This is a genomic window from Enterococcus sp. B2E4, assembly GCF_030499455.1.
GTDB classification, from domain to species: Bacteria; Bacillota; Bacilli; order Lactobacillales; family Enterococcaceae; genus Enterococcus_D; species Enterococcus_D casseliflavus.
This window is the reverse complement of sequence record NZ_JAUKPK010000011.1, coordinates 115,344-173,014: the sequence shown is the minus strand read 5'-3', so window position 1 is coordinate 173,014 and position 57,671 is coordinate 115,344. Positions and strand designations below refer to the sequence as shown.

General features: G+C 38.9%; 57 protein-coding genes and 1 tRNA gene (2 of these 58 cut by a window edge). 6 read left to right on the top strand and 52 right to left on the bottom strand.

The features are described 5' to 3' along the window. A protein-coding gene (locus Q1X33_RS08920) for a penicillin-binding protein 2 (protein ID WP_005229581.1) crosses the window boundary here: on the bottom strand, positions 1 to 239 show its 5' end (the start). The gene continues 1,882 nt to the left of window position 1, outside the view; 239 of the gene's 2,121 nt are visible here — the first part of the coding sequence; it begins with the start codon at positions 237 to 239; its stop codon lies beyond the left edge, outside the window. A 264-nt stretch (positions 240 to 503) separates the two neighbouring features. Between Q1X33_RS08920 and Q1X33_RS08915 the strand changes: the two genes are divergently transcribed. Then, positions 504 to 629 carry a hypothetical protein gene (locus tag Q1X33_RS08915; protein ID WP_270787838.1) on the top strand — a complete coding sequence of 42 codons (126 nt, stop codon included), beginning with the start codon at positions 504 to 506 and terminating at the stop codon, positions 627 to 629. A 17-nt stretch (positions 630 to 646) separates the two neighbouring features. On the opposite strand, the gene Q1X33_RS08910 is transcribed toward Q1X33_RS08915, so the two are convergent. The 4 genes from Q1X33_RS08910 to Q1X33_RS08895 form a co-directional block, all read right to left on the bottom strand. After that, positions 647 to 1,672: an LCP family protein gene (locus tag Q1X33_RS08910; protein WP_118215613.1), complete on the bottom strand. Its 1,026-nt coding sequence runs from the start codon at positions 1,670 to 1,672 to the stop codon at positions 647 to 649. Positions 1,673 to 1,926: 254 nt separating this feature from the next. Further along, the gene (locus Q1X33_RS08905) at positions 1,927 to 2,127 is read right to left on the bottom strand and encodes a cold-shock protein (RefSeq protein ID WP_005229578.1); all 201 of its coding nucleotides are present in this window, start codon (positions 2,125 to 2,127) and stop codon (positions 1,927 to 1,929) included. 141 nt (positions 2,128 to 2,268) lie between these two features. Continuing rightward, positions 2,269 to 2,874, bottom strand: a complete 606-nt coding sequence (locus Q1X33_RS08900; protein WP_005229576.1) for a superoxide dismutase — start codon at positions 2,872 to 2,874, stop codon at positions 2,269 to 2,271. A gap of 76 nt (positions 2,875 to 2,950) precedes the next feature. Then, a complete protein-coding gene (locus tag Q1X33_RS08895) occupies positions 2,951 to 3,394 on the bottom strand; it encodes a GtrA family protein (RefSeq protein ID WP_005229573.1) in 444 nt (147 codons plus the stop codon). Positions 3,395 to 3,526: 132 nt separating this feature from the next. Here Q1X33_RS08895 and Q1X33_RS08890 point away from each other — a divergent pair, with 132 nt between their 5' ends. Both Q1X33_RS08890 and Q1X33_RS08885 read left to right on the top strand, forming a co-directional pair. Further along, entirely contained in the window at positions 3,527 to 4,336 is an 810-nt protein-coding gene (locus Q1X33_RS08890) for a DUF1189 family protein (RefSeq protein ID WP_005229572.1), read from the top strand. Between the two features lie 26 nt (positions 4,337 to 4,362). Beyond that, positions 4,363 to 5,358: a phosphoglycerate dehydrogenase gene (locus Q1X33_RS08885; RefSeq protein WP_301969639.1), complete on the top strand. Its 996-nt coding sequence runs from the start codon at positions 4,363 to 4,365 to the stop codon at positions 5,356 to 5,358. A gap of 64 nt (positions 5,359 to 5,422) precedes the next feature. On the opposite strand, the gene Q1X33_RS08880 is transcribed toward Q1X33_RS08885, so the two are convergent. From Q1X33_RS08880 to Q1X33_RS08805, 16 genes are all read right to left on the bottom strand, one after another. Then, a complete protein-coding gene (locus Q1X33_RS08880) occupies positions 5,423 to 6,367 on the bottom strand; it encodes a glycosyltransferase family 2 protein (protein ID WP_005229569.1) in 945 nt (314 codons plus the stop codon). A 58-nt stretch (positions 6,368 to 6,425) separates the two neighbouring features. Continuing rightward, a complete protein-coding gene (locus Q1X33_RS08875; RefSeq protein WP_005229567.1) occupies positions 6,426 to 6,725 on the bottom strand; it encodes a HesB/YadR/YfhF family protein in 300 nt (99 codons plus the stop codon). Between the two features lie 11 nt (positions 6,726 to 6,736). Then, entirely contained in the window at positions 6,737 to 7,402 is a 666-nt protein-coding gene (locus Q1X33_RS08870) for a TrkA family potassium uptake protein (RefSeq protein ID WP_005229566.1), read from the bottom strand. Positions 7,403 to 7,488: 86 nt separating this feature from the next. Then, entirely contained in the window at positions 7,489 to 8,118 is a 630-nt protein-coding gene (locus tag Q1X33_RS08865) for a response regulator transcription factor (RefSeq protein ID WP_005229563.1), read from the bottom strand. A gap of 3 nt (positions 8,119 to 8,121) precedes the next feature. Next, positions 8,122 to 9,189, bottom strand: a complete 1,068-nt coding sequence (locus tag Q1X33_RS08860; RefSeq protein ID WP_005229561.1) for a sensor histidine kinase — start codon at positions 9,187 to 9,189, stop codon at positions 8,122 to 8,124. Next, positions 9,186 to 9,917 carry a cell wall-active antibiotics response protein LiaF gene (liaF, locus tag Q1X33_RS08855; protein WP_005229558.1) on the bottom strand — a complete coding sequence of 244 codons (732 nt, stop codon included), beginning with the start codon at positions 9,915 to 9,917 and terminating at the stop codon, positions 9,186 to 9,188. The genes Q1X33_RS08860 and liaF overlap by 4 nt, the downstream gene beginning before the upstream one ends. Before the next feature lie 152 nt (positions 9,918 to 10,069). Next, positions 10,070 to 10,549 carry a transcription elongation factor GreA gene (gene greA, locus Q1X33_RS08850; RefSeq protein ID WP_005229556.1) on the bottom strand — a complete coding sequence of 160 codons (480 nt, stop codon included), beginning with the start codon at positions 10,547 to 10,549 and terminating at the stop codon, positions 10,070 to 10,072. Positions 10,550 to 10,664: 115 nt separating this feature from the next. Next, complete coding sequence (gene mltG / locus Q1X33_RS08845; RefSeq protein ID WP_080542677.1) at positions 10,665 to 11,981, bottom strand: endolytic transglycosylase MltG; 1,317 nt, start codon at positions 11,979 to 11,981, stop codon at positions 10,665 to 10,667. A 111-nt stretch (positions 11,982 to 12,092) separates the two neighbouring features. Further along, the gene (locus tag Q1X33_RS08840) at positions 12,093 to 14,420 is read right to left on the bottom strand and encodes an N-acetylmuramoyl-L-alanine amidase (protein ID WP_301969632.1); all 2,328 of its coding nucleotides are present in this window, start codon (positions 14,418 to 14,420) and stop codon (positions 12,093 to 12,095) included. A 76-nt stretch (positions 14,421 to 14,496) separates the two neighbouring features. Further along, entirely contained in the window at positions 14,497 to 15,918 is a 1,422-nt protein-coding gene (locus tag Q1X33_RS08835) for a lipopolysaccharide biosynthesis protein (protein WP_005229550.1), read from the bottom strand. After that, the gene (locus Q1X33_RS08830) at positions 15,919 to 16,887 is read right to left on the bottom strand and encodes a glycosyltransferase (RefSeq protein ID WP_241761036.1); all 969 of its coding nucleotides are present in this window, start codon (positions 16,885 to 16,887) and stop codon (positions 15,919 to 15,921) included. A 184-nt stretch (positions 16,888 to 17,071) separates the two neighbouring features. Beyond that, positions 17,072 to 17,806: a glycosyltransferase family 2 protein gene (locus Q1X33_RS08825; RefSeq protein ID WP_005229546.1), complete on the bottom strand. Its 735-nt coding sequence runs from the start codon at positions 17,804 to 17,806 to the stop codon at positions 17,072 to 17,074. Further along, positions 17,806 to 18,900 carry a glycosyltransferase gene (locus tag Q1X33_RS08820; RefSeq protein ID WP_005229545.1) on the bottom strand — a complete coding sequence of 365 codons (1,095 nt, stop codon included), beginning with the start codon at positions 18,898 to 18,900 and terminating at the stop codon, positions 17,806 to 17,808. Before Q1X33_RS08820 ends, Q1X33_RS08825 begins: the two co-directional genes overlap by 1 nt. Next, entirely contained in the window at positions 18,897 to 19,253 is a 357-nt protein-coding gene (locus Q1X33_RS08815) for a DUF2304 domain-containing protein (protein ID WP_005229543.1), read from the bottom strand. Before Q1X33_RS08815 ends, Q1X33_RS08820 begins: the two co-directional genes overlap by 4 nt. Next, complete coding sequence (locus Q1X33_RS08810) at positions 19,253 to 19,981, bottom strand: glycosyltransferase family 2 protein (protein WP_034869312.1); 729 nt, start codon at positions 19,979 to 19,981, stop codon at positions 19,253 to 19,255. The genes Q1X33_RS08815 and Q1X33_RS08810 overlap by 1 nt, the downstream gene beginning before the upstream one ends. Before the next feature lie 17 nt (positions 19,982 to 19,998). Continuing rightward, complete coding sequence (locus Q1X33_RS08805; protein WP_005229538.1) at positions 19,999 to 20,781, bottom strand: glycosyltransferase; 783 nt, start codon at positions 20,779 to 20,781, stop codon at positions 19,999 to 20,001. Positions 20,782 to 21,022: 241 nt separating this feature from the next. Between Q1X33_RS08805 and Q1X33_RS08800 the strand changes: the two genes are divergently transcribed. Next, positions 21,023 to 22,828: an LTA synthase family protein gene (locus tag Q1X33_RS08800; protein ID WP_034869310.1), complete on the top strand. Its 1,806-nt coding sequence runs from the start codon at positions 21,023 to 21,025 to the stop codon at positions 22,826 to 22,828. Positions 22,829 to 23,230: 402 nt separating this feature from the next. Here the strand turns inward: Q1X33_RS08800 and Q1X33_RS08795 are convergent, their stop codons facing one another. The 17 genes from Q1X33_RS08795 to Q1X33_RS08715 form a co-directional block, all read right to left on the bottom strand. After that, the gene (locus Q1X33_RS08795) at positions 23,231 to 24,484 is read right to left on the bottom strand and encodes a glycosyltransferase family 4 protein (protein ID WP_005229534.1); all 1,254 of its coding nucleotides are present in this window, start codon (positions 24,482 to 24,484) and stop codon (positions 23,231 to 23,233) included. A gap of 21 nt (positions 24,485 to 24,505) precedes the next feature. Beyond that, on the bottom strand, positions 24,506 to 26,077 hold the full coding sequence (locus Q1X33_RS08790) for a DUF2142 domain-containing protein (protein ID WP_225582076.1): 1,572 nt from the start codon (positions 26,075 to 26,077) through the stop codon (positions 24,506 to 24,508). Continuing rightward, a complete protein-coding gene (locus tag Q1X33_RS08785; RefSeq protein ID WP_270787840.1) occupies positions 26,077 to 29,148 on the bottom strand; it encodes a rhamnan synthesis F family protein in 3,072 nt (1,023 codons plus the stop codon). The genes Q1X33_RS08790 and Q1X33_RS08785 overlap by 1 nt, the downstream gene beginning before the upstream one ends. 36 nt (positions 29,149 to 29,184) lie before the next feature. Continuing rightward, positions 29,185 to 30,426: an ABC transporter ATP-binding protein gene (locus tag Q1X33_RS08780; RefSeq protein WP_005229526.1), complete on the bottom strand. Its 1,242-nt coding sequence runs from the start codon at positions 30,424 to 30,426 to the stop codon at positions 29,185 to 29,187. Between the two features lies 1 nt (position 30,427). After that, on the bottom strand, positions 30,428 to 31,228 hold the full coding sequence (locus tag Q1X33_RS08775) for an ABC transporter permease (RefSeq protein WP_005229524.1): 801 nt from the start codon (positions 31,226 to 31,228) through the stop codon (positions 30,428 to 30,430). 209 nt (positions 31,229 to 31,437) lie between these two features. Next, complete coding sequence (locus Q1X33_RS08770) at positions 31,438 to 32,604, bottom strand: nucleotide sugar dehydrogenase (protein WP_005229522.1); 1,167 nt, start codon at positions 32,602 to 32,604, stop codon at positions 31,438 to 31,440. Between the two features lie 16 nt (positions 32,605 to 32,620). Further along, on the bottom strand, positions 32,621 to 33,472 hold the full coding sequence (rfbD, locus tag Q1X33_RS08765; RefSeq protein WP_034869305.1) for a dTDP-4-dehydrorhamnose reductase: 852 nt from the start codon (positions 33,470 to 33,472) through the stop codon (positions 32,621 to 32,623). A 42-nt stretch (positions 33,473 to 33,514) separates the two neighbouring features. Then, complete coding sequence (rfbB, locus tag Q1X33_RS08760; RefSeq protein ID WP_034869303.1) at positions 33,515 to 34,543, bottom strand: dTDP-glucose 4,6-dehydratase; 1,029 nt, start codon at positions 34,541 to 34,543, stop codon at positions 33,515 to 33,517. 12 nt (positions 34,544 to 34,555) lie between these two features. Next, positions 34,556 to 35,128, bottom strand: a complete 573-nt coding sequence (gene rfbC / locus Q1X33_RS08755) for a dTDP-4-dehydrorhamnose 3,5-epimerase (protein WP_005229516.1) — start codon at positions 35,126 to 35,128, stop codon at positions 34,556 to 34,558. 15 nt (positions 35,129 to 35,143) lie between these two features. Continuing rightward, positions 35,144 to 36,010, bottom strand: a complete 867-nt coding sequence (rfbA, locus tag Q1X33_RS08750; RefSeq protein WP_005229515.1) for a glucose-1-phosphate thymidylyltransferase RfbA — start codon at positions 36,008 to 36,010, stop codon at positions 35,144 to 35,146. 106 nt (positions 36,011 to 36,116) lie between these two features. Next, positions 36,117 to 36,821, bottom strand: a complete 705-nt coding sequence (locus Q1X33_RS08745) for a glycosyltransferase family 2 protein (protein ID WP_005229513.1) — start codon at positions 36,819 to 36,821, stop codon at positions 36,117 to 36,119. Then, entirely contained in the window at positions 36,818 to 37,648 is an 831-nt protein-coding gene (locus Q1X33_RS08740; RefSeq protein WP_301969631.1) for a glycosyltransferase, read from the bottom strand. The genes Q1X33_RS08745 and Q1X33_RS08740 overlap by 4 nt, the downstream gene beginning before the upstream one ends. Next, positions 37,648 to 38,436: a glycosyltransferase family 2 protein gene (locus Q1X33_RS08735; RefSeq protein ID WP_005229506.1), complete on the bottom strand. Its 789-nt coding sequence runs from the start codon at positions 38,434 to 38,436 to the stop codon at positions 37,648 to 37,650. The genes Q1X33_RS08740 and Q1X33_RS08735 overlap by 1 nt, the downstream gene beginning before the upstream one ends. Positions 38,437 to 38,703: 267 nt before the next feature. Beyond that, complete coding sequence (asnS, locus tag Q1X33_RS08730; protein ID WP_005229504.1) at positions 38,704 to 40,002, bottom strand: asparagine--tRNA ligase; 1,299 nt, start codon at positions 40,000 to 40,002, stop codon at positions 38,704 to 38,706. A 43-nt stretch (positions 40,003 to 40,045) separates the two neighbouring features. Further along, positions 40,046 to 41,239 (bottom strand): pyridoxal phosphate-dependent aminotransferase, encoded by a 1,194-nt coding sequence (locus Q1X33_RS08725; RefSeq protein ID WP_005229502.1) that lies wholly within the window; start codon positions 41,237 to 41,239, stop codon positions 40,046 to 40,048. Positions 41,240 to 41,289: 50 nt separating this feature from the next. Next, positions 41,290 to 41,790: a DUF5590 domain-containing protein gene (locus Q1X33_RS08720; protein ID WP_005229501.1), complete on the bottom strand. Its 501-nt coding sequence runs from the start codon at positions 41,788 to 41,790 to the stop codon at positions 41,290 to 41,292. Between the two features lie 48 nt (positions 41,791 to 41,838). After that, positions 41,839 to 44,595 carry a helicase C-terminal domain-containing protein gene (locus Q1X33_RS08715; RefSeq protein WP_005229500.1) on the bottom strand — a complete coding sequence of 919 codons (2,757 nt, stop codon included), beginning with the start codon at positions 44,593 to 44,595 and terminating at the stop codon, positions 41,839 to 41,841. Positions 44,596 to 44,807: 212 nt separating this feature from the next. Here Q1X33_RS08715 and Q1X33_RS08710 point away from each other — a divergent pair, with 212 nt between their 5' ends. Then, entirely contained in the window at positions 44,808 to 45,578 is a 771-nt protein-coding gene (locus Q1X33_RS08710) for an SDR family NAD(P)-dependent oxidoreductase (RefSeq protein ID WP_005229498.1), read from the top strand. Between the two features lie 99 nt (positions 45,579 to 45,677). On the opposite strand, the gene Q1X33_RS08705 is transcribed toward Q1X33_RS08710, so the two are convergent. The 5 genes from Q1X33_RS08705 to Q1X33_RS08685 all read right to left on the bottom strand — a co-directional run bounded on the left by Q1X33_RS08705 (position 45,678) and on the right by Q1X33_RS08685 (position 49,855). After that, positions 45,678 to 46,310: an HD domain-containing protein gene (locus tag Q1X33_RS08705; RefSeq protein ID WP_010749341.1), complete on the bottom strand. Its 633-nt coding sequence runs from the start codon at positions 46,308 to 46,310 to the stop codon at positions 45,678 to 45,680. 109 nt (positions 46,311 to 46,419) lie between these two features. Then, the gene (locus tag Q1X33_RS08700) at positions 46,420 to 46,620 is read right to left on the bottom strand and encodes a cold-shock protein (RefSeq protein ID WP_003126918.1); all 201 of its coding nucleotides are present in this window, start codon (positions 46,618 to 46,620) and stop codon (positions 46,420 to 46,422) included. Between the two features lie 278 nt (positions 46,621 to 46,898). Continuing rightward, positions 46,899 to 48,023, bottom strand: coding sequence for a hypothetical protein (locus tag Q1X33_RS08695; protein WP_005229492.1), 1,125 nt, complete (start codon positions 48,021 to 48,023; stop codon positions 46,899 to 46,901). Between the two features lie 107 nt (positions 48,024 to 48,130). Then, positions 48,131 to 48,826: a ThuA domain-containing protein gene (locus Q1X33_RS08690; protein ID WP_005229491.1), complete on the bottom strand. Its 696-nt coding sequence runs from the start codon at positions 48,824 to 48,826 to the stop codon at positions 48,131 to 48,133. A gap of 96 nt (positions 48,827 to 48,922) precedes the next feature. Further along, positions 48,923 to 49,855: a hypothetical protein gene (locus tag Q1X33_RS08685; protein WP_005229489.1), complete on the bottom strand. Its 933-nt coding sequence runs from the start codon at positions 49,853 to 49,855 to the stop codon at positions 48,923 to 48,925. 69 nt (positions 49,856 to 49,924) lie between these two features. Between Q1X33_RS08685 and Q1X33_RS08680 the strand changes: the two genes are divergently transcribed. After that, a tRNA-Arg gene (locus Q1X33_RS08680) sits at positions 49,925 to 49,996 on the top strand. Positions 49,997 to 50,072: 76 nt separating this feature from the next. Here Q1X33_RS08680 and Q1X33_RS08675 read toward each other — a convergent pair. The 9 genes from Q1X33_RS08675 to Q1X33_RS08635 form a co-directional block, all read right to left on the bottom strand. Further along, positions 50,073 to 51,254, bottom strand: coding sequence for an enhanced intracellular survival protein Eis (locus tag Q1X33_RS08675; RefSeq protein ID WP_005229482.1), 1,182 nt, complete (start codon positions 51,252 to 51,254; stop codon positions 50,073 to 50,075). Between the two features lie 60 nt (positions 51,255 to 51,314). Next, the gene (locus Q1X33_RS08670) at positions 51,315 to 51,728 is read right to left on the bottom strand and encodes a DUF3284 domain-containing protein (RefSeq protein ID WP_005229481.1); all 414 of its coding nucleotides are present in this window, start codon (positions 51,726 to 51,728) and stop codon (positions 51,315 to 51,317) included. Beyond that, positions 51,715 to 51,909 carry a hypothetical protein gene (locus Q1X33_RS08665; protein WP_005236946.1) on the bottom strand — a complete coding sequence of 65 codons (195 nt, stop codon included), beginning with the start codon at positions 51,907 to 51,909 and terminating at the stop codon, positions 51,715 to 51,717. Before Q1X33_RS08665 ends, Q1X33_RS08670 begins: the two co-directional genes overlap by 14 nt. A 12-nt stretch (positions 51,910 to 51,921) precedes the next feature. After that, positions 51,922 to 52,143, bottom strand: a complete 222-nt coding sequence (locus Q1X33_RS08660; RefSeq protein WP_005231914.1) for a hypothetical protein — start codon at positions 52,141 to 52,143, stop codon at positions 51,922 to 51,924. A gap of 68 nt (positions 52,144 to 52,211) precedes the next feature. Continuing rightward, positions 52,212 to 53,609, bottom strand: coding sequence for a PTS sugar transporter subunit IIC (locus tag Q1X33_RS08655; RefSeq protein WP_005229475.1), 1,398 nt, complete (start codon positions 53,607 to 53,609; stop codon positions 52,212 to 52,214). Between the two features lie 81 nt (positions 53,610 to 53,690). Further along, on the bottom strand, positions 53,691 to 54,008 hold the full coding sequence (locus tag Q1X33_RS08650; RefSeq protein ID WP_005229473.1) for a PTS lactose/cellobiose transporter subunit IIA: 318 nt from the start codon (positions 54,006 to 54,008) through the stop codon (positions 53,691 to 53,693). Positions 54,009 to 54,045: 37 nt separating this feature from the next. Then, the gene (locus tag Q1X33_RS08645; protein ID WP_005229471.1) at positions 54,046 to 54,363 is read right to left on the bottom strand and encodes a PTS sugar transporter subunit IIB; all 318 of its coding nucleotides are present in this window, start codon (positions 54,361 to 54,363) and stop codon (positions 54,046 to 54,048) included. Between the two features lie 134 nt (positions 54,364 to 54,497). Further along, the gene (locus tag Q1X33_RS08640) at positions 54,498 to 57,212 is read right to left on the bottom strand and encodes a sigma 54-interacting transcriptional regulator (protein WP_005229469.1); all 2,715 of its coding nucleotides are present in this window, start codon (positions 57,210 to 57,212) and stop codon (positions 54,498 to 54,500) included. Between the two features lie 66 nt (positions 57,213 to 57,278). Further along, on the bottom strand, positions 57,279 to 57,671 hold the 3' portion of the coding sequence (locus Q1X33_RS08635; RefSeq protein WP_005229467.1) for a DEAD/DEAH box helicase. It continues 882 nt past the right edge of the window; 393 of the gene's 1,275 nt are visible here — the last part of the coding sequence; the start codon falls outside the window, past its right edge; its stop codon occupies positions 57,279 to 57,281.

Sequence of the window (57,671 nt, the reverse complement as noted above, 5' to 3'; positions counted from 1 at the left end):
CGAGGGGCACTTCCTTTTACTTCCACTACAGATGAAGCTTTCAATTGCTGCTCAATATTGTCGCCATTGACGATCTGTAGATAGCCTAATTGGACAATCAATGATACAAACAAAGCAAAAATAATAAAAAACAAAAAGTTCAATCGAAATGGAACATGAGATTTGCGATACGATTTGGCCTTTGGTTCTTCTGGCCCCTTACGTATCCCTTGGACAACTTTATCTTTCAAATTCTTCATCTCATCTATCCTTCCAATCTATAATGACTACTGTCCTATTTTACCAAAAAATTCGATCTGAAACAGAAAAAACAAAAAATATCCATTAATCCTTAGAAAAAACTATAAAAACTCAACGATATCTGCCTGAATGTTTCACAGATAGATTGTTTCATTTTCACTCTTTCATGAAAAAATTGTTTTTTTAAGCTTTCTTATGTTTTTTCATTTGTTGATTTCGTGAAACAAGAAATACATTTCAGTTTTTGTGGAAAACTAGATTAATTGAATCGATGGGATCTTTCAGATAAACGAAAAATCGACACACAAGCAGTTGCCTATGTATCGATTCCGCTATCCTATCGAACAGTTGAAGGAGATGTGCAAAGCGACACACCCTCAAATGATTGAAAGACAGCTATGTGGTTTTATTCACTCGCATCCTCACCATCGGAAAACACTGCACTGTCATCATAGAACTGATAGTTCACGTAGCCTTGCGTATGTTCATCTCCTTGTGAAAGCTGATTGTTTGGAGGGAGGGCCAGTTGTTCTCTGAGTGTATTTTGCATGTGTAAGAGCTGATTGACCCCTAAAAGCTGATAGTAGACATCATTCAACATTTGCCCTTCCCCTTGCAGCTGCTCTTGATGAATCGTCGTAAAAGCCGGTAAATAGTTTTTTCCGATATCCAGCATATCGTCCCATGTCAGATCCGTCTTTGAATTTTTCTCAACTGCTTTTAATATTTTCTGATAATTATTGACTCCATCCAAACTCATTACTTTTTTTAGAATTTTTGTTACGACCTCACGTTGTCTTTTCTGCCGACCAATATCTCCCTCTGGGTCTTCTTTACGCATGCGTGCATAAGCTAGACCAGTTTTCCCATTTAAAGTGATTTTTCCTTTTGGAACATGAACCCCCTCTAGCGTAAAGTCGATATCATTCGTTACTTTGATCCCCCCAACTGCATCAATCAAATCTCTCAGGCCTTGCATGTTGATTGTCACATAATGATCAATCGGTATATCCAAAAGATTTTCCACAGAATCCATTGCCATGGCTTCTCCGCCAAAAGCATATGCGTGATTTAACTTGTCTAGCGTTCCATACCCGACGATTTGAGTAAATATATCCCTATCCAAGCTAACAATCGTAGATTGCTTTTTTTCTGGATTTACTGTAACAACCATCATGCTGTCTGAACGGCCTTGCTCAGTCCTTCCTAAAGCTCCGGTATCAATTCCTAGTAACAAGATGGAAAAAGGCTCTCTTTTTTCAATGTTGACAGTTTCTGAACGCCTTTTTGTTTTTCGATCTACTGGTTTAGAAATATGTTCAAAAGTTGAACTTGTATCTTTATAAACTTGCAAGCCGTACACAGTTAATCCGATAATTCCCAGGACTAAAATCCCTAATGTTCCTATTACTATTCTTTGATATTTTCGCATCTTGCACCTCGTCCTATAAAAATAACAATCGACTAAATTTTCGCACAATTTATATCATACAGCAATCTCATTTGTTATAAAACTTTTGTTTTAATAAAAATGTAATGTAAATGAAACAAAACGAAAGGATCCCTCACTTGAAGGAAAGAAATAATTTTCTCATTCTTTTCCTTAATGGTTTTGCCAGAAACTAGCTAGGACGAAAAAAACCTTGCTTAGCTGCAAGGTTTTCAGTCGATTCTGTAATTAAGTATTTAGACTTTGGTTACTTCCGCTGCCTGCGGTCCGCGGGCACCTTCAACGATCGTAAATTCAACTTCTTGTCCTTCTTCAAGCGATTTGAACCCATCTCCTTGAATGGCAGAGAAGTGAACAAATACATCATCGCCACCGTCAACTGTAATAAAACCAAACCCTTTTTCGTTGTTGAACCATTTTACTTTCCCATGTTCCATAGTGTGTAAAGCCTCCAATAATTATAATCCGACGATTCCGTCGATTTCATTATAGCGGATTATGTAAGCGTTAGCAATAACGAAATTTCTTTCTATCCACAAAAAAGAAGCCCTTAGTCAGGCTTCTTCCTAATAGTTTGTTTAAGCTTTTGCGAAATATTCGTTTACTTTGTCCCAGTTAACAACACTCCAGAAAGCATTGATGTAATCTGGACGAACATTTTTGTATTTTAAGTAATACGCATGTTCCCAAACATCTAAACCTAATACAGGTGTTTGACCATCCATCAATGGTGAATCTTGATTCGCGGTTGAAGTGATTGCTAGTTTACCGTCTTTAACAACTAACCATGCCCAACCTGAACCAAAACGTCCAGTTGCAGCAGTTTTAAATTCTTCTTTAAAGTCTTCAAAGCTGCCAAAAGTTTCTTCAATTGCCTCTTTGATTGCCCCAGTAGGTTCGCCACCGGCATTTGGGCCTAAGATTTCCCAGAAGAACGTGTGGTTAGCATGGCCGCCGCCATTGTTGCGAACCGCTGTTTGAATATCTTCAGGTACAGAAGAAAAGTCTGCTAATAATTCTTCAACTGTTTTTTCACCTAATTCAGGATGTTTTTCAATCGCTGCATTTAAGTTTGTTACATAAGTGTTGTGGTGTTTATCATGATGCAAATGCATCGTTTCTTCATCAATATATGGTTCCAATGCATCGTATGCGTAAGGTAAATCTGGTAATGTGTAAGTCATAAAAAAAATCCTCCTCAATGATAATGTTTACATAAGTAACATTATCAGACTATCAGACTTTGTTCAAAAAATATGCTTACTTTTTCTCACTTTTTTTCGTATTGAAAATCAAAAATTTACTAAACACATAATTTGCCAAAACAACAACGACTTGGGTGACCAGCTTGGCAACAAGATCTCCGGTAGCTAAAACTGAGATTAAGAAATACATACAGAGCATGTCCAAGCCTAATGATATAACGCGAAAAAAAATGAACTTTCCAAATGCCGCCCAAGACTCTTGCTTCGTTTTTGTTTTTGCTTCAAAGACCCATAACTTATTTGTAAAGTAAGCGAATAAAACAGAAGCGATCCAAGAAATCACATTCGCTGTTTGATAATAAAAACCAAACCCTTCACGAAAAATAAGATAGACGACAATATTGACTACGGTGGTCAAACCACCAAAAAATAAATACGTGAGTGGCTCCCACAGTTTTTTTTGTTGTAAGATTTGTTTGTATTCAATAAACTTTTGCATACATATGCCTACTTTCATTACGTTATTTACTTATTCAATAGATATTTGGCTCTTTTTTTGTGAATTCCTTGTAATCCTAAGAACCCTTCGTTACAATTACTCTAGTTATACCACAAAGGAGTTTATCAGCAAATGACTATCGTCCAACTATTTAAAATTGCTTTTTTTCGAATACCAGAGCTAAAATTCGTCAAAAAAGCAGAGTTTTCCAAAGTGATCGTTTTTCTATTAGGTGCAGCCGTGATGATGGCTTTGCCAGTTACCATCAATGTCTTAGACGTCTTTCGTGATGTGCAAGCAGATGGACAAAAAATCGGAGAAACGATTCCTGATTTTACGATCGAAAATGGACAGCTTTCTGTCGCTCCCAATACGCAAGGGTTCATCTATCAAACCGATTCGATCATCTTTACTTTTGATCCTGATGGCAATCGTACACCAGCAGATATTGCATCTGATGTCACCGGCTCGGTGATCGCAGTAGGTTTGTTAAAAGATCAGCTGGTCATTCGTATCCCTTCTTCTGGTTTCTCAACGTCTATGTTCGATTCAAACCAATTAGAGTTTGATTATAGTGAACCAGCACTGCGTAATCTTAACGGTCAGGCGATTCGAGAAACCTTATCCAACCAAGCGATCCCATGGCTGATAAAAATCATTGTCTTTTTTGTCGCCTTATATCCCACGTTTGTCAGCTTACTGATCACCTTGATCATGGGAACCTTTATTGCAACGATCTATACGAAATTGAAGCTATTCTCTTATACCTTTTTCGAAAATTTAAAGATTCTCATTGTCTGTGCTGCATTGCCTACACTCATTAGTGTTATTGTACAACTAGCGCTACCTTCCTTTGATGCTACCACCTTTATTTTGTTTGGTTCCCTATTCTTATTTACACAAGGTGTCAAAGATTCACCAAAAATACAATTAAAAAAATGATCTATGCCATGTTCAATTCATTGAACATGGCTTTTTTCTCATTCTTTGCTACACTTAAGATACAAGGAGGCTTGGCAATGAAAAAAATAATCTTAGCCACTCGCAACTTTCGCGACACGTATGTGGAACAAATGGAAAAAGACTATCAATTTCTCGTGTACTCAAAGGACCAAGCAATTGATTGGTCACAAGTAGAAATCACTATCGGTTGGAAACCAACATGGAACGAACACCTGTTAACCGAAAAAACAAATTTGAAATGGGTCCAAGCGATTTCGGCTGGTGTGGACACCTTGCCATTAAAAGAGTTTGCAAAATACGACGTTCTCTTATCAAATGGCAGAGGCATCCACGCAGAATCGATTACAGACCATTTATTGGCTTTGCTCTTTATGGAAAACCGCGGGATTTTCCAAGCAATCCAACAACAAAGAAAACAGCAATGGGCACCGGATACGATTCCTTATGCAAAGCTATCTGATCAAGAGATTTTGATCGTTGGTACGGGACAAATCGGCCAAAGATTAGCCCAAGCATTAACCTTTTTTGGTGTACATCCGATCGGCATTAATACAAGCGGCCATGAGGTGGCGAATTTTGAAAAAACGTTTGCGTTATCTGACTTACACGCTTGCGCAAAAACCGCCGATTGCATCATCAATATTCTTCCACTGACAGAAGAAACCACACATTTGTATGATGAAGCCTTTTTTGCACAAATGAAGCCTTCCGCTTCATTTTATAATGTCGGTCGCGGTCCTAGCGTGGATACTGCCGCATTAACAAAGGCATTAGAGAAAAAGCAGCTGGCATTTGCCGCACTAGATGTTTTTGAAGAGGAACCTCTACCAGAAAATGATCCGCTATGGCATACCGAAAACCTGTTGATTACTCCTCATATCTCAGGACACACGCCCCATTTTCAAAAGGCATTTATGGATATTTTCTTAGCGAATTTCCAACAATTTTTAACGAGACAAGAACTTGTTAAAAATGAGATAAACTTGGATAAGGGATACTAACAAACTCTTTCCACAAAAAAAGTGTACAGTTGGGGGCAACCCCCTCAGAATGTACACTTTTATTTTATCGTTGTTTTTCTTGGTCTTTTTCGGTTTCTTTCAAAAAGTACAAAGGTCTATTTTTAGTCTCTAAGAAAATTTTTCCGATATACTTGCCGATGATCCCTAAACAAAGCAATTGCAATCCACCAACAAATAAGAAGATACTGACCATTGAAGGCCAACCTGTTGTTGGATCACCAAAAATAAAGGTTCTTATCACAATAAAGATCAAAGCAATCAGAGAGCCAAAACAGGAGAGCGCACCAATAAACGAGGCGATATTCAAAGGCGTATCTGAAAAGTTGACGATGCCATCGATCGAATATTGGAATAGCTTCCAGAATGACCAGGACGTCTCACCCGCTACTCTTTCTCGATTCTCATAGGCGATGTATTCAGTGTCAAACCCAACCCAGCTGAAGATCCCTTTTGAAAAGCGATTGTACTCTGACAGCTGTAAAACTGCATCAACCATATTGCGGCGCATCAAGCGAAAATCTCGCGCACCGTTTACCATTTCAGTATCGGCAATCTTATTGATAATATTGTAGAAGGCATCTGAGAAAAAACTGCGGATCTTTGGTTCTCCTTTGCGATCCGCCCGTCTTGTCCCTATACAATCAAGTTCCGGTTTTGCTTCTAGCATCGCAAACATTTCCGGCAGTAAAGTCGGCGGATCTTGCAGGTCTGCGTCCATCACAGTGACAAAATCGCCCTTAGCAGCTTGCAATCCTGCATATAGAGCAGCTTCTTTGCCAAAGTTTCTCGAAAAAGATAGATAGCGAACACTTTCAGGGTGTGTACGATACAAGTCTCTTAAAACAGACAGGGTTTGATCTGAAGATCCGTCATTAACAAAAATATATTCAAAAGGCATATTTAAGTGTTTCTTCACTTTTTCTGTTTCTTCAAAGAATATCGGCAAGCTTGCCTCTTCATTAAAACAAGGTACAACAATTGATAACATCGGTTTCATCTCCTAGAGCCAATCGAGTTACATCGGTCATCATTTGACCAAACTCATATTATTTTTTATCTTCACTAAAATCATATTTCGGTTCATCTAACGTTTCATCATAGTCCACAGTTAGATCATAGCCTTTGAAAAACCATTCGTCTGCTTCATCAATAAAAAAAAGCAAGCCATCAATGGTTTGTTCGACGATCGGACGTTCTGGTTTATCGACTGACATTCCCACGGAAAATCCGTCATGCACTTGTGTTTTGCCATAAATTTTCCCGAAAAAACGAATCCCGCTTCCTTGGTCTACCACCAATTCTTTTTTAAACCATTGCATTGCTTCAGGACTTATTGTTAAGTTCATTTTCTTCACTCCTAATCATTCATATGTTCATCAAGTATATCTACATCATCTGTATTGCCGATCACGAGTAAATTGTCGTTTTCACGCACGATCGCCTCTGCATCTGGCGAAACGATCACTTGTCCTGGTCCCCGACGAATCGCAACGACTGTCAGACCATACTTTTGTCGAAAATTCAGTTCAATCAGGGATTTATTGAAAAAACGTGGATTGGACACACGAATCTCTGCTAGAGAAAATTCATCAGATAGTTCAATATAATCTAAGATATTTTTGGAAACTAGATTATGGGCGATGCGAATCCCCATGTCACGTTCGGGATGAACGACACGGTCTGCGCCGAGTTTTTCCAGTACACGGGCATGGTATTCGTTTTGGGCTTTCGCTAAGATATTAGGAACACCCATTTCTTTGACCATCAAGGTCACCAAAATACTAGCTTGAATATCCTCACCAATCGCAACAATGACATGGTCAAAGTTACGGATACCCAATGAGCGTAACGTCATCTCATCTTGTGCGTTGCCGACCACCGCATGGGTGGCGATATTCATGTACTCATTGACACGATCTTCGTTGCTATCGATCGCCAGTACTTCTTGTCCAGATTCAATCAACGTGCGACAAATACTGCCACCAAAACGGCCCAGACCGATTATTGCATAATTTTGCTTCACCACAAACGCTCCTTTTTTACCAGATCATAATTTAGTATAACAAAAACCTCCTCTGCTTGCCATGAGGAGGTATGATTATTAAGACTTTATTTTATCAAACCATGTTTAAAAGCATATATCGTAGCTTGTGTACGATCTTCTACTTCTAATTTTGATAAGATATTTGACACATGTGTCTTCACTGTTTTCAGCGTAATGAAGAGTGCATCCGCAATCTCTTGGTTGCTCTTTCCTTCGGCGATCAACAGTAACACTTCTTGTTCCCGATTGGTCAAATCTTCATGTAGGATCGGTGTCCGATTCGTCAAACGATCCATCATTTTCGTGGTGACTTCGGGTTCTAAGACCCGCTCTCCTCGCTGGGTTGCACGAATGGCTTCCGCAATCTCATGAGCAGTAGACGTCTTTAACAGGTAACCTGCCGCACCCGCTTCAATAGCAGGATAGACTTTTTCGTCATCAATAAAACTAGTGACAATAATGATTTTTGCTTCGGGCCAATCATTTAAAATCAATTTCGTAGATTCGATCCCATCCATTTCATCCATCACCAAATCCATCAAAATCACATCTGGACGTAATTCCAATGCCTTTTCATACCCGACTCGACCATTTTCCGCTTCCCCAATTACTTCTATATCGTCTTGAATCGATAAATAAGAAGAAACCCCCAGACGAACCATTTCATGGTCATCAACTAACAACACTTTAATCATACCTTATGCCTCCTTCAACAGTGGAACTTTAATTTCAATACTGGTTCCTTGATTTTTAAAACTAATAATTTTCAACGTTCCGCCAACGGCACTTACCCGTTCTCGGATATTCATCAAGCCATAGCTGCCGGCCTTTTGATCTTGTGGATCAAAGCCAACACCGTCATCGATCACCCGCAACAACACGTTATTATCAATGCGATGCAAGTAAACTTCCAACTCATTGGCCTTGGCGTGACGCAGTGTATTAGATAAGAGTTCTTGGATCACACGAAAGAGTTGATCTTCAATCGAACTAGGCATCGTAAAGTCTTCAATATCCCAAGTCAATAGAATTTTGATTTTGGTCTCTAATTCTTTTAACAATTGCTCGATTCCTTGCTTTAGACTCTTCCCTTCCAAAGTAACAGGTCGTAGATGAAGCAAGAGCGCCCGCATTTCAGATTGCGAAGCATTGATAATGTCTGTGACCATAGCTAACTGTTTCTTTTGGCTTTCTGGCGCATCTGTTCGAATCGCTTGCTCATTTAGTGCAGACATCATCATCATGGCGGCAAACAGCTGTTGAGAAACAGAGTCGTGCAATTCACGAGCCAGACGCTGCCTTTCTGCTTCTAAAATCTCTTCTTTCGTCTGACCATCAACAAACTGCGGTTTCGCATTCAATTGCTGTAATTCCATCGACATCTGTTTCATCTTCGATTGGATACTGGCAATATCACGATCCACATTCGCAATCAAATGGTTTTCAGACGCATGGGGGATTTTTGTTTCCAATAAAGGGCTATCGATATAGCCGCTGGCTAACAGTCTTAACTTTTCTTCCACCGGTCCGTATTGACGGTTGCGAAAAAAAGAAATCAGTAAAAAGACAGCTAACGCAATCAATGCAGATATTACAAGTAAGTGAAAGACGATTGGGATAAAGAAGAGCTTGATTTGAAAGACTTCTATCAGCCAATTATTTTTCCCACTGGCATACAAATAGGAAAACAGCATCAAAATCATGGTGAAAAAACTTGCTAATCCTGCATAAAAAGCGATCATGCCTCTTGAAAATTTCCCGATCATACCCGAATCACCTCAACATCACCAACAAGGGTATTCGTCAAGATTTTCAAACGCCGACTATTTTCGCCATAATCCGGGCTGTAGATCGTCACTTTTTCATTTTTCAAGCTCGTTTCTTCGCCTTCAAAGATAACGGAGCCAATAAAAGTACTGTGCTCTAATTTGATTGCTACGCCAGCAGGCACTAAAATACGAGTTCTGCCAAAGCCTTTTCGTACGATCACGACGTTTTCTTTTTTAGGCAATAAAGTGTTGCCTAGATCGATAAAAGTGTCTCCCGTCAAGATATCTAGATTGATATCGTCCCATTCATAGACTTGACTGCCGATCCGTTCATTGCCTAACCATTGCTGCTTTTGTTTCAGTGGATGATCAGCTTTGGGTTCTTCAGTTTCAACGATAATCATTTGTTTTTTTCGCCAGAATGAATTTTTAGTTAAGTCGATTCCGGTAATCTCGACTCCTTTTAAACCAATAAATAAAATCGCAAAAATCAGCATCAGCCACAGTGCTGGACTATTTAACAAACTGATCAAAATAGCAATGGAACTTGAGACCATCAAGAAATTTTTAAAATTGCTCTTGCGCTCACTTCGGTTCACAAGAACCAAGCACGTCACACCAAGTATTAATAAAAATAATAATGGCGGATTAGATAAAATTTGCCATACCGCAAAAAGCAGTAAGAGCGCTTCAACAATAAAGAAAAAACGCCAAGGACTTTTCATTCAAGCTCCTCCTCCTAGTAATTCTACTCTATCATACCTGAAAAAAATGGTTTGTCCATCCGTCGCTGGTCCGAAAAAAGACCCTGTTTGATCAAATTCCCTAAAGGAGAATGAACAACAGGGTCAACTAGATTGATCGAGTGATCAAGCAATTAGCTTTTCTTTACTTCTGTGATTCTTACTTGCATATCTCCGCCTGGCGTTGAAATCGTCACTTCATCATTGACTTTTTTGCCAATCAAGGCACGAGCGATTGGTGAATCATTGGAAATTTTACCAGAAAACGGATCTGCTTCAGCACTACCGACGATCATGTACTCTTCTTCGTCACCATCAGGCAACTCAACAAAAATCACTGTTTTTCCGATGGAAACTTCATCAGAGTCTACACCCTCATTATCAATGATCTCTGCAAAACGAATCATATTTTCTAAAGTAGTGATTCGGCCTTCGACAAACGCTTGTTCATCTTTAGCAGACTCATACTCTGAGTTTTCGGATAAATCGCCAAAACTGCGGGCTACCTTGATACGTTCAATGATTTCGCCGCGTTTTACCGTTTTCAATTCTTCTAATTCTTGTTCTAGCTTTTCTTTTCCTTCAAGTGTCATTGGGTAAACTTTTTCTACCATAGTTCTTTTCTCCTTTTAGTAACTTCTAATAAATCGCAAAAGGTAATCTTTTGCGATGAGTCCACAAAAGATTACCATGCTTTTTTTTAAATGTAAACTATAAACCTATGAAAATTTAATTTGAGGTATTGTTTACATATTGTTCCACTAATTGCATATGCTGTTCATAGGTTTCCGCAAAGTACACTTCTTGGGTATGAATATCAGCAACGAAATAATAGTAGTTGTTCGGTGTTGGATCTAAGACCGCTTGGATCGCTTCTTCACTTGGATTATTGAATGGTCCTGGTCCATATCCGGTATGCACATAAAGATTAAAAGGAGAGTCAACTTGAGTGTCCTCATAAGTAACTAGCTCTTTGTGCTCACCTAACGCGTATAGAATCGAAATATCCGATTGCAGCGGCATATCAATCGCTAAACGATTGAAGAATACCTGTGCGATATTTTTACGATCTTCTAGCTTACTGCCCTCTTTTTCAACAAGTGATGCCAAAGTAAGGACTTCTTGAACCGTCATTTCTTTTTGAGCGATTTGATCGAAATATTTTGACAAGACTGAATTTGATTTATCCACCATTTGGGTAACGACTTCTTCTAGGGTATTCCCTGTATAGTAGTCGTAAGTTGCTGGGAACAAGTATCCTTCTAGTCGGTAACGCACACCTTGCGCATCGCCGGCACTTGCTAAAAGCTCAGGATAGGTTTCTTTCATTTTTTCAAAGAACTCGTCACTTTCCATCAAAGCTAAGAAATCGTCTTTCGAGATATTCGTTGCTTCCGCTAGAGCATCACCGATTTGATCAACATCAAATCCTTCTGGAATCGTCACTTTTGCATCAGAGGTGACCGAGCCTTCGCCATTTTGCAACTGCTCACTTATCGCTTCCAGTGTCATATTTGGTGAAAAATGATATGTTCCTGCTTGAAAGCCCGTCAGATTATTAAATTTTGTGTAATAATTAAAAATCATTCCACTTTTGATAATGTTCTCATCCTCTAAGATCTCACCAATTGCTTTATTCGAAGAACCGCTTGGAATAACAATCGTCACCTTCTCAGTATCATCGGGATCTAATGGCTGCAAACTTGAAGTAACATATCGATAAGCTGAGAAACCTAATATTCCGCCGATTACTAAGAAAACAAGAACAACAATCAACACGATTTTATTAACTATTTTGTCTTCCTTGCTGCGCTGCAATCTGCGTTGGTTTTTTTCAGAAACAGTTTCTTGCAAACTTTCTGAAGAAGCAGAATGATTTTGTTTCTCTTCTATATGTTTACTCTTATTTAGATGATTACTACGAGATCCCACAGAATCGTCATCCAAGAAGCTGTGTTCAGATATCGATTCTTTTTTTGAACTTGATTCTTTTAAAGACTCCATAACTTTCTCTTTAAAAGAATCTTCTGGATGTTGTTTAGACAAAACAACTCCTCCTTAATTTCTTCTTTTTGACTTGTATCATTATACATGAAAACTCATCAGAAAGAAATGACATTCTTTTTTTTACTTAAGCATTCTGCTCATTTAAAACTTTTATAATTTTTCACCGGTCACGTTTTGCACAATGTTTTTTGCGATATTATCCAAATTGTTTCTTATTCTCGCAACATCTGAAGGATTGGAGATAAAGCCAAGTTCCATTAAGCGATACTCAATCCCTCTAGATCTGAAAATATTTAAATTCAATAAGTCTTGTCTAAAACTCAACCCATTCGAATTAACAAATGAAGGATGCCAGCCGACATAGGTCCGAATGGTATTCGCTAGCCCGATATTAACTGAATTGGATCCCCCTGGTCTCACTATGACGTGCCCCCCAGAAGCTCCGATACCTCCGCTATCTAGATGAAATTCTGTAACTGAAGTGATTGCATTACTTACAAGGTGTGCTCCTTGTCCGTTTCGAGTGTCAGTAAACATATCGCGTGACACATCATAAAAATTAATTCTGCTTTCTTTCAATTGATTGGCATACTTCCGCAAATATGGAAGCAATTCATTTCTTGTAAAGTCTCGCTCATTTGTCCCGCTTCCCACTGCTCCCGGGTCAATCCCTCCGTGTCCCATTACAAATAGAAACTCTTGCATTTCGATATACGGTTTGGTTGTCGATCCTGGTGCCGGTTGATTTTTAGGCACAAGTTTTATTTCGAGAGACTCAACACGTTTTGCTAACGAACTCGTTCCAGCCCGCTGATCATTTCGAGCCCAATCAAGCCAACCATAAGTCTGGGAATGCACTCGATAATAAATATCATAAAGCAATGAGATATTGCCGGTCAGTCGAATTTGGAGTGCTTCGATCCGTTTCGCCTCACCTGTTGTACCGGCTGTACTCCCATTAGATTGATACCCTTGCCAACCATAGGTTTGGACATGCGTACGATATTCTATTCCACCTGTAACTGGTGAGTTTTCTAAACTTAGCTGGATTGCTTCCAGTCGTTTTGCCTGACCAACTGTTCCAATACTCGCTTGGCCCGGATTAATCGTCGTCGACCATCCAAAAGTCTGAACATGTGCACTCAAATGAATACTTGGTGTTTCAATTGTTTCGTAGGAGATAAACGGCATCGTACTATCTCCTGGCGGCGCCGTTCCTTTTTGCACAAGTTGAACTTCAATTGCTTCTACTCTTCGTGAGAGCGCGACACTTCCCGACATTTGATCGTTTTTCGCCCACCCTAACCAGCCAAACGATTGAATGTGAAACCGATAATAGACATCAAATAATTGAGACAAGGTTCCTGTCAAGCGGATCTGAATCGCTTCTATCCGTTTAGCTTCATTTGTTGTACCTGCAATTGCACCATTCGTTTGGTAGGATTGCCAACCATAACTCTGAACATGTGCACGGTATTCGATATCTCCATCATAAATATTATTATCTAAACGAAGCTGAATCGCTTCTAGTCTCTTTGCTTCTCCAGTAACACCTCCAGAAACAAGACCGCTCGATTGGGAGTCTTGCCATCCGTAAGTTTGAACATGCGAAGATAAATGAAGCGAAGGTTGGGTTACATTGTCAGTTGAAACATAAGGTTTATCAGTGCTCCCGGGTGCTGGACTACCTTTTTCCACTAGCTGAATTTGGATAGATTCTAGTCTTTTAGCAAATCCAGAAGTACCCGCTTCATTCCCGTTTTTCGCCCATCCAAGCCAACCAAACGTTTGTGAATGGACGCGGTAATAAATATCATAGTCCTCCGCTAACTCATCGGTCAAATTAATTTTGACTGCCTCAAGGCGCTTAGCTTCACCAATCGTTCCAGAAAATTCGCCATCTCTTTTTTCGCCTAAATCCCAGCCATAAGTTTGAACATGCGTGGAATAAACGATACTACCTTTCAGTTCTGTGCTGTCTGGATCAATAGCGAGCGACATTCCCTCCAAGCGCTTCGCCTGTCCAACTGTACCACCAGTAACATTACTAGCTGGTGGTACTTGTGTTTCCCCATCTGTTTGTATATGTACCATTAGTTTCAAGTTGGGTAAACCTTTTGCGGATTTTAATTCAATATCATCCTCTTCACTGGAAGAAGACGTCGTCTGCTCTGTCGTAGAATCAAACGTACTTGAAGATGATTCTGTTATATCTTGCGTACTTGAGTCACTTACTGAAGTTGAACTTGTACTTTCACTATTTGTTGTAGAAGTACTATCCGACATTTCCGTCGTTTCTGTAGATTCGCTTTGATAATTTGAATCAGTACTGCTGGTTTGCTCATTTGTCAAACTCTCTGAAGCGTTACTTGTCATTTCTTGTCCTACAACGTTCGTTTCAGCAAGTCCAATGATTGGACTGAAACTGCTCGTAAGGATTACTAGAACCAGAAAGAAATTAGCCAACCTTTTTTTCATATGAATTACTCACTCCTTTTTAATTAGATGCGATTTTTTATTTGAATACCATAAGATTTTCTTGAGTATAGCAAATCTAAAAGACAGATTTTATTTTTTTGACTTCCCCTGTAATCAACAAACATGAAATCAATAGAATTAACCATAAAATACCTTTGATTACCAGTAAGACGAAATAGTTCGTGTCGATCGTGATGAGATGATCGAACAAAAAGAGAGCAGCTGCTAAAACGACACTGATACATACTGGGCTGATCAGCTGCTTCAAAACATCTGAAAGTTTTCCTTCTAAGACTTTTGTCATTAAAATCCAGTAGGAGGTGAAAAAATTTAAGATATACGCTGCACAAACAAAGGCAGCCACATAAGTTATCTTCGAGAAATTGATTCCAACCAATGTTAAACTAAGAATCAAAAAAGTTGAAATCATTCCCGTTTTCAATAATGTTTTTGAATGGTTTCTTGCCATAAATATGCTTCCAGTTGCAGAAGTAAGCATCTGCGCCCATATACTAAATGCCAATATTGAAAAAGGAACGACAGCGGCATACCAGCGAGAACCAAAGAGAAATAGGATTATTTCCTCAGCATTCATTACCATAAAAATAGTTAATGGAAATGCGATTAATCCTAGGACATGGACAATTTTTAAAAACGTTTCTCGTATCAACTTCACATCATCTTGATGGTGTGACAAAACAGGTTGCAGAACTGGGGAAATAATACCTAAAAATACCGTATTGGGCATAGTAATCATTTGATAACTCTTTTGATAATTTGCTAAGGGCACGGGACCTAAAAATCGTCCAATTAGTAAATTATCTGAATTACGGGAAAAATAATTTAATATTGTAAAACCTAATTGGTTTTTTGCGAATGACCATAGTACTTTAAAAGGTTGCGGGTCTAAACTTTTTGTGTACTTGATCTTAACTACAGCAAAATTAGCAAACAGCGTAGCAATTGCAGGAATAGCGGCACTTAAAATCAATGCATAAACGCCAAAGCCAGCAAAAGCTGAGGCAATACCAAAGATTGCACCAAAAAGATTACAGAACAAGAGCCTCAAATTAAGGGTTCGAAATCTCAATTCTTTATTTAAAATTGCCGTTGGTACAACGTTCATTCCTTCTGAGAATACAATGATCGACATAAACCAAAATAGCGATTTATAGATAGAATTATTATAGATAATCGCAACAAAATGGCCGAACAACCCAAAACCGACAGCTAACAGAAACGCAAACAGAACTGTATAGTTAAAAACTATGCCATAATCTTCTTCCTTCATCTCTTTGTTCTGAATGATTGCCGGACCTAGGCCAGCTGTCACAAACATTTGGAAAAATACTAGGAAAACTTGAACATTCGCTACCACCCCAAATTCTTCAACTGGTATTAATCTTGACAGTACAACGTTTATCAGCAATTGGATCAAAACATTGCTATACTGTCCGATTGCTGTAAAAATCATACCTGATCTAAAAGCATTTCTCATCTAAATACTCATCCTTCTCTTTAAGTCTTCATTTGATAACGAAAAAAATCCGCTCATTAATGATAAGTTCTTTTTTACATTTTTCAACTTAAAAAGATATGACTTCTTCAGATTGTCATTATATAATAGGTCGCTCGAAGCATCTTCTTTATGGTAAATGCTCAACGATGGTATATACAGTTGTTTGTATCCAAGCCGCTGACAAAGGATTGCCAAATAATCTTCTTCATTATAAAGAAATGTTTCCGGATAAAATCCAATATAATATCTCAAATAATTTTCCGTAAAAAAGATTGCCGCACCATGCAGTGTCTTCTCGTAAGGATCTAGTATTTCCTGGGTTTCTACCGAAAAAGAAACTGATTGATACGCGTTGTCCCGAAGCGTCATCAATTTCTTAAGGTGCGGATAGATATTTAAACGCAATGAACTTTCCAACAATAACAATATCATTCTATGGAAAACCAAATCCGCTTTCTTTTTTAGATTGACATTTAGCGTATTTTGGTTCTTTCCGTCTCTGGTGATAATTTTTGTACCAATCATGCCAATATCCTCATTGTACGATATTGAAGCTAGTTTTTCTAAATAAGTTCTATCTTCAAGGAGAGTGTCACCATTTATAACCAGGACTCTTTCAATTCCTTTCTTTCTAAAAAGTGATAGACCAAAATTATTTCCTCTTGCAAAACCAAGATTTTCTTTCATCTTTACAACTGTAACCTGCTCTGAATCTTCAAAGTTATCTGATAAACGTTTAAATGAATCGTTTGGTGAATCATTATCTACGATTAGGATATCTATCTTTTTAAAGGTTTGATTCATTAAAGATTCCACACATTCAATTGTATCTTGAAAAGCTAAATAATTTAGAATTAAGATTCCTATTGTTTTCTTCATTTCACTGATCCTACTTCCTAAGCTACTATACGATGTTTTAATATTCTTGCGAAAATACATTTTTCCCATTTTCTTTATTCCTATAAATCATACTCACTTCAGTGAGTATGATTTATAGAGAAAATAATTTTTATAGAGAAGCTGTCTTGAGGTATGCTCTTTTACATATTCTTGATAAATTGATAAGATTTCTCTTATCAATTGACAAAAAACGGGTTTTTATCATAAATACATTTTACAGCAATACAATCATTCAGATTGCGTATTTTTGATAGAATTGCCCTAATGCTTCTGGATATTTCTCTAAAAAGTTCTCAGTTAATCTGTTTTTCTTTATAACATCAAAATTCTTCTTGCTTATTTTACTCGTTAAAGTTGAATTTTCTGTTGTTCGATAATAATAGCTTTTACTATCAATCATTTCATAGAAAAACAGCCCGTCCTCATAAATAATTCCTTCAGTGAACGCAACATCTTTGAACAGTTCCACGGCATAAAGTTTGATAGTTGGAGAACCCGCAGGAAAATCAGAATCGTATAATTCCTCAATTAATTGTAAAGATGTCCCTTCAACAATTTTGGGAGGATTAACCACAGATAAGTTCAACTCGGTTTCTTCTTTGGTAAACTTGCACATAGCAACTTGAACATCACATGTTTTAATCGCACGCATCAATTCTTCACAATAAATCGGTGTAACAAAATCATCGCAGTCAATGAATGTAATAAATTTGCCACTGACATTCAAAAGCCCAGCGTTTCTAACGCTTGATTGGCCACCGTTACTCTTGCTAACTAATCGAATAACTCTGGATGTGTTTTTGTTTATGACTTCATTACCTACCTCTATTGAATCGTCTGTTGAGCCATCATCAAGAACGATGATCTCGATGTTTTTATAGGTTTGATTCATAAGACTATTGAGACATTCACCTATATATTTCTCTCCGTTATACATTGGAATTATTATACTGATTTTCTCATCCATTATTTTGTACTCCTCAAATAGTCAATTACAGGCTTAAAGGTTTTTTCAAAAGTAAAATGACTAAGACCATATTGAAAAATAGCTGCGCTTAATTCCTTTTTTGAAGAATTTTCAAGCATTGAATCGTACCACTCAATTAAGCTTGGAATATCGATTGGTGTATCATCGCTCGGTACACGATAATAAAACGGAAGATCACAATTATCCAAATCAGTTTTCACTCCAGAAACAATCGGTAACCCTTTAGCCAAATACTCTTTTCCTTTTAAACTACTATTATAAGTCACTCCAGATCGATGACGGGCTAAAGAGTCAATCCCAATATCTGCATTCTGATAAAACTGATCCAATTGAGAAAATTCTACTCTGCCTAATAACTTCACTTTTTCTTCTAAGTGGTAATCAGAGACCAGCTTTTTATAGTCCTTTAAGACAGGACCATCCCCGACTAAAGTGAACATGACGTTTCTCTTAGCATCAGATGAATTATAGTATTCGTGCAGTCCCTGAATGACGCGATCATATCCATGGTAGAAACAAAGTGCTGCGACCCCTAGTAATCGGATTGCACCATCTCCCTCATTACTACCTTCAATCGGACTAGCAAAGTCGTACGCATTCGAAAGATTGATACATGGTATATCAAAAATTTTTTCATCATCCGAAAAAGTCAGAACTCGATCAACGTAGTGTTTTAAATATGGTGTCCAGAGATGTTCTTTGGCTTGAATGTCCCATTTTACAATTCCTTTAAATTCGTTCATATAAGGATATGTTGGAATTTCTAATAAGACAATAATCGATGGATTCATTGTCTTGATTTTCTTTAATAAATCGATAACACTTTTATCAAAAACCGCACTTTTTCTAATGTAAACAAAGTCGTACTCTTGCCAATTTATTTTCTCTTTTAAAAAAAACTGTCTTGAAAAAAAAGGAACTAGGTTTATAAACAGATGACCTATATTCCTTTTTGGGTTTATTAAGGGTTTCATGGAAAAACCATTTTTTTCAAACTCTTCAATTTGTCGATTGATCTTCTTTTGAATTCCACCAGCATGGGTCAAGTCTTGGGAAAAATAAATGCCCTTCATTTTTCTCCTTCTTTCATTTCTCTAATTTCTTTTTTCAAAAAAGATAACTCTTGTGTTAATGTTTTGACTTGTCTTTGCGTATTTATCAATGCAATACTAGTTGTTAAAGTGATAAACAATAAAAAGGCTGTTAAACTATATAATGCTAAAGAAGTGAGTGTAGTGATCCCTAGAAAGTGGGCGATCGTCGTCCCTACTTTGGGAAATAATGCACCGATCAACATTATTATTCCCAGTAAAAGCCATTTGTTCATTTGACGTACTTCTGCATGATCTTTACGAATCAAATAAACAGTTAAGACAAAAAAAGCAAATGCTAAAAAAATAGCAATAATTTGTAATTGAACCGGCATTAGGATTCCTCCTTTTTAATCAAAGATGCAATCAGAATAGCCAAAGAGACATTAACCATATACGCTGCCGAGTCGAAAAAATGAATACTCGAGCGACCAGTCGTTCTTTCGAACATGTTTACCCCAATCTCTTTCACCCGGATGTTTTTGGCTACTAAATGCATGTAGCTTTCAGGTTCCGGATACTGGCTCGGATATCGATGGGCAAATTGTCTGATTACTTGCCGGTTTCCTGCTCTGAAACCACTCGTTACATCTTTGACGCGCATTTTTGTCAGAAGGTAAATAAGTCCTGAAAGAAGCTTGATTCCTAATTGTCTTGCACCAGTAGATTTAAACGTCGACGTGCTGTCTTCTACAAATCTGGATCCGACGGTAAAATCAGCCTGATTATTGATAATCGGTTCAACCAACTGACTTAAACTTTCAATATCGTGCTGTCCATCGCCATCATATTGAATCGCGATATCATAATCGTGTTCTAATGCATACAGATATCCCGTCTGCACAGCTCCTCCAATACCTAAATTGTTCACCAACTCGACATGATGAATATTGTTTTCCAATAATACCGCTTCCTCATTGTCTGTAGACCCATCATTGATAACAAGATAATCTAAATTATATGGTGTTTTTTTTCTATACTCGAGTACCTTGTCGATTACTTGGACAATACCTTCTGCTTCATTATATGCTGGAATAATCAGTAAAATTCTTGGATTCACGATTTACACCCTAACTTTTCTTATAATTGATTGCTTTTTTGATTTTTCACGTAAAATTTCATGAGAAAAGAAGCAATAGTTTTCCCCCAATAACGTTTGTACATTTCCAATTCTTCTGCTTCTCTCGTTTTATCCAGGGTTGTTGCAGTTGTTTCAGATTCTTCGTGAATTCTATGATACATTGCATTTTTTGAGATGTAACAAATGTTTTCCGGTCGCTTCATGATTCGTTCCCATGCATCCCAATCTACTGCCATTCGCATCTGTTCATTAAATTTGAAGTCATTGAGCACCCGCAAATTATATGAAACAGCTGGACAACAAATAAAGTTCCCAAACGCATATATGCGCCTTTGATACCACTTTGATTGTAATAACCCCATTGTTTTTAAACCGAACGTTTTAATTTTAAGATTTATTGATCTTTTTCTGATTTGACTTTCTTGATCGATTTCCTTATAATCCGTAAACACAATACTTGTTTGATTATTATTTTCGAACGCATCAATGACGCTTTCACCATACTCTTTTAAATAGATGTCGTCTTGATGAACGATCGTCGCATATGGCGTATCAACAAAAGACAATGCATTGTTCCAATCTCGTCCGATACTTCCGCCTGAACTAGTAAACATAGGTATCTCATAAGAGTTGGCAATCTCTGTTATATAAGTATTTGGTGTACTTGTGTACAAAATCAGCTTGGACTTTCCTTTTTTCAGACTCGTCTGATTTAAACAAGAAAGTATACATTCTTCTAAAAAAGAAGACTCTTTATAAGCGCAAATAACAAATGTATGCATGAATATCCCTTTCCATGAATTGTTAAGAGTTTTAAATATCCAATTCTAAAAAATTATACTCGACTTTTTAGTAATTCTCAACAAAAATTAAAATCCCGAAAAAAACTTAAAGAAGACAAACTCTCATTATTTGGCAAAAAATGAAAAAAAATAAGGATTCCACGCCTTTTTTTAAGTTTTTCTTTTGGAGACTTGTCATTATTCTAGTATACTATATATAATATGTATTTGGAGGTACAGGATGCTTTTTTCCATCTTACTTTTTATTCTCATACTCTTTTTAACAGCAAATAGAAGCTTTTATCGCCGAATTTCGCTTTCTCTATTTTGTGCCGTTTCTCATCTTTCATTCACGGCATTTATTGCACGATCACTCGGCTTAACTGAATTAAGAAAAAATCTCTTATCTTTTAGTTTCCTTTCAACCAAGTCCGCAGTCACTGGTGTAAGTATCCTTGTTTTTCTTTTTCTCTTATCAACGGTCCTGATTATCAAAAAAACAGGTCTGATTGACAGAATATTTCAATCCTTGAACTGGCGTCTTCAACTTTCTTTTTTTATTTTTTCATTACTAGTATTCATTGGAGCACTTGCTGGAAACAGTGCCGTTTGGACGAAAAATTTTTTTGGTAATGTAGGCATTAGTGAAATTCTATACACTTTGTCTCAACCCTTGACAGGAACAGATGCGGGTCAAATTTATACGTTCATTTTGGGTCCTTTATTAAATTCTATTATTCTCACACTTAGTTTTCTAGTAATCCTATACTTGCTACTCTATGCTCTATCTTACAAAAAGTTTCAGCAAATTAAGTTAACCAAAAAGACGAGTTTCTTTTTTGCCTTCATTAGTGTAAGCCTCACTATATATGGTTTTTTCTTTGGTATACAAACATTGGGCTATGCAGAACTAAAAGCATATTTTTTTGAGAAATCAACGATTTACGAAGATTTTTATGTGGACCCGAATGATGTTGCGCTTACCTTTCCAGAACAAAAAAGAAACCTTATCTATATTTACGTCGAATCATTAGAATCAACGTACTTATCCATTGACCTTGGAGGAATGCAAGAAGTCAATCTATTACCAAATCTCACAGAATCAGCTTATGCAGATGGACTAAATTTTTCGCACCAAAGTACTTTCGGCGGTGCTCGTCAAGTTCCTGGTGTTGGTTTTACCGTAGGAGGAATGGTTGCCCAAAGTTCTGGGGTTCCTCTGAGAGTCTCTGGTGGCTATAACGAAAATGAATATGGCAATACTTCATCTTTTATGCCTGGTGTCACCACAATCGGTACCATTTTAGATCAAGAAGGATACAATCAAACACTGTTAATCGGTTCCGATGCAAGCTTTGGCGGCAGAGATAAATTTTACTCTCAACATGGAAATTACCAAATAAAAGATTATCAATATGCCATCGATAATCAATGGATACCGTCTGACTATAAAGTCTGGTGGGGATATGAGGATGAGAAACTTTTTGAGTTTGCTAAAAACATACTTATAGAAGATTCTCAGTCAGAAGAGCCCTTTAATTTAACGCTTCTAACAGCTGATATGCACTTCCCAGATGGTTTGATGACCGAAAATACACCTAAACTTTTTGAACAGCAATATAGTAATGTCATCCACTATTCAGATTATATGTTAGGTAATTTTATACGATGGGTTCAGCAACAGTCTTTTTATGATAATACTACTATCGTAATTGCCGGTGACCACCTAAGCATGGATCCCTCTTTTTTTAATGGTATCCCTGAAGACTATGAGCGAACTGTCTTCAATCTCTTTATTAACTCACCGGTAACAACCTTGAATAATACCAATCGTTCTTTCAGTACATTGGATTTGTTTCCGACCACTTTATCTGCATTAGGTGTTTCCATTGAGGGAAATCGATTAGGCTTAGGAACAAATCTATTTTCAGAAGAAATGACTCTAATGGAAAAATTAGGGTTTGATGAATTCTCTAATGAACTTAGTAAGACATCGAGCTTTTATAATCAGCAGATTATGCAAGGATCAGACCTTGAAGTTAAATAATAAATTGCTAAATCACACCAATTGCTACGATAAATTTTTACTATATAATTGAATATACTAACCAGTCTTTTAGTAGTGTCAGTAAAAACTCAATTATTTTTTACTGACACTATTTGATATGGTCGAGGAAACAACTCTACAATAAAGATATCGTAAAATCTGATCATTTTGTTTATGATAGCATTAAATCTCTGACATATTCACCTATCAAGCAATTTTTATTGCTAATAGAATTAAACAGCTTTTTTAAAGCCTTGTTTGTATTTTTTGCTTTAATACTCGATCCCTACTATTTCTAAGAGTATGCGGTCCGTGAAATAGTAAACTTTTAACTGAAAAAGTAAAAAAGACAAGGTTGCCTTTGTTGCCGGCCTTGTCTTTTTACTTAGAATCATTTGAACTTTATTTAAAGCTTTTCCTTATTTTATACTTAACTCTTTCCAGGAAACTTCTCGTTTGATACTCAAATTGCGCCAGTTTGCTCTTTTTTTCATTTAAGGTCAATAAAGATTTTATATGGCGAATCGCTTTTGGCGAAGCAGTTACGGAATCGATCGCTTCGATTAAGTCTTGATAAACATAATAAATTTGGTACTTCTCTTTTGCTTCAACGGAGAAATTGACTGTTTCGCTTTTGAAGTCATCGAAGTTATCTAATCGAACGCGGATCATTTCTACTAATTTATCTATATCACCTAATGGATAGACACAACCGTGATTAAAAAAATCATATGCTGACATGTGCCCTGGATTATTGGATATAATAACTGGTACACCGTTTAAAAGAGCCTCAACATAAACTAAACCGAATGTTTCCATTGCTGAAGAAAAAACGCATATATCTTTCGATGTCACATGCTCCCATGGATTGTCTACATTTCCTAGAAAAGTTATATTTTTTAAACGATTTTTTTTGATATAATCGAGACATTTTTCTTTATACTCATCATCCCATGCACCAATAAAAACCAACTCAATATCGTACCTGTTCAACTGATGATATGCTTTAATTAATTCTAATTGATTTTTTCTTGGGTTGATACGTCCTACTGAAACGATTCTTTGAACATCTCCCTTTTTAAGGGAAACTTGTTCTAACTCTGTGTAGGGAGCGAATGATTTAATTTTTTTCCTTGTAAACAGCTCTTGCAAATTATTGCTCAACTCGCCTCTAACAGCAAAAATCTCATCAGAAAATTCTTCTATAAACTCAATTTTATCCTTGTAGTAAGCAAATTCGCCGGAAGGAAATTCATGAATTAACCAGATATGAGAAACGTCTTGAACAGCCGCCGCCATCGCACCTTGGAACATGTTTGCTGTATTTGTGATTACCAACTCAATATCAAACTCGTCTATCTTTTTTGCAATGAGATCGATAGTATTTCTAAAAGATGCCGCTCGTTGTTCTTCACTTCCAAATAACATTCCTGGTGCATCCTCCCACCACCACCGTTGATTTGAAACTAAAAAACATTTGATCCCATTACTTTCAAAAATTCGCGAGTAGTCATTTACTTCGACGTCTCCACTAACCGGTGCAATATTTACTACTTCATATCCTTGCTCAACTAGATATTTCATTAAATTAAATATTGAAATTTCTGCCCCGTTGTCCATTGTGCCAGTTGGTGAAAGGAATAATATTTTTTTCATTAAAATCTCCTTTTCTTATTCTTATAAATAGCCATACAGTGCGACACAAGAATTAAAAAATGTAATGACATAGATTGTTTTAACGCAAAAGCTAGTAATTTTATTTGAATCCAAATGACTCATTACCTTTTCACTTTCAAAGCCTACTTTATTAAGAATAGGCCCTAGAAATAACGGCAGGAATGCGAGTAAATAAAAATGATACCTACCTTGTACACCTGGGACTCTTAAATCACCAATTGCAAATACTCGTGGATCACCTGTTATTGCCAAGATTGTTCCTGAAATAATCACAAAAAAAGTAGCCAAAGTAAGCACACGTGTCTTCTTAGGGATAGTGATTTTAATAAGCATAGCAGAAAGAGTAATCATCAAAGTATAGTTTATCAAATTGATGAACCCCGCGGCTTCACTAGCCATAAAGTATGGCATTGGATTCTTCAGAAAATAACCGATAGAAGCAATTACATCCGAATATGATCGTAAAAACAAAGTAATTGTGTATCCAATATTACTGATTAAATACGAAAGAACATCTTCATTTTCATCCACTGCGACAGTATTAGCTGCAGGAACATCCTCGAATATATGGAAAATCGCACCGTTCATCAACCATAAAAAGCCTAATGAAAAACATAGAAGTACTGCAAAAACCGTAATTTTTTTTGTTTTCCTCGTATCAAAATATTTTGTAGGCACAAATAAAGGCAGTGCAGCCAACAGAATCACTGGTGCCTTACAAAAAACCAGCCCAAGGCAAGTAAGCATATAAAGTATGATTTTTCGAAAATTAACTTCGCGTTCACCAACAAAAAAATTGGTGAATTGAGCCAATATCAATAGTACTAGACCATAATAAAGATTATCGTAGGTAAAACCAGATGAGATCCATACGGCAAATGGGGTCGTAGCTGCAACGAAAAGCGCTAATTTATAAACTTTGCTTACCTTTATAGCCCAAAAAGCCAACAATGCATAAAACAGAACATTAAAAATTCTCCCTAAATAATAGTGAACAGATACTCTTTGCGAGAATAATCGTCCAATGGATATGCCTATAGCACTTGGTATATAAGCGGGATTATTAAACCCGCTTTTTTCAAGCCAGTCTTCATTATAGGTAGAGGGAATAGATTCAATTTCAAGGAATTCTTTGTGGTAAAGATTAGTATTCAGTTCATTTCCATACTCGGGTTTACTAGGTAATTTGGTAATAGCTAAGAAATCTGGGGATATGGCAAGAAAATTTCTTTCATCTGTTTGATTTCTGACTTTTCCATCTGCTACTTCTAATGCGTGGTAATAATGCGTATTCTCGTCATAGTTTTGTCGAATTGGTAGAATCAGTGCATTTAATGTACCAGCAATAAAGATTAAGACAAACGCATTTCTGGCGATTTTCGTTTCATCACTTATTCTTGAAACTATCAGTAAGAGTATAGCAGCCGCTAAGGCCAAAACAATATACAGTTTAGGCCAAGTTAATTCTATATATTGTAAGAAAAACTGAGCAGTCAAAAGAATGAATAGAAAAAGAATAAGCAGCTTGTAATTCTTTTTTAGTTCAATTAGATTGTTTTTAATAAGTAGCATTAATGGATACTCCTTAAAAAAGCACTTAGTTCATCTTCATGCTCTGATGTTGTACAATTTTCAATTACGTAATTATAAGCATTCTCACCGATAGTTTCTCTAAAAGTCTTATCGTTTATCACTTTTTCTAATTGGTTGAACCACTCATTATCTTTGACGAGTATGCCGTTTCTGTTGTGCGTTACCATCTCTTTAAAAGCGCCAATTTCACTTGCTAATGTAGGTATTTTCACTAAAGCAGCCTCCATCCATTTGATTTCAGACTTTGCCTCATTAAAAATCGAATGTACCAGCGGTGCTAAATTAATGTCCACTTGGCAAATCAGTTTCGGCAATTCTTTCCAATCAACAAATGGATGAATGACCAGTTGCGATTCTACCCTTTCCATTTCTTTCGGGACATCTAAATGCCCAACTAAATGCAATTCCACTTGCGGAAAAGTTTCTAAGATTTCTAGAATAGCAGGCTTAATCAATTCGAAATTCTCATTATGGGTGATTGATCCCGAAAAGTACCCGATTTTCACCTTTGTACTATCTTCCATCTTATTTTCAACTGCATCATGACTGATCGCCACCAACTCTTGGTTCGCAAGATTTCGATTAAGCAGTACGTTCTGGTGATAATTCAGAAGTTCCTCTTTTAAGACACCTGTGGAAGCTATTGCTCCATCACACATAAGCATCATTTTTTTGTAACTGATAACGCCACTATCGTAATTGTTTTTTTCAACTTTTGTAAGATTTTGGACGTACGTCAACTGATCCGTGTACTTGGTATCGATCACTAAATCATCAATATCATACAACACAGGTTTATGGTACTTTCTTGCTAAACGAATCAGTTCTGCTAATCGCTCATCATATGGTGCACGGTAAATAATGATATGACTTGCGTGTTCAGCTAATCCCATCTGAAATGTAGAAAGATTAACATGCCAGACATCAAAGCCTAGGTTTTTTAACTGTTCAATCTTATTTTGTACACGGTATTTTGTTAACTGCGGAATTGCATTTTCGACACCATCTATTATGAGAATATGTTCTTTGTGCTTTTTATTTTTGATATCCTCCATGATTTGATTGATCACAGCACCTGGATACTCCGTTTCATTTCTAATATATTCAATTAATTCAGGAACTTCTGTTTTCCTCTGAAGTCCTTGCCAAGCAAATTTCTCGTCTGTATCGTTTGCAAAAGCTGTGTATTTAACGATAGGTACACCCTCTCGAACCATTTGAAGGGGATGGATATACATTGGACTATCCGTATTCTTTTCGGTTAAAGCCCCGTGTTTAAAGCCCAAATCGCTGAAATGTTTTGTAAAAACCGTTTCATGCTTTCCGATTGCTTTTTCTCTTGAGTTTGTATCTCCAAGATTTTTCCAATAGTCATAAAATGATGGATCGTGGAACATTGATTTCTCAATTACTAAAAAATAGGACTGTAAATGAATAGGGATATATCCATACTTGTTATACTTGGTAAAATCAGGTTGTTCTTCTCCATAAGAAATTCCCCAGAAATCAAGTTTTTTAGCTGCCATTTTATTAAATGCTTCTGTTAAATCTGAGACTGGACCAACATTCGTATCATTCACCAATAACAATTCATCATACTTACTTAATTCCTTTTCGCCAAGAAAATTGATACCGTGTTTAAAGGCTGCCGTATCATATCCATCATTAGATCTAAGAACGACCTCCCCAAACTTACGAAGCTTTTCTAAGTCAGACTCCGGTAATTTACCATTCACTACGATTAATACTTTTTCTGAAAAATCTGCTAAAGAGGAAAGAAAAATGAGTTTATACTCTTGCAGCTGGGATTGGCTTTCATAGATAACATATACCAATACTCTTTTTGGATTTTGATAAACATTTTTTTTGCGTGTTGCTTTTCGTTTGCTAGATAAAACTAAAAATTGCAAATTAGGGATTTTTCTGAGTTTAACCAATAACTTTTGTTTTGCTTTATCAACAAGTACTAATCCTTTACTAGGATTTCTTAAAAATCTTAGTCCATAACTAAAAGGCTTCACAATAAGTTTACCAACCCTGTATGACTTAGATGACATCAACGCTTGTTTATCGTTTTCCAGCAACTGAATTAATTGCGCCATAGATAAATTCTGATTTTGCAAGTCATTTTTTTCAAGATTTTCTTCACGTAATCGCTGATCTATCGCCTGTTTTTCATTGTTTAAGTCTTCCACAGATACTTTTAATTCATTAACTTCTGCAAGCAATAATTCATTATCTTTGTTTTGTTGTTTTATATAATTAGTCAAATCTGCAAGATGATTGATTAAATCTTCGTTTCGGTCTTCCAGTTGCATGATATTATTCTTAATTGCTGAAAGAACCAGTTGTGGATATTGTTCCTGATGCTTGCTCAGGAGATAAAGATAAATCTCATAATAAAATTTTTCGGTCCCATGCTGCCCTTTCCTTGATATTGATTCTTGTAGCACTCGATAATTTAATTTTGTGGAAGAACATTTAACAGCTTTCGCATGGTTGGTAAGAATCAGTCGCATAAAAAAGTCATAGTCGACTAATTTTTTTCTGTTTAACGCTAAATCATATGTTAGCTGACCAACAATTTCTTTTCTTATCAACGAGCAATTATCAATAAAGTTACTAGAAAGAAACTCTTCCAATTGGAATGGTTTGGCTTCCATAAACAGCTCACCTGTTTCAACATTTACAAGATCAGTATATACAATATCTGCTTCTTCTTTTTCGGCAGTTTCAACTAGCTTTTCAATATATTGATTATCTAGATAATTATCACTGTCGACAAATAATAGGTATTTTCCGACAGCTCGCTCGAGTCCTTTATTTCGTGTCACACAAACGCCTCGGTTTTCTTGAACCAAATACTCATGTTTTAGCGAAACATGTGATAAATAATCTCTAATAATCTGATCTGAATTATCTGTCGATCCATCATTGATAATCACTAATTCTAAATGTTTATAGGTTTGGGAAGATACACTTTCCAGACACTGACCAACATATTTTTCATGATTATAACAAGTTATAATCACGGAAACTAATGGTTCCAATACGACTCACCTTTTTCTATAAGTAGATTTTTCTGATCACTTAAGCTTCTGCCAGCTTCCATTGCTTGTCAAAATACCGCTTGAGGCGATCCGCTCGCTTTTTGATCGATTTTTTCTTGGGGAAACGATTATTACGGGTGAATTTTCTTGATCTGAAAAAGCAAATGGTTCGTCCGCGGCGTTTCGAATTGATACGCCTAACCTTAATTTGCATTCATTGATATGATTTAACTCGCAAGCATATTTAAAAGTCTTTTTACCGATACCTTTTGTCATTTCATCATATGAATTGTCGTTGTACATCCAAATGTTGCGATCGATATCTGTCATTGAAAAAGCAATATACGTCTCCATATCTTTTAACACTTCATAAGAAATCAAAAACTCTACTCGTCGATTCTCATCGGTAAGCATTTCATCAGATAATAAATCTACTGTAAAGTTTCGTATTGTTTCCTCTTCTTTACTTTTTGTTTCAACTTCTTGTGGTTCTTCTAAAACCTCTTCCTTTTCAATAACGGTGGAGGCCCCCGTCTGTGTAACATTGTCTAAAGAATATTGATTTGCTACATCATCTGGGGTTCCGATGATTTTTACTTCCCCTTTATCGATCATCAGTGCTTTATTACAGTATTTACGAACAGATTCCATTGAGTGAGTCACGAGTATAATGGTCTTGTTCTCATCTTTGGCCTTCATGAAATAGTCATTGCATTTTCTTTGGAACGCTTCATCCCCGACAGCCAATACTTCATCTAAAACTAAAATATCGCTTTTCGCTTGAATCGCTACAGAAAACGCAAGCCGAACCTGCATGCCGCTTGAATAATTCTTTAATTTTTGATTCATAAATTCAGTTAATTCCGCAAACTCAACGATATCGGAATACATTCCATCCACTTCTTTTTCGGAAAAACCAAGCATAGCGCCATTCAAATAGACATTCTCTCTCCCAGTTAATTCTGGATTGAATCCAACGCCTAACTCGATGAAAGAAACCAATTTTCCGTTCACTTCTACAGACCCTTTTTCAGGTGTATAAATTTGGGAGATAATTTTTAATAAGGTTGATTTTCCACTCCCATTTCTTCCGACAATTCCAAAGAAATCTCCTTTATTCACTTCAAACGAAATATCTCTTAGGACTTTTTGCTCATTGTATCCTTTGATTCCTTTAAAATAATTAACGATCGTTCTTTTTAAGCTCGTTGTACTTTCTGTAGGAAGACGAAACGATTTTCCTATATGATCAACTTTCACTGCTATTTCATTATTCATATTAAATAATCTCCGCAAATTTTTTCGAATTTTTATTAAAAATCATGTAGCCGGCAACTAATACGATCCATGGCAAAACATATGGAATTGCGACGATCCAATTCGTATTTATTAATTGCCATACCGTAATATTGCTTGTACTTGTTAAGATATGCCGCATATCTTGAATAATTTGAGCCATTGGATTCATCATCAAAAGTTTGGCAATGTTCACGTCCATATTCATTACAAGTGTCAATGGGTAAATTAACGGTGTAAGGTAAAAACCCGCTTGAAGGACAACCTCCCAGATCGGTCCAATGTCTCGAAACCTAACATAGATTGTTGCCAAAATAAAAGACACGCCCAATGAAAAGGCATAGAGTTCAATCAGAAGCAGCGGTGCTAAAAAAGCATAGATTGAAATATCCGCTCCATTGATCATCGCAAATAAAAGAACGATCACAAGGCTGATTACTAGATTGATTAAGGCGTTGATCGATACAGCAATAACAATGATATGTGTAGGAAAGCTTAGTTTTCTAAGCAGATCGCCTCGTGTGACGATTGATGACATACCTAAATTTGTCGTTTCGCTAAAAAAGCTCCATAGAACGGTTCCCAAAAGTAACGCCACTTCAAAGTGAGGAACATCTTGTCCAAATTTAAGAAAACGTACAAAGACCACATACATGACAGTAAACAGCATCAAGGGCTTCAAAACAGACCAAACATAGCCCATAATACTTCCTTGATATCTTAGTTTAAAATCGGTTTTTACTAATTCTTTCAATAAAATTCTATTTTTACGCTCGAACATCATTTTCTCCTTTAAGGTTCCACTAATCTTTTTTACGGTAAAACTTTTTAAAGCTATCCTTAAAAAGTATACTCGACATTCCCCTCTTTCTCAACCTCTACCAGATCATTTCAAAAATTGAGAAAAAAAATTAATGTTTCATTGACAGATTAAACGAAAAAAAGAAAGCCGCATTCAACGAACGAAATTTGGCCTCCTTTTTCTCAAAGTTTTTAGTCTCTTTCAAACAAATCTCTTGTGTATACTTTGTCTTCTACGTCATGCAGTACATCTTCCATACGATTTGCTACAATAACATCAGAGATCTTTTTAAACGTCTCAAAGTCATCAATCACTTCAGAGTTATAGAAGGATTTCTCTTTTAAAGAAGGCTCGTATACTACTACGTTGATTCCATGGGATTTGATCCGCTTCATAATTCCTTGAATTGAAGAATAGCGGAAATTATCAGAATGAGCTTTCATAGTCAATCGATAGATGCCCACAACTTTCGGTTGTCGATCAAGGATCTGCTCCGCGATGAAATCTTTGCGGGTCGTATTTGCTTCGACGATCGCTTGAATGATATTATTCGGAACCTTATCATAGTTAGCTAGGAGCTGCTTGGTATCTTTGGGCAGACAGTAGCCACCGTATCCAAAAGACGGATTGTTGTAGTGGGAGCCGATTCTAGGATCCAGCCCGACGCCTTCAATGATTTGTCGTGAATCAAGTCCCCTCACTTCCGCATAGGTATCTAATTCGTTGAAATATGCCACGCGCAGCGCCAGATACGTGTTAGAAAACAGTTTTATTGCTTCAGCTTCAGTCGGATTTGTTAAAAGCACGGGAATTTCATTTTCCCATGCATTTCGCTTGAACATCTCGGCGATCTCTTTCGCTCGCTCACTGCATTCTCCAACAACAATTCTCGAAGGATGCAAATTGTCGTATAAAGCTTTTCCCTCACGCAAAAATTCAGGTGAAAATAAAATGTTCTCTGTGTTAAAACGTGCTTTGAGATCTAATGTATACCCTACAGGAACTGTTGATTTAATAATAAACACAGCATCTGGACGCAATTCTAGCGCTTTTTCGATCACCGATTCTACAGTCGACGTATCAAAATAGTTTTTATGCTCATCGTAATCTGTAGGCGTCGCAATAATTAATACATCCCCAAAGTCAACAGCTTCATCAAAAGCTTTGGTGAAACGAACGGATAAGTCTGTCCGCTCCAAAAACTGGTGAATTTCTTTGTCTTCAAGAGGTGAGATGTTCTTTTGCAATTGATCGATTTTTTCATCCACAATATCATAAGCAAGCACTTCTTCTTTTTGCGCCAATAACAAAGCGTTTGCTAATCCTACATATCCTAAACCAAAAACGGAAACTTTCATCATGATCCCTCTTTTTCTAGTTTTCTTCTTTCTCTAAAGATGCAGTCATATCAGCCAGTGCTTCTTCCCAAGTAGGAATAACAAAACCGGTATTCTTTGCTTTTGTAAGATCCAACACCGAGTATTGTGGTCGTTTTGCTTTTTGCGGATATTCTGCTGAAGTCACAGGTGCAACCTCAACATCCGTTTCTTTCAGAATTTCTTTGGCAAATTCGTACCATGAACAGCTATTGTCATTTGATAGATGGTAGATCCCATAGTCTGCATTGTTTTCGATAATATAGACCATAAATTCAGCTAATGTTCGGGTCCATGTTGGACGGCCATATTGATCATCAACGACGGTTAAGCGCGGGTGCGTTTGCGCTAAACGTTTCATTGTATATACAAAATTATGTCCATATTTACCAAAAACCCATGAAGTTCGGATAATGAAGTATTCATCTAAAAGGTCTTTCACTGCTTGTTCACCCAGCAATTTTGTACGTCCGTATTCATTTTGAGGATTCGGCGTATCTGTTTCTTTGTAGACCCCCTCTTTTTTCGTTCCATCGAACACATAATCAGTACTGATGTAAACAAACTTTGCTCCTACCGCTTTCGCCGCTTTCGCCACGTTTTCCGTCCCGTTGACATTGATTTTCTCATCAAGTTCCTTGCCTTCATCTTCCGCCTTATCTACTGCTGTGTATGCAGCACAATGATAAATAACGGTCGGTTTTAATTCTTGAATAAACGCAAGAGTTGCTTTTTCGTCCGTAATATCCATTTCCTGGGCATCCGTTGAGACATAGTTTAATCCTTTTTCATCTAATAGATGTCGCAGCTCCGTGCCCAGCTGCCCATTTCCGCCTGTCAGTAAAATCATATTTCTCATCCCTTCAAAAAAAGCAGGTTTCCCTGCTTTTATTTATTGTCCATTCGCAGCATAATTATTCTCTACCGCTTCTTTTTCTGTCTTCCACCATTCTTCGTTGTTGCGATACCACTCAATCGTATCGGCTAAGCCATCTCGGAAATTGGTGAATTCCGGTTGCCAGCCCAATTCTTCTTTCAATTTTGTCGAATCAATTGCATAGCGTAAATCATGACCTGGTCGATCATTTACGTGCTCATACGCGTCCTTGGGCTGATCCATTAATTCTAAAATCAGTTCAATTACTGCTTTATTATCCTCTTCACCATCGGCACCGATGAGATACGTTTCACCCATTTGTCCCTTTGTTAAAATCGTCCACACAGCAGATGAATGATCATTTGTATGAATCCAGTCACGGACATTTTTCCCGTCACCGTACAATTTCGGCTTGATGCCGCTCAAAATATTGGTAATTTGTCGAGGAATAAATTTCTCAATGTGTTGATAAGGTCCATAATTATTAGAACAATTGGAGATCGTCGCTTGGAGACCGAATGAGCGCACCCAAGCTTTTACCAAAAGATCGGAACCAGCTTTTGTTGAAGAGTAAGGACTTGATGGGTTATACGGCGTTTTGTCCGTGAATTTTTCTCCCGCTCCTTCGCCATGTCCCGGAAGATCTTCTCTCAAAGGAAGATCGCCATATACTTCATCGGTTGAAACATGATGGTATCTTACATTGTACTTTCGGCATGCTTCTATCAGCGTATACGTTCCAATAATGTTGGTTTGAACAAACGGAAAAGGATCTTTCAACGAGTTGTCATTATGAGATTCTGCAGCATAATGAACGACAGCGTCTGTATCCTGAACCAATCTATCTACCAGCTCCTGATCAGCAATGTCGCCGACAACTAATTCAAAGCGATCCTTTGGAAGACCATTAAGATTGTTTTTATTTCCCGCATAGGTCAGCTTATCTAAAACTGTTACAAAAACATCAGGCTGATTATTGATCACATAATGAACAAAGTTAGAGCCGATAAATCCTGCTCCACCAGTTACAATAATTTTTTTCATCACTTTCACTCCTTATACTTCACCATAGATAAATGTATTTTCTATTTCAAATTCTTTCAGTGTTGGATGTTTTTTATCTTTTTCTGATAGAATCGCTTTTTTCACATCTATAGGCCAAGTAATTGCCAAATCGGGATCATCAAATGCAATGCCGCCATCAGCTTCAGCATTATAATAGTTGTCACACTTATACAAGAAGTTCACATTTGGAGTCAGTGTCATAAACCCGTGAGCATATCCGCGAGGTACTAATAACTGACGATGGTTGTGTTCGGTTAACAAGTACCCTTCCCACTCTCCATAGGTCGGGCTGCCTTTACGAATATCTACGATAACATCAAGTACCGCACCAGTCACCACACGAATCAATTTTGTCTGTGCTGCTTCACCTTTTTGAAAATGCAGGCCTCTTAACACACCTGCTTCAGCAGATAATGAGTGGTTATCTTGAACAAAATCAAAGTCAATTCCTTGTGCTGAAAATTTTTCTTTTGAATAGCTTTCAGTAAAAAAACCTCGATGATCGCCATAAACGTCCATCTCTATTAGTTTTACATCTGTCAATTTTGTTTCTATAACTTTCATCAAAGCGTCTCCTCTTTATTCAGCAGCTAGTCGTAATAAATATTGACCATACTGATTTTTTTTCAATGGCTCAGCTAAAGCAACTAACTGCTCTCTTGTGATATAGCCCATTCGGAATGATATTTCTTCCAAACACGCAACTTTCAAGTTTTGCCGTTTTTCAATCGTTTCAATAAAAGTAGATGCCTCAAGCAATGTTTCATGTGTTCCTGTATCAAGCCAAGCGAAACCTCTTCCCATGACTTCAACAGAAAGTTTATTTTTATCTAGATAAACTTTATTGATATCGGTAATTTCTAATTCTCCACGCGCAGACGGTTTGATATTCTTGGCGATTTCGACTACTTCGTTATCATAAAAATACAGACCTGTTACAGCATAATTTGATTTCGGCTTCTCAGGTTTTTCTTCAATAGACAAGGCGTGCATATCGTCATCAAACTCCACTACACCAAATCGTTCAGGATCATTTACATGATAGCCAAAAACGGTTGCACCTGATTCTTTTGCAGCAGCTCGTTGAAGCATTTTTGATAGACCGCCCCCATAATAAATATTGTCTCCTAGGACTAAACAAACACTATCAGTGCCGATAAACTCTTCCCCAATAATGAATGCTTGAGCGAGGCCGTCAGGACTTGGCTGTACTGCATAGTCAATTTGCAGTCCTAAGTCTTTGCCATCGCCAAATAACTCTTGAAAGCGAGGAGTATCTTGAGGAGTGGAAATAATTAAAATTTCTTTGATCCCCGCCAACATCAAAGTAGACATTGGGTAAAAAATCATTGGTTTGTCATAAATAGGCATCAATTGTTTAGAAGTTGCTTTTGTTAATGGATAAAGGCGTGTTCCTGAACCGCCTGCTAAAATAATCCCTTTCATTCATTACGCTCCTTAATTAATTTACTTGTATTTCTCACCACAGCATTATCTCATTTCTAGAAAGCTTTGTCATTCAATTCAAAGTTTTGAAATGAAAATGTAACTTTTATTTATCAAATACCTTTCTCATGATCAGGCTTCTGATTAAACCCCAGCGCCACACGAATTGCTGGGCAAATGAAGCGGATGTTTTGATTTCACTGGCATTTTTTTCATGTCTGCGATACAACGTTAACTGCTTATCGATAAGCTCGATACGGTTGCCTGCCATTGCACCGATCCACATATCATGCATTGGAATTGCTTGCGGAAACGGAAGAATAGATGGCTTCAACTCTCTTCGAAAAGCCATGCCTGCTCCGATGTATTTATTTTTAAGCAAATTTCGTAAAAATCCGACTTTCACATTCCGATAGGCAAAATAGGAGGGTTCAATCAGTTCAAGCTGTTCATCGACAATTCTCAAATCAGAAATGACTACCTGTGTCTCTTTTTTTTCATTAAATTTTGCTTTTGTATCAGCAACTTTATCGGGAAGCCACACATCGTCTTGGTCGGCCAAAAAAATCAGATCGCCTGAAGCCTGGTTAATTGCGTGTTCAAAATTTTTGATAATGCCTTTTTGCGGTCCTTCCAAAAGTTTGATTCGGGGATCTGCGCGATAAGAATCGAGGATACTTCTTGTCTTGTCAGTAGAGAAGTCATCCGAAATTATCAGCTCATCATCAGGTGCAAGTTGAATTAGAATGCTGTCCAGCTGTTCTTGAAGATACTTTTCTCCGTTATAAGTAGCTACACATACTGATATCATAAATGATCCTTCCTAAATGACAAGTATTCTTTCCATGTTCTTCGACTGAATCGGCACATTTTGGGTGAAAGTGCTTGTTTTATTGTTCGAAAAAAAAGCTGTTTTTCATGTTCCTTTTTCTTTTCTTTATCGAAATCCCTATAGAATTTCGATTCACTGGTAAGAATCTGCTCATATCTTTCCCTAGTCATCGTTTTATAATGCATGACTGAAAGATCATGATTCAGATTTTGGTTTGCGATCAAAAACCGAAAGCCTTCTTGATGTAAGCGAAGAAAAAGCCAATGATCTAAAAAATCCAGCGGAAAAGCATCATTGAATCCGCCGATTTTTTTTATAGCCGCGAGAGTGACTGCGGTGCCGGAATTGATTGCCATAATCCGCTGTTTTTGCTCACCGATAGCAGGATATGCCAGATTTCGATTGATGTAACGATCAGCTAAGACCGGTGATACCTGTATTGTGCCACTGTAAATCAGCGGCACAACAGCACCTATTTCAGTTCCGATCGTCTCAGCCATAAGAAAGTTTAGGTAGGCTTTTGTCAGCTCCGTATCTTGGTCCAAGAGAAGCAGCAAATCAAAATCGCCGCTAGACGCAGACTTAAACCCTTTATTGTATGCTTTGGAGAGGCCGGGATTGGCTGGATCATGAAAATAGGTCACTAATGGATGCTGAAAAAAAGGCTCATCATGACTTTGTGGACTGTTATCATAAACCAGCAATTGGATTTGCTGGTTCTTCACCGCTTTTTCCAAAAGCGGTGAAGCCGATGCTTCTTGCCAGCTTCTTTCATACATTACGATCGTTACAAATAAACGGTTCATCAAAACAGCCTCCAACCCCATTTATTAAAAAATTTCATCATCGAATGCATAAACACCAAAAAGAGTTTTGCACTTCTATGAGCTCCTTTACCGTATAAGTGCACGACTTTTTCAAAGGGCGTATACAAAATGCGGTACCCCGCTTTTTCATATCTCAAACACAAATCATTGTCTTCAAAATACATAAAGAACTGTTCGTCAAAGCCGCCGATTTCTTTAAAGCGAGCGATTTCTACCAGCATAAAACAACCAGAACCCATTCGGATATAACTGGTTTGATCTTGTGGAAGGTCACGGCACTCATAAGCAGACAGTCTTTTTTTAAATACTTTTTTTACCCAATGAAACGGAATAAATCGCAAGAAATAATCGAATACAGCTAATCGTTTTCTTACTAAATACTGAATAGAGCCATCTTCGTTCAAAACCTGAGGAACTACGACAGCTGCTTCATTCTCTTGAATTCTTTTTAATAATCCTTCAATTGATTCTTTCGTGACAAGAATATCAGGATTGCAAATAAATCCGTATTCTTGCGTTGCATTCATTAATAATTGATTGTGTCCATGACCAAATCCAAGATTTTCATTGGCTGAGATGACAGTGACAAATGGATAATCTTGCATTTTAGCAATGTATTCTGCTTTCGAATTATTATCAAATATTTTCACTTCAAAGCGTGGATCCTCTCCTATCTCTTTCTCCAGATGATCCAATGTTTTGAATATATCACGACTATTATGTGTCACAATACTGATGATTATTTTATTCGTTTTTCTATTATCCATAGTGTATTGTCCTTAATGTTATAAAATGAGAGATACTAGTCAATTTGTTATTATATCACATCCCCGCGCGTAAAAAAAGCACACTCGAGCAAGCAAAGCGATTTCTTCTATTCAGTCCCAGCCGCCCTTTGGATTGCTGCTTGCTTCTTTTCTGAAGTAATCCCTCATCATCAAGAGCAGATAAAAACACCAGCCCCGCTAGAGACTTTCTAGCAAGGGATGGTGTGATGAGTGAATCATTTACGCTTTCGCACAAAATTTGTTTAATTACGGATAAATCCGATTCAACAACCGTGGAAACGGAATGGATTCTCTTACGTGCTCGATTCCTGATAACCAGGTAACGGTCCGTTCTAATCCAAGACCAAAGCCGGTGTGAGGAACTGAGCCGTACTTGCGTAGATCTAAATACCATGAATATTCATTTTCGTCCAAGCCGTGGGCGCGGATTTGTTCTAGCAGGTATTCATGATCGATAGCACGTTCAGAACCGCCTATGATCTCGCCATAGCCTTCTGGTGCGATCATATCGGCACAGATCACGACATCTTCTCTCGTTGGATGTGGCTTCATATAGAAAGGTTTGATGGCTTTTGGATAGTTTAAGATAAAGACGGGCTGATCGAATGAATTGGCAATAAAGGTCTCATGTGGTGAGCCAAAGTCATCGCCCCATTGAATATCATCAAAGCCGTTCTTTTGTAATAATGCCACTGCATCATCGTAAGAGATTCGTGGGAATGGTAATTTGGTGTATTTTTTCAAGACTTCACGGTCACGGCCTAAGACGTCTAATGCATAGTCACAGTTATCGAGCACATTTTGCACTAAGAATGCCACGTACTGCTCTTGGACTTCCAAGCTTTCTTCTTGGTGCATAAAGGCCATTTCTGGTTCAATCATCCAAAATTCAATCAAGTGACGACGTGTCTTTGATTTTTCGGCACGGAAAGTTGGTCCAAAAGAAAAGACTTTGCCAAACGCCATAGCGGCAGCTTCCATGTACAATTGACCAGACTGAGACAAATATGCTTTTTGATCGAAATAGTTGGTTTCGAATAAATCAGTCGTTCCTTCTGGTGCTGATCCGGTTAGGATCGGTGGATCGATTTTGATGAAGCCATTCTTGTTGAAAAATTCATACGTTGCCCGAATGATTTCGTTTCGGATTTGCATGATGGCGTGTTGTTTTGAGGAACGCAACCATAAATGACGATGGTCCATCAAGAAATCTGTTCCGTGTTCTTTTGGTGTGATTGGGTAATCATGGCTTTCCCCAACAACCTCTAAACCAGAGATACCAATTTCATAGCCGAATTTTGAGCGGCTGTCTTCTCTGATTTCCCCAGTGACCAGTACGGCAGTTTCCTGATTTAGATTTTTCGCTAATTGGAAAACTTCTTCCCCTACTTCACTTTTTACAACGATTCCTTGAAAATACGCTGTTCCGTCACGAAGTTGTAAAAAGGCGATCTTGCCGCTAGAACGTTTGTTAGCAACCCATGCTCCGATTTGAACGGTTTCGCCAACGTGTTTTTTTGCATCTAAAATTTGAATAGATTCCACTTGATTCTCTCCTATCTAATTAATAAAGGCACCATAGAGCATTTTAAGCTTTTTGGCGTTTCTTTTCAACAAAATCATGGATTCGTTTGGTAGCTTCCGCTAACGTGTCCCAATCAGTTGCATAGCTGATGCGTAAATAATCTGGTGTACCAAAACCAGCACCAGTCACTACTGCCACGTGGGCTTCCATCAGCAAGGCCTCCACGAAGGCATCAATGGTTTGATAGCCGCACATCGTCATGGCTTCTTTGACATTTGGGAACAAGTAAAACGCGCCTTGGGGTTTCGTCACCTGAAAACCAGGAATAGCGGCAATTAGCGGATATAGTTTGTTCAAGCGCTCTTCGAAGGCCTGACGCATCACTTCGATCGATTCTTGATTCCCAGTCAGTGCCTCAACTGCTGCGTATTGGCTAGCAGCCGGCGGGTTGCTAGTAGCTTGGGAAGCGATATCGATCATCGCTTTGATGATTTTTGCATCGCCGACAGCAAATCCGATCCGCCACCCAGTCATAGAATAGGTTTTAGAAACGCCATTGATCACGATGGTTTGTTTGCGGATCTCTTCTGATAAGCTTGCGATCGATGTAAAGGTATTGCCGTTATAAACCAAACGACCATAGATATCATCGGCAATGATCCAAATATTATTTTCCACTGCCCAGTTGCCGATTGCCGTTAACGCTTCTTTTGAGTAAATCGCCCCTGTAGGGTTGGCAGGCGAGTTTAAAATGATGGCTTTCGTTTTCTCTGTACGAGCAGCCTCTAATTGAGCCACAGAAACTTTAAAATCGGCTTCTTGCTTGGCTTCAACAAACACAGGTGTCCCTTGCGCTAAACGGACTTGTTCCGCATAGCTGACCCAATAAGGCACTGGAATGAGTACTTCATCCTCTTCATCAAGGAGCGCTTGAAACAGCGTATAAAGGGCAAACTTCGCGCCATCTGTCACGATCACTTGGTTTGAATCATAGTCAGCACCATAAAACTCTTTCATATAAGCAAGAATCGCCTGTTTTAACTCAGGAATCCCCGCAGTTGCTGTGTAAAAACTAGCCTTGCCGCTCTCAATCGCTGCGATCGCTGCTTGGCGAATGTTTTTCGGGGTAATAAAGTCGGGTTCACCGACAGTTAGACTTAATACGTCTACACCTTGGTCCGCTAACGCTTTTGCCTTAGCAGATGCCGCTAACGTTGCGGAGGGTTCCAATTTTTCTGCTCTTTTTGAAAGTACCATGTTTATCATCCTTTCTACGATCCAAAATTCATTCTATCATAAGCGTCTTCCTATAGTTCAGTGATCGCTTTGATTTCTTCGCCATCTTTGAAACCAATCAAATAATAGTTCAAACGACCCTCGCCATCTTTCGTCATGACTTCCCAAGTTGGCTGGCCTTCAAAAATACCCAATGCGGCCTTTTGGATTTCCTGACCTTGATGATTGTCGCGAACAAATGCCTTAGCTTGTGCTTCCGTCAGCCCATCCGCTTGATTAAAAACAGAAACCTTCTCACCGCTTTTTGGGATGATCACAACGATCTCATTGTTATTCGTATCCTTTCCAACAATGCTAAAGGAGGTTTCCTCACGGGTAAACCAATAAAATTGTTCGACCTCTGCTAAATCGGTGTATCTTTCTGCTATTTCGATTGCTTCGTTTCTTGCTTGTCGCATTGGACGAGAAGAACGGAGATAGAAAATAGAAGCGAAGAGAATAACGACCAGTAAGACTGTGATCGCACTCAGCAAAATAACCACACGCCGATGTTCTTTGTCTTTTGTTTTCACACTTCGTACTCCAATCTTAAATAAAATCCATTATATCAGATGTTCAACTCATTTTTCAAAATCGGCTGCTGCTTTTTCCTCTTGCGCAAAAAAATGTTGGATGTCTTCGGCGATCTCGGTTGGACTTGCTTCAATCAGAGGTAAGTTTTTGGGTAAGCCTTTGACCATTCGTTTGCCATATTTTGTCGATAGCAAGCGTCGATCAAGGACGACCATCACGCCGGTATCCTCCTCGGAACGGATCAAGCGCCCCAATGCTTGGCGCAGCCGTAAAATCGCTTTAGGTAAGGCATCTTCTTTAAAAGAATCAATGCCTTCTGCTTCCAAAAAGGCGTGCCGTGCTTGGACCATGGGTTGTTTAGGGTTCTCAAAAGGCAATCGGGTCACCACAGCGATCTTCAGTGCCTGTCCTGGTAAATCGACCCCTTCCCAAAAACTGCTAGTCCCTAATAAGATACCATTTTCCGCTAATAAAAATTTCTTTAAGATTTTCTCACGGGTTCCGCCAGTCCCTTGAGCAACGATTTCTCTGCCATAATGCAGGGCTTTTTTATTCAATCGATCATAGACATTTTTCAAAGTTTCGTGCGCCGTAAACAACACAAGCGCTGGTTGCGGATTGTCAAACAAAATCGGGACCAACGCTTCGACTAAATAATCCGCGTATTCGGCAGCTGATGCTTGTTGGATCGAGAGACCTTTTTTGATTACATACAGTCGCGTTTGCTTGCTGTAATCATAAAAGGCAGGAATCGTTTTGACTGGCACATCCGTCAAGCCGATCTGATGGGCAAAATATTCTTTGTTGCCTGGGATCTTCAATGTCCCCCCTAGATAAATGATGTGCTGATAGCGTTGGTACCATGTGCTCTCCACGATCGAATGCCCTTCTAGATCAGCTAATTCAATCACAGCATTTCCTGACTGGGGATGCTTTTTCAACCAATGAACGTAACGAGGATGCCACCAAGTCAACCATGCGGTCACCGTTTGTTCCTGTGCGTCCATTTGACTAAAGAAATCAAATAAACGGGCAATCACGATCCGTTGTCTTGCATACCACCGATCATTGGTCAACTCGAATCGCTGACGCAGCTGCTGTTGAATCTCATTGATTTCCTGATAATAGAGGCTCAATTTTTGATGTAGCTTGTCCTGCTCTAATGACCCATCATAGAGGTCATGATGCTGAACGACTTGTAACTCTGGCGCATCGATCGATAAGCTGCGAAAATACTGCTCTTGTGTTTCGACCAAGATCGACAACGCGTTTCGATACAACGAGAACATCCGTTGCAAAAAATCGTCCTCGGTAATGATCTGGGCAATTTCTTCAAATAGTCCTTCTTCATTCAGCTGTAAAAACTGCCGCTTGAAATGAGCAGAGTCAAAGACATGTTGACTAAAGCCTTCTGCTTGCTGCGGCAACTGTTGGGCTTCATCGATCAATAAGTAATCACTCGCTGGCAAAAGCGGCTGCACTCGCCGGTTTTCCTGCATCAAAAAGGCATGGTTGACGATCAAAACATTGCTTTGCGCCATCCGCTGATATAAATGTCGGACAAAATCCTGTTCATAGAAGGGTTGATCTTTGGCTAAAAAGGCAACGCCGCGATGGCGGATGTCGGTAAATAAAGGATGATCAAGACGAACTAAATTCAACTCATCAAAGTCACCTGTTTCTGTTTTGGTCAGCCAGACTAAGATCCCCATCTGATATTGGGCGTATTGCTTTTGTTCTACCGGTTGATCCAGCGTCGCTTTAAAGCGCTGCAAATCAATGTAATGACGATGGCTTTTGACCAAGACCGCTTGCAAAGGCTGCTGCAGTACTTGGTTCACCAATGGAATGTCTTTGCTAATGATCTGATTTTGTAAAAGAATCGATGAGGTGCTAACGATCAATGGATTTTCTGGCGTCACTAAATAAGCGGCTGGAAACAAGTAACCGATGGTTTTTCCCATCCCCGTTTCTGCTTCAATAATCAAATTTTTCTCTGGTTGGGTGTAATGCGTATACACCGCATTCATCAAACGTGCTTGTTGTTTCCGATAGATCAAGTGCTCGCCAAAGCGCTGTTCTTTTTCCGTTTTTACTTTCGGATACGTTTCTTGAAAATGCGTGGCTTCAAAAAGCGGAACAGTTTTTTTTCGCAGGACAACGCCGTCGATCACTTCGAAATCTTCCGCCAACTCTGGTCCTTTTTCTTTCAAAATTCCGTGAATATACTCACTCGTTTGCATCCCCATCTGACCGCTTAAAAGTGCAATCTGTTTAAGAGTCGTCCGTGGTAGCTGTCGCATGATTGCTTCAATGTATAAAAATAATGCTGCGGTCACTTCTGCATCACTATCGGCTTGATGCGGGTTGTCATGACGAAAGCCGATGCTGTCTGCCAGATCACCTAAGCGAAAGCTGCTTTCTGTCGGCAAAAACACTTGCGCCAATTCCACCGTATCGATCCCTGGAATCGATAAAGGCGGCAGACCGCAACGAACAAATTCATTGCTTAAAAAATGATAGTCAAAATAAATGTTATGCGCCACAAAAATCGTATTGCTGAGTAAGTTGTAGATCGTGTCAGCTATGTCTTCGAAATAAGGAGCTTTGCTTACTTGCTGGTTTGTGATGTGTGTCAATCGTTGAATTTGCTTAGAAATTCTGCGGTCAGGGTTGATATCTGCGGCAAAACGATTAATGATCTTGCCATCTTGGACTAAGACGCAGCCAAATTGAATAATTCGATCAATCGTCGAATCGGTTCCTGTTGTTTCAAGATCCACCACAGCGTATATGGGTTTCATTGTATTCCTCCTTGCACACTGTCTGCATTATACTACAAAATCAATGGCGATTACATCTGTTTTCCCATCGGATACGAGGGTTCGCAGGAAGAAGAACCTTACTATCTAGTATCCGTATTTATCAGCCAAAGGAATTTGTCACTCGTCGCTGATCGCTTTTTTCGACAAAAAAAGGGATCTTTTTTATAATTTACTATAAGGAGGCGAAAAAAATGAATGATTTCAAAAACAAACGAGTGATTGTAACGGGGGCTGCTTCAGGGATTGGAAAAGCGGTGGCAGAACAATTTCTAGCCCAGGGTGCTCTTGTTGGGTTGATTGATCGCAACGAAGAGGAGCTGCAGGAGTTTCTTGCTGACTATGACACACAAACCCACTATCGTGCCGTTGACGTCACTGAAGCAGAGAAGCTGCAAGAAGCGATGAGTGGTCTTGTGGAAGAACTAGGCGGTCTCGATGTACTTCACGTCAATGCCGGCATCAACGGTACTTGGACACCGATCGAAGAATTGACGGTGGCGGAATGGGACCAGACAATCAACACAAATTTACGCAGTACCTTTATTACCGTCAAAGCTGCGATCCCATTTATGAAAGCAAACGGCGGCAGCATTGTCATTACGAGTTCAGTCAATGGAAACCGCATCTTCAGCAATTTTGGTGGGACTGCTTACAGTACATCTAAGGCAGGTCAAGTCGCCTTTACAAAAATGGCTGCGCTGGAACTTTCTGGTTATAATATTCGGGTCAATGCCATCTGCCCTGGGGCGATCGCAACGAATATCGATGCCAGCACAGAAATTGAAGAAGAGGTTGCTCGCGTTGAGATCCCCGTCAAATATCCAGAACGTTCTCGACCATTAAAACAAGAAACAGGCGTGCCAGAACAAGTCGCCAACCTTGTGCTTTTTCTATCTTCAGAGGCTGCGGGCAATATTTCTGGAACGGAAGTCTATATTGATGGAGCGGAATCTTTGCTTTAATACAACAAAAAAACGAAAAATCAAACCTGCTCCCCTCACTTGTTTCAAGTAAAACCTGTGAGATGGATCATTTCTTGATTTTTCGTTTTTTCTTTTTGTTTATTTTTCCACCAAAGCTGCGATTTCTTCTAGAAAAGCAGTCTTGCCATAAAAATCTGCATTCAATAACTCGGGAAAAATGGCTTCAAAGAAATAGGTCACACATGGACGATGCTGAAACGCTTTGACCGTCAAAACCGCTTCACGAAACATTTCTTTGAACACTTTGTCGGGGTTGCTTTTTGAGATCTCTTCAAAAGATTCATATAAAAGATCGATCTTATCCGCAATTGCCAACAGCTGTCCTTCAAGGCTGTTGTCTTTGCCATCCGCCAAGCGTCTGCGATACGTCGCTTGAAAACTTTGGGGGATTTCTTCTTCGATGAAGGCATCGGTCATTTTTTCTTCAACGGTTGATAACATCGCCCGCAATTCTTTGTTTGCATATTTGACTGGCGTTTTGATGTCGCCAATGAAACGTTCCGTGTAATCATGGTTCAAGGCTTTTTCATAAAGAATTTGCCAATCGACTTGATTTCCCGCTTGTTCTTCGATATCGGCTAAGGTCTGGGCAATCATGGTTACTCGAAACGAATGAGCGGCCACGCTGTGCTCGGTAAACTTAAAAAATCCAGGTGCTCGTTGGATTTTTTCTAAATTAGCCAATCCAAGAATAAATTCATTCAATCCCATCAGTTTGCCTCCTTTTTTTTCTAAGAGTATAACAACTACTTTCTCAGCAAGCAAATATCACGCGCACAAAAAAAGAGCAGCTAAGCTGCTCTTAAAAGGCATTCACAAATTACGCTTTGTTAACGTTAGTCGCTTGAGGGCCACGTTGTCCGTCTTCGATATCGAAAGTCACTGCTTGACCTTCTTCTAAAGTTTTGAAGCCTTCGCCTTGGATAGCTGAGAAATGAACGAATACATCGTTACCGTTCTCTGCAGTGATGAATCCAAAACCTTTGTCTGAGTTAAACCATTTAACTGTACCTGTTTCCATAATAAAAATCCTCCTTGTGTTTATACACATATTTTGCAATTACTTGTATAAGGTGAAAATGTGGAAGATGTTTAAGATGAAACAAGCTACCATAATTTACCGTAACAAAAACTACACTTTGTATTATAGCACATTATCTTCTTTATGACTAATAGAAAATCAAAAAAAATGAAAACGCCTTTATTTTTTTGTGATTCGCAAAAAGACTGCTGCACTAAAGATCTGCAACAGTCTTTTCTTTTTTGGAAACGATTTATTTACGAAGGACGCAACTGCGTTTAGTAGCGCAAAATCGCAGTCAAACTTTTTTCTCCTGGGGCATCTTTTTGTTCCAAAATAGATACCTCGCCGCCATTTTCTAAAACATCGATTGCCAGCGTATTTAACACTTGGCGACGATCGTATTCCGTGTCAGGATCTTCTCCAAACCCATCGGCGAGATTGGAAGTCGCTACAAACAGATTGGCGATCCTGCCTTCTTTAGCTGCAGGTACGATATCAACCAATTGGTCAATAAATTTCCGATCCAACAGCTTGCCGTATTCCCCAACTTCTTTTTGTGTTAACTCCGCAATCAGCTTTTGCGTACACGTTTGGATCTCTTTCAAAGATAACGATGCTGGTGAAGAGGAAATGCTTGGTTCTGCTTTGAAAAAGTTCGTTTTTGCCACTTTTTTAAACAGCGTTTGATTTTCTGGTAAAGCAAAAAGATACATTGGTAAATGCTCTTCGTTTGAAAAATCATTCTTAAAAAATGCATCAACTGCTTGGTAGTAGTTGACGTGATCGATCTCGACTTCTTCATCTTTGGCACTAAAGCCGTGATAAGCGACGCCTTCTCCCCCTGAGTTAGGGCCGCCTTGGGCACTGTAATTAAAGTTGCCGCCGCCAGTGATTTCTTCCCCCAGCGCTTTTTCGATCGTTGTCGGTGCCTCTTCTGGCAACTCGACTTCACGCACTTGATTGTTTTCAACTTGATAGACTTGCATTGAATCGCGATTCAACGCTAAGAGATAAAATGGGTAATTAAATTGTGCGTTTTTGATGACAGCTAATACATACGGGGTTTCCCCTACATAATATTGATCATCCACACGAATACTTAACCGATGGACCAGTACATCTTCTGGTGTGATAATCACCGCCACACTCGTTGTACTGTTACGCCAAAATGATTGATCTGCAAGCAGTTCATCAATTTTTGTTTGAAAAAGATCCCAAGAATGTTCTGGGTATTTCTTTTCAAAGCGGCGCTTCGCATCTTTGGCAAAGTTCTTAAATTTGATTTGATCCTTTTCGACATTCTGGTGGCCGACATGCGTATTGAGCATGATCGTGACAAATGGTCCTTTGATTCCGTCAGATATTACCTGCGATAAAAAACTTTTTCCAAATTTTCCCATTCCACATTACCTCCTGCTTAATCAAATACAAATAAAGTGTACCATGCTTATTTTCTTCCATAAAGTAAAACGATTGCACGCGTTTATTTACTTATTCGTTTTTCTGATTACTCCATATACTGGCTATTTTTCAGCGGATCAGCCAAGGTATTTCTGGTGGCCCATAGAAAGCCTCGTTTGGTCCAAGTCTGAATGGTGGGCTCTTCTAGCTCTTTTAGACTGTGTCCAATGGATTGAAAAAAGACTCTGCCCTTGCCCCATTTTTTGATCCACATCATTGGCAGTATGACTTCTTGGTTAGCTGCATTCGGATGATCTTTAGCGGCAAATGTTGAGGTAGCTAACACAGTGACGGCTGGATCAACCAGACAATAGTATTGCTCCGTCGTCAACTGAGGGATCGATTGAGTATTTGCCGTAATATAGTGATCTGTCGTAAGATCGATGCTATAGGTCGTTTCCAATCCACCAGGATGTGCCAAAAAACAGCCGCCAGTCAGAAACAACCAGCCTTTACTGGCTTGAAAAGCCGAGGCAAAGCCGCCATGAACGCCTGCTAATCCTAACCCTTCTGCTACAGCCTGAGTGACATTTTGCAGCGGCTCATCAGGCAATTCTCCTCGCGTCCAATTCATGATCAACAGATCCAGCCTTTTTAATTCTTCTCTATGATAGAGAGGTTCAAAATCTGAGGCGAGTGTCACCTGATATCCTTCTGACTCCAGCAACGTTTGGTAAAACTGACTGGTTTCTTTTGGGGCGTGTCCTTCCCAACCTCCGTAAATGATCAATGCTTGTTTCATTTTGTGTTTCCTCCTTTCTTTCTAACTTAGCGAAAAAAATGCAAAAAGCGAAGCAGAACGATTCTCCGTTTTCCTTCGCTAGTAATTTTTTCTGATTTAACGGTTGATTGAACGCCCGACACGATTGATCGTATGGCGCATACCTCTAATTGCAACCGATGTTTCGAAAATATTTTCGGTCGGTGCCATGCCGCCATAGCCGGCATCACCGATATGCTGCAGATCGACCCCACAAGTTTTGTTGATAATGGCTAATTGCCGCAACGTTTCTGGACGCGCGCTTTCTTGACTCGTTCCGATCGCTGACATCGTCAATAAGTCATATTGTTTGGCAATTTGAACAGCTTCGATCAGATCCTTTTCTAGAAAGCCTTGAATCGAGCCAACGGAAGGCAGTAACAAAATATCTGCCCCAGCTTCAGCGTAAGAAATGATGGCGTCTCGATCAACCACAGGTTCATCTGAGCCGGCACTGTGCATTTTTCCAGCGATGATCAACCCAGAGAAATGTTCTTTTGCCAATTTAACTGCTTTAGCGATTTCTCGGTTGGTCACACCCGTTCCAGGATTGCCTGTAAAGCAAAGAAAGTCCACCCCGAGTTCTTGGGCTTTTTTAATGGTGTCAACCGAACTTGTTCGGCCTTGACTGATGCTGATCTTTTCACTCATCATTTCCGTCGTAGCTGGGATCGGCTCAAGATTGATGCCGACAGGTCGTCCAATCAGTTGTTTTAGTTGAGGAATCGGATTTTCAATGGGCTGTGTAGGATCAAGCAGCTGCTCCAATGTGATACCAGGCATCCCAAAAATAGCTGGACGATAACAATCAAAGCCATTCAACAAAATCAAGTCAGCCCCAAAAGCTGCCGCGACTTCTGCGTTGGTGATGTCGCCAGCTTGCGGCATGGTTTGAACCACCGTTTCACAGATTATCACTCGTCCTTCGCTCGCTTTAATGGATTGTTTCAATTCTTGCGCCGACATTTCTTTGATTTCACTATAGTTTGCACTTATCAATCGTTTGACCATGTTTTTCTTCCTTTCTTTTCCTTCTCATCTTGCGAGAAACACGAATAACAGGTAAAATATAGCTATTGTGTTCCCTTAGTTAAATGGATATAACAAGTCCCTCCTAAGGATTAGTTGCTGGTTCGATTCCGGCAGGGAACGTTTTTTGAAGAAAAAGATTCCTTATTTTTAAGGAATCTTTTTTTGTTGGAAAGCAAATACCTCTGCCTCGATTTGCTTAGAAATAATCTTCCAGAATCGGCTTTCCGTCTGGTAAGTTTTCCTGAATCATCACTGCAGCTTCCTTCTCCGTTTCCATTTGCTGGAAAAAGACCAAGGAATCAAGGGATTGTGCCTGCAAAAACAGTTGCACAAAGCGCTGAATCGACAAGGTTGCTTTTGGCAGCTGGGTGGCGGTCGTTTTCGTGACATGATGCTGATCGTTTTCGATCGTCACTTCATAACACCCATTATTCCATGGGGCATATTCGTCCCCTTGAATTTCTATGGCAAAACGACCAGCTTTTTTCAACGTAAATGGATAGCTTTTTAGAAACCCTTCCACATCGACGACTCGTGCCATCATGTCCGGGCGCACTTGGTAGTGAGCCAATGGTTTGGCTGCATTTACTTGCAGGACTTCCCCATCAAACCCTGGTCGATAATGGATCTGCGCTACTGAATCTGCATGGGAAACGATAAACCGATTGAATCCTTGATACGCGTCAGCGGTCAAATAGCCCCACTCTTGAATATCAAAGCGTCCTCCTTCAACAAAGTAGATCAAATACCCTTCAGGAACGCCCGCTTCATTGCGATAAATCGCAAACGTATACGGTCTGCGCAAAACAAACTTGATTTCTTCCCACCAGGCTTGGCGAATCAGCCCACCTTTTTGATGGCGAGGCAATTGATGATAAATCTCGTGAATGATCGGCTGTGCTTCCTCCCAATTCATGCGTTGAATCCTTCCGTTCACTTTCTTGCCATCGGGCCATTGATGCGCATCAACTTCATAAACGGTGCGTTCAAAGGCATATTCATACCCATATCTGCGATAAAACGCAAAGGAGAAAGGTGCCAGATAGGACAGAACAATTTTTTGTTCATAGCAATCTTTAATGATTTGTTTCATGATCCGATCGATCCGACCTTGGCTGCGATACTCTGGATAAGAAGCCACAAAACCGATCCCTGCCATTGGATAGGTCGTTCCATGAAAATTCACATCAAAAATAGTTGCCATGATTTGGCTCGCTAGTTTTCCATCCTCGTCGTAGGAACCATAATTCCATGAATTCTCCGCAAGCTTGCGATAGCGCTTGATATTTGTTTCATTCAACTCCCACTGAAAGGCATAAGAAACCAATTCCAGTACTTCTTGCGAACCGAATTCGGTCATTTTTTTGACATCTGTCATTCCTTCATCTCCTCTACTTGAAAACACGCAAGAAACGCAAAAAAGGCGTCAGTCGACCCCTTAATATGCTTCTTCCATCATACTCAACATTTTTTTAAATTGCTTGCGTTTGAAATATCCTAGAATGGTGCCTAAGAGCATGTCATTCAATTGTTGGATCATTCCTTCAGAAGTCATTTTTTCTTCATAGTGCAAGGTGCAATGCGCGTCATCTATCGCTTCAATTTGATAGTGTACACGGAAGGTATTTTTTTTCGTCGCCGTTTGGAACGCATAGGCTTGGTTTTTCTTGACTGTTTCAATCGTTATGTTGGCATTGCTATCTTTATAAAATTGTTTTAGATAACTATAGCCTTCTAATTGGTCTTCTGTCAACGTTTGATCTGTCGCTTGTTTAATATCATGTAAAACGGAATCGATGATCGTTTTATATAAAAAGTCAGCGGGTACATTCATTTTTTTAGTGATTTCCATCTTGCGCCTCCTTGTCTTTCTTGTTGCGTTTGTGTCCAATTGAAGCCATGATTCCTCCAATAGCCATTAGAATGACTGACGTGATGAGATTCACCCAGTGGTATTCACCTGACTGCGCATTGGCGCTGTATATAAATAACATACTACCGATACTTATAAAAAACAATCCATTTTTAAACATGATATCACCTCACTATTGACTAACGACGTTGAAGTATAGTACTCGGCCCCAATCGGTATTTTTGATTGCGTCCTTGGCAAGCTTCACTGCTTTTTCTTTGTCATCTGCCGTTGTTTCAAAAATCAACTGAATCCCTTTTTTTTCTTTGAAGGTATACTTGATCTCATCTTCTGACAAAGACTCAAGTAATGCTTTGATGTTGTCTTGCTGCATTGCGGAATTTACGATAATCATTTTTTCTCCTCCTAAAAAAGATGGCTAGATGGGTGAAATCACCCATCTAGAACGTTTGCTTCGTTTGATTAGTTCTCTTGGTCTGCTGGGTTGATTTTGTTGGCAGCAATAATAAATGGTGCCCAGATCAATAAAGCTACAGCCAAATTAATGATCGTCAAGATGATTGCACGCCAGTCCCCACCGGTAGCCAAGAAGCCACTTAGGATCGTTGGCATTACCCAGATCACATTTACCACAACTGGTGCAACTAAGCCTAATGTTGTTGCAAAGTAAGCAATTGTCGCTGTAACTAATGGTGCAACAATAAATGGAATGATAAACAATGGGTTCAACACGATCGGTAGACCGAACATTACTGGTTCATTGATGTTAAACAAACCAGGTCCAATCCCTAGTTTACCAACTGTCTTGTAGTCGGCACGTTTAGAAAATAGCAAGATTGCGATCAATAGCATTAAAGTCACACCTGCTCCACCAGGCCAAACAAACGCTTCGAACGAACCTGCTACCCATTTATAAGGAACTGTTTCCCCTAATTGGTAAGCATTGGTATTTTCAACCATGGCCACACCGTAAATCGATTGTAAAACGGGTCCCATGATATTTGTACCATGTAAGCCAAAGAACCACAAAACATGGACAAGCAATACAATGATAAATACGGCAAAGTATCCTTGAGAAAGACCCAATAATGGTTTTTGGATCGATTCGGAGATCCAGTCAATAATTGGCATACCAACGAAACGTTCAAATAGGTAGTAAATCAAGCCTGATGCATATAGCCCGGCGATCCCTGGGATAATTGCTGCGAAAGCACGAGAAACTGCTGGTGGCACTGAATCTGGCATTTTGATAATAATATTTTTTTGCATCAATTTTGCAAAGATAATAACTGAAACGAAACCAAAGATGATTGCGGTAAACAATCCTGAGCCGCCCATATAAGCACTAAATGGGAAATAGCCCCAGCCAGCAGCGCTGATCGTTGAACCATCTGCTGCAAATCCTGATGTAGCACTTGTGCTGTTGATCAAGTCTACTACGTTGGTTGGTAGTGCTTCTTCTAATGCTAAAGAAAGAGAAGCTGATTGTGGAATACCCATAATAAATGCTGCTAAAGAAACCAACGCACCTGATAGTGCATCAACATTGTAAGCCTTTGCTAAATTATAGCCAAAAGATGCTGAGAAGATAACCGCCATGATTGCTAAGGTACCTGTCCAAACTAATCCGTTGACGGCGATCACTGGTGTGAAAAATTTGGTGATTGCATTGTCCGCACCTAGATAAGTGTTTGGAAAATCACGCATGAAGGCGTTCAATAATACTGCAATTGCCCCAGCCATCGTTGCTGGCATCATTCCGATAAAGGCATCCCGCAAAGCAACCAAATGCTTTTGCGCACCAATTTTAGCTGCAACTGGGAGAATGTGTCTCTCCATCCAACTTGTTAATCCATCCATTCTTAATTCCTCCTATAAGTTCTATTCGTCAAAGAAGATTTTTTGATTCATCGACAATAACTACTTCTATCCGTTCAAAGATTATTCGTTATTTAGACGTCGATAGACATCAATGATTTCTTTCGCTAAATCGGTAAATGCGATTGACGTCATTAGGTGATCTTGTGAATGCACTGTCAACAATGTCACGGTCATATGATTGCCTTGCGCTTCTTGTGTCAATAATCCTGTTTGCGAATGATGCGCTTCCACAAGAGATGCTTCAGCATCTTTGATTTTTTGGTCAGCTAATTCGAAGTCCCCTTCTTTTGCTGCCGCGATTGCTTCCATTGCGTCACTTTTTGCATTACCACCATACATGATCAATCCCATAATGGCTTCCAAATTTTGCTCATCCATCTTTAAAAATCCTCCTTACACTTCGATCCTAAAAATCTTAGTTCATTAATGTTTCTGCTTGTTGCAATACTTTTTCGCCGTTCATCATGCCATAGTCTGCCATGTTGATCACGTCCAAAGGAATGCCTTTTGGTGCTAGCTTTTGTTCAAATTGTGATTTCATGAATCGTACTTGTGGTCCTAATAATAGAACATCGACTGGTTTCGACTCCAAATGTTGGTCGGCTTCTGAAGCTGAAACAGCAAAGATATCTGCTTCCATTCCTTTTGCTTCGGCTGCTTTTTGCATTTTCGTCACCAATAGACTGGTACTCATCCCTGCTGAACAAACAAGCATAATCGTTTTTTTCGCCATCGCGTATCCGCTCCTTTCTGTTGTAAGTTACACTTTACTATAAAGCAAAAAGCGTGCCAAAAAAAAATAAGTCCAGACCTTTATATATCAATGGTCTGAACCAATTTTTATTTTGCACACTCACGGATTTTTCATTACACACTAATATTGTGTGCGGATTCATCATAACTTTTTATTTCATTTTCTAAGAACATTTGTGTTAAATAGGCGATCTCATCTTCAGAGATTTTGATTTGATAGTTTTTCTCTATCTGCAATAAATGAGTTCGCAACACATCTGTTTCGATACGATACCGTTTTTGGAAGGCCGCCAAATTGGGGAAGGTACGAGAATGTTCCTTCTTCAATAAACTTTCCACTAGAAAGGCTAAATGAATCACTAAGCCCGCATCAACGGTAGGTTCAACAATCACATGCAATTGATTTTGAATTTGATGGACGATTCGTTGTAGACTTTCGATCAGATGATAGACGGACCCCACATGCGTTAAAGTATTTTCTAATGAACGTACGATTTTTTCAATCGGCACTTCATCTGAAACGATCCGCTTCAGTACATTCAACCGATTGTCATCAAAGACATCATAGGCGGAAAAGAACGGGATATTTTGATAATCGATCTCGACGGTGCCCGCAATGGCTTTGATCTCATATTCTTCTAGCAAGCCATCAATATGTTTTTTGAAGGTTTCTTTTTCAATAAATTGCATTTGAATGATCTCGACTTTTGATTGATCAACGACGGGATAAATTCGTTGATAAAGTTTGGCAGCGACACCTTCTCCAGTAAAGCAAGTGACGATGACTGCCTTTTTATTTCCCTTCGCTTCGCGAACTGTGCGGAACTGTTCTTGCACGATGGTTTCAAAAGAACGCTGAATGTTTTGATAAATGTCTTCTAAACTTCGGCCACTTTCCGCCATTCGCAAAGCCTCTAAGACGATCATCGTACTGACCATCGAGATGGCTTTCGTACGAATCCCGGTCTCTTCGGAAATCAAATTCGCAAATGAATTGAGGGAACCCATATCAGTTAAAAGCAATAAGCCGTTGCTCATCTTTTCCTTATTGTCAGTGACATAGTTCAATAGCTGCTCATACATTTGACCGACTTCCATATCTAAAGACATATTCATCGCTTTGCCGTGGTCAGTTTCAAGCAGCTCTTGTGCCGTTTCCAACATACTGCTGGCAGTCGCCTTGCCGTGCATCAAGACAATGATCTCGACTTTTTCAAGGGGCAGTTGCGAGGGTTGTTTGACTTGAATCGCTAAAAACATACTGATAAAGCCGATCTCATCGAAGGGGATCTCGACATGGCGTTCTTCTTCGATAATGGTCGATAGATCCATTGCCACTTGGAACTCGGATTTCAAGTTTTTTCTGACTGTATTCAAATCTGGGTGAACGATCATATGTCCTTCCTTGACACGTTCCAGTGTACTTTGCAAATGCAGTGCAAAGGCAAAGCGGGCTTTTTCACTATAGGTTCGAGACAATCTTTGCCCAGCTAGATCATAAAGAACATTTGTCAGTTTCCAAATGTCTTCTGGAATCAGTTCTTTATGAACGGGATTTTGGATCAATTCTTCGACATACTTTTCAAAGTACGCATCGACATCTTTAGAGATCAAATTTTCTAGATCGACATTGGCTACGCCCGTTTCAATCAGCGAGCTGACTTTTTCTTCGATCTCGTTATACACTTGCATATTCCGTTGTGGATCACGAGACCAGACGACATCTGGGTCGCCAGGTTCAAAACTTAGAAAGTCGCCTTTGCCATCCAAAAACCGATCCAAGCGTTCCGACATTTCTTTGATCTTCAACAAGCCTTTTTGAACTTGCAAGGAGCAGTCGCCTTTTCGAATCAGCAAGTGTTTTTTTCCATAGGTTCGATAATGCAAAAATGCTTTGGCACAGACGAGTTTAAGATCGCGCTTGATTTGACCAATATTGCCTTCTGCATCATAGAGCATAAAGGCCAGTATCGCATCTCGTTCGACATCGATTCGTTGGTTCAGACGGGTCGCCTCTTGCTTGATAAACAACGAAATGATTTCATACCGTTCATCTAAGGAACGACTTTCCACATTTGGCAAAGTAATAGCCATGGGAATTCGCCGATTGAAGGTCGTTAAAAAGGTTTCTGATGATTCCGTGGTGGCACCGATGATCTGCACGGCGGCTTCATGAACTTGATTACTTTCCCCTAATGGACGGTAGATCCCTTTATCAATGAAGGTAAAGAGCATTTCTTGGCCTTCTGGCGGCAGTCGATGGATCTCATCTAAGAACAGGATGCCGCCATCGGCTTTTGCTATCAACCCCGGACTATCTTCTGCCGCACCAGTGTAGGCGCCTTTTTTGATGCCAAAGATGTGACCAAACAACAATTGCGGATTTTGTGCATAATCCGCACAGTTAAAGGATACGAATGGGGCATCTTTTTCTAACATATTTGATTCAACCGCAAAGTGATACATACATTCGGCAAATAAGGATTTCCCCGTACCTGTCTCACCAAAAATAATGGTATGGAGTCCTCTAGGTGGATATAAGATCGCCGCTTTGGCTTGCTGGATACTTACTTTCAAGGAAGCTTGGACTCCAACCAGACTTTCAAAACTAACTTCAGAGGACACATCCACATGGACTGTTTCTTCTAAAGGCTCATAAACAACCGGACGGCCGGAACGTTTGCCGATTTTCTTTTCTTTATAAAGCTCACTGAGATAACGGCTTGCATTGCTGCGATCGATTTGTAAGATTTTAGCGACATCAACTGCGGTCAACCCTTGCTTATGCAGTTCGATCGTTTGAAAAATCTCTTCTTTTCGCGAATTCATTCGATAGCCTCCTCATTTTTTTACACACTAATAATAAACAACGTTAATGGTAACACAAAAAGACGCTCAATGGCGTCTTTTTCCTTTGTCTTTTTGCTTTTTCGTCTTTTTCTTGCTCTTTTTGACAGGAGTGTGTAATTTTTCAGGCGTTTTCTTGGAAATTTTCTGCACACTTGCTGTTTTCGTTTCTTTCTTGCTTTCTTTTTCGACAACAGGTGCTTCTGTGTGTAACTGTCCCCCATGCAGATAAACTTCTTTGAGTTCTATGGACAACTGATTCGCGATTTTTTTCAAATCCTTCAACGAATGGTCTTGAACAATCGTGATGACGGTTCCTTCTTTGCCCATTCTCCCAACGCGTCCTGCCCGGTGTAAATAGGATTCTTTTTCTAAAGGGACTTCTGTATTGATCACGTAAGGCAGATCCACGACATCTAAGCCACGAGAAGCGACATCAGT

Coding starts and splice junctions, on each gene's coding strand:
- Q1X33_RS08905 (WP_005229578.1), bottom strand. CDS start 2,127: ATGGAACATGGGAAAGTAAAATGGTTCAACAACGAAAAAGGGTTTGGT.
- greA (WP_005229556.1), bottom strand. CDS start 10,549: ATGGTAGAAAAAGTTTACCCAATGACACTTGAAGGAAAAGAAAAGCTA.
- Q1X33_RS08645 (WP_005229471.1), bottom strand. CDS start 54,363: ATGGCGAAAAAAACGATTATGCTTGTTTGTTCAGCAGGGATGAGTACC.
- Q1X33_RS08740 (WP_301969631.1), bottom strand. CDS start 37,648: ATGAACCGTTTATTTGTAACGATCGTAATGTATGAAAGAAGCTGGCAA.
- Q1X33_RS08640 (WP_005229469.1), bottom strand. CDS start 57,212: ATGAATTCGCGAAAAGAAGAGATTTTTCAAACGATCGAACTGCATAAG.
- Q1X33_RS08865 (WP_005229563.1), bottom strand. CDS start 8,118: ATGATTAAAGTGTTGTTAGTTGATGACCATGAAATGGTTCGTCTGGGG.
- rfbC (WP_005229516.1), bottom strand. CDS start 35,128: ATGAAAGTTATAGAAACAAAATTGACAGATGTAAAACTAATAGAGATG.
- Q1X33_RS08835 (WP_005229550.1), bottom strand. CDS start 15,918: ATGAGAAATGCTTTTAGATCAGGTATGATTTTTACAGCAATCGGACAG.
- Q1X33_RS08685 (WP_005229489.1), bottom strand. CDS start 49,855: ATGGTCAAACGATTGATAAGTGCAAACTATAGTGAAATCAAAGAAATG.
- Q1X33_RS08875 (WP_005229567.1), bottom strand. CDS start 6,725: ATGAACTTAACAATAAGTCCTGAAGCAATGCAATGGTTTAAAAAAGAA.
- Q1X33_RS08660 (WP_005231914.1), bottom strand. CDS start 52,143: ATGATTATCGTAAATTCCGCAATGCAGCAAGACAACATCAAAGCATTA.
- Q1X33_RS08880 (WP_005229569.1), bottom strand. CDS start 6,367: ATGTTATCAATTGTTGTACCTTGTTTTAATGAAGAGGCAAGCTTGCCG.
- Q1X33_RS08795 (WP_005229534.1), bottom strand. CDS start 24,484: ATGAAAAAAATATTATTCCTTTCACCAACTGGCACAATGGACAACGGG.
- Q1X33_RS08695 (WP_005229492.1), bottom strand. CDS start 48,023: ATGGGAAAATTTGGAAAAAGTTTTTTATCGCAGGTAATATCTGACGGA.
- Q1X33_RS08690 (WP_005229491.1), bottom strand. CDS start 48,826: ATGAAACAAGCATTGATCATTTACGGAGGTTGGGAAGGACACGCCCCA.
- rfbB (WP_034869303.1), bottom strand. CDS start 34,543: ATGAAAAAAATTATTGTAACTGGTGGAGCAGGATTTATCGGCTCTAAC.
- Q1X33_RS08780 (WP_005229526.1), bottom strand. CDS start 30,426: ATGAATAATGAAATAGCAGTGAAAGTTGATCATATAGGAAAATCGTTT.
- rfbD (WP_034869305.1), bottom strand. CDS start 33,472: ATGATTTTACTGACAGGCGGAAATGGGCAGCTGGGCACGGAGCTGCGA.
- Q1X33_RS08735 (WP_005229506.1), bottom strand. CDS start 38,436: ATGGATAATAGAAAAACGAATAAAATAATCATCAGTATTGTGACACAT.
- Q1X33_RS08895 (WP_005229573.1), bottom strand. CDS start 3,394: ATGCAAAAGTTTATTGAATACAAACAAATCTTACAACAAAAAAAACTG.
- Q1X33_RS08670 (WP_005229481.1), bottom strand. CDS start 51,728: ATGGAAATCACTAAAAAAATGAATGTACCCGCTGACTTTTTATATAAA.
- Q1X33_RS08665 (WP_005236946.1), bottom strand. CDS start 51,909: ATGTTTAAAAATGGATTGTTTTTTATAAGTATCGGTAGTATGTTATTT.
- Q1X33_RS08675 (WP_005229482.1), bottom strand. CDS start 51,254: ATGACAGATGTCAAAAAAATGACCGAATTCGGTTCGCAAGAAGTACTG.
- Q1X33_RS08705 (WP_010749341.1), bottom strand. CDS start 46,310: ATGGGATTGAATGAATTTATTCTTGGATTGGCTAATTTAGAAAAAATC.
- Q1X33_RS08840 (WP_301969632.1), bottom strand. CDS start 14,420: ATGAAAAAAAGGTTGGCTAATTTCTTTCTGGTTCTAGTAATCCTTACG.
- Q1X33_RS08890 (WP_005229572.1), top strand. CDS start 3,527: ATGACTATCGTCCAACTATTTAAAATTGCTTTTTTTCGAATACCAGAG.
- Q1X33_RS08820 (WP_005229545.1), bottom strand. CDS start 18,900: ATGAAGGGCATTTATTTTTCCCAAGACTTGACCCATGCTGGTGGAATT.
- Q1X33_RS08745 (WP_005229513.1), bottom strand. CDS start 36,821: ATGATATCAGTATGTGTAGCTACTTATAACGGAGAAAAGTATCTTCAA.
- Q1X33_RS08830 (WP_241761036.1), bottom strand. CDS start 16,887: ATGGGAAAAATGTATTTTCGCAAGAATATTAAAACATCGTATAGTAGC.
- Q1X33_RS08700 (WP_003126918.1), bottom strand. CDS start 46,620: ATGGAAACAGGTACAGTTAAATGGTTTAACTCAGACAAAGGTTTTGGA.
- Q1X33_RS08900 (WP_005229576.1), bottom strand. CDS start 2,874: ATGACTTACACATTACCAGATTTACCTTACGCATACGATGCATTGGAA.
- Q1X33_RS08885 (WP_301969639.1), top strand. CDS start 4,363: ATGGCTTTTTTCTCATTCTTTGCTACACTTAAGATACAAGGAGGCTTG.
- Q1X33_RS08725 (WP_005229502.1), bottom strand. CDS start 41,239: ATGGTACTTTCAAAAAGAGCAGAAAAATTGGAACCCTCCGCAACGTTA.
- Q1X33_RS08715 (WP_005229500.1), bottom strand. CDS start 44,595: ATGAAACCCATATACGCTGTGGTGGATCTTGAAACAACAGGAACCGAT.
- Q1X33_RS08815 (WP_005229543.1), bottom strand. CDS start 19,253: ATGCCGGTTCAATTACAAATTATTGCTATTTTTTTAGCATTTGCTTTT.
- Q1X33_RS08770 (WP_005229522.1), bottom strand. CDS start 32,604: ATGAAAGTTTCCGTTTTTGGTTTAGGATATGTAGGATTAGCAAACGCT.
- Q1X33_RS08710 (WP_005229498.1), top strand. CDS start 44,808: ATGAATGATTTCAAAAACAAACGAGTGATTGTAACGGGGGCTGCTTCA.
- Q1X33_RS08790 (WP_225582076.1), bottom strand. CDS start 26,077: ATGCTACTTATTAAAAACAATCTAATTGAACTAAAAAAGAATTACAAG.
- Q1X33_RS08860 (WP_005229561.1), bottom strand. CDS start 9,189: ATGATCGGGAAATTTTCAAGAGGCATGATCGCTTTTTATGCAGGATTA.
- Q1X33_RS08650 (WP_005229473.1), bottom strand. CDS start 54,008: ATGGATGAGCAAAATTTGGAAGCCATTATGGGATTGATCATGTATGGT.
- Q1X33_RS08800 (WP_034869310.1), top strand. CDS start 21,023: ATGCTTTTTTCCATCTTACTTTTTATTCTCATACTCTTTTTAACAGCA.
- Q1X33_RS08805 (WP_005229538.1), bottom strand. CDS start 20,781: ATGCATACATTTGTTATTTGCGCTTATAAAGAGTCTTCTTTTTTAGAA.
- rfbA (WP_005229515.1), bottom strand. CDS start 36,010: ATGAAAGGGATTATTTTAGCAGGCGGTTCAGGAACACGCCTTTATCCA.
- Q1X33_RS08775 (WP_005229524.1), bottom strand. CDS start 31,228: ATGATGTTCGAGCGTAAAAATAGAATTTTATTGAAAGAATTAGTAAAA.
- Q1X33_RS08910 (WP_118215613.1), bottom strand. CDS start 1,672: ATGCGAAAATATCAAAGAATAGTAATAGGAACATTAGGGATTTTAGTC.
- Q1X33_RS08825 (WP_005229546.1), bottom strand. CDS start 17,806: ATGGATGAGAAAATCAGTATAATAATTCCAATGTATAACGGAGAGAAA.
- liaF (WP_005229558.1), bottom strand. CDS start 9,917: ATGAAAAGTCCTTGGCGTTTTTTCTTTATTGTTGAAGCGCTCTTACTG.
- Q1X33_RS08655 (WP_005229475.1), bottom strand. CDS start 53,609: ATGGATGGATTAACAAGTTGGATGGAGAGACACATTCTCCCAGTTGCA.